At 50.9% G+C, this 56231-nt stretch carries 50 protein-coding genes and 27 tRNA genes (2 of these 77 running past the window's edge); 14 read left to right on the forward strand and 63 right to left on the reverse strand.

All coding sequences use genetic code 11. The features are described 5' to 3' along the window. Together ACSF8W_RS13785 and gloB are read right to left on the reverse strand one after the other, a co-directional pair. Window positions 1-1194, reverse strand: partial view of a LysM peptidoglycan-binding domain-containing protein gene (locus ACSF8W_RS13785; protein WP_500847887.1) — the 5' portion only. The gene continues 384 nt to the left of window position 1, outside the view; the window shows 1194 of its 1578 coding nt (coding positions 1-1194); its start codon is at window positions 1192-1194; its stop codon lies off the left edge, out of view. Window positions 1195-1264: 70 nt separating this feature from the next. Beyond that, the gene (gene gloB, locus ACSF8W_RS13790; protein ID WP_500847888.1) at window positions 1265-2023 is read right to left on the reverse strand and encodes a hydroxyacylglutathione hydrolase; all 759 of its coding nucleotides are present in this window, start codon (window positions 2021-2023) and stop codon (window positions 1265-1267) included. A gap of 52 nt (window positions 2024-2075) precedes the next feature. Between gloB and ACSF8W_RS13795 the strand changes: the two genes are divergently transcribed. Then, on the forward strand, window positions 2076-2819 hold the full coding sequence (locus ACSF8W_RS13795) for a class I SAM-dependent methyltransferase (RefSeq protein ID WP_500847889.1): 744 nt from the start codon (window positions 2076-2078) through the stop codon (window positions 2817-2819). A 21-nt stretch (window positions 2820-2840) separates the two neighbouring features. Here ACSF8W_RS13795 and rnhA read toward each other — a convergent pair whose 3' ends face one another. Beyond that, window positions 2841-3305, reverse strand: a complete 465-nt coding sequence (gene rnhA / locus ACSF8W_RS13800) for a ribonuclease HI (RefSeq protein WP_500847890.1) — start codon at window positions 3303-3305, stop codon at window positions 2841-2843. A gap of 52 nt (window positions 3306-3357) precedes the next feature. Here rnhA and dnaQ point away from each other — a divergent pair, with 52 nt between their 5' ends. After that, the gene (dnaQ, locus tag ACSF8W_RS13805) at window positions 3358-4086 is read left to right on the forward strand and encodes a DNA polymerase III subunit epsilon (RefSeq protein WP_428478884.1); all 729 of its coding nucleotides are present in this window, start codon (window positions 3358-3360) and stop codon (window positions 4084-4086) included. Between the two features lie 7 nt (window positions 4087-4093). Continuing rightward, window positions 4094-5335, forward strand: a complete 1242-nt coding sequence (locus tag ACSF8W_RS13810) for a TIGR03503 family protein (protein ID WP_500847891.1) — start codon at window positions 4094-4096, stop codon at window positions 5333-5335. A 129-nt stretch (window positions 5336-5464) separates the two neighbouring features. Here ACSF8W_RS13810 and fadE read toward each other — a convergent pair whose 3' ends face one another. Then, window positions 5465-7915 carry an acyl-CoA dehydrogenase FadE gene (gene fadE, locus ACSF8W_RS13815; RefSeq protein ID WP_500847892.1) on the reverse strand — a complete coding sequence of 817 codons (2451 nt, stop codon included), beginning with the start codon at window positions 7913-7915 and terminating at the stop codon, window positions 5465-5467. A gap of 471 nt (window positions 7916-8386) precedes the next feature. Between fadE and dauA the strand changes: the two genes are divergently transcribed. From dauA to ACSF8W_RS13830, 3 genes are all read left to right on the forward strand, one after another. Beyond that, window positions 8387-10063, forward strand: a complete 1677-nt coding sequence (gene dauA / locus ACSF8W_RS13820) for a C4-dicarboxylic acid transporter DauA (protein ID WP_500847893.1) — start codon at window positions 8387-8389, stop codon at window positions 10061-10063. A gap of 103 nt (window positions 10064-10166) precedes the next feature. After that, on the forward strand, window positions 10167-10745 hold the full coding sequence (gene lpcA / locus ACSF8W_RS13825; RefSeq protein ID WP_428478888.1) for a D-sedoheptulose 7-phosphate isomerase: 579 nt from the start codon (window positions 10167-10169) through the stop codon (window positions 10743-10745). A gap of 45 nt (window positions 10746-10790) precedes the next feature. Continuing rightward, window positions 10791-11582: a class II glutamine amidotransferase gene (locus ACSF8W_RS13830; RefSeq protein ID WP_500847894.1), complete on the forward strand. Its 792-nt coding sequence runs from the start codon at window positions 10791-10793 to the stop codon at window positions 11580-11582. Between the two features lie 178 nt (window positions 11583-11760). Here ACSF8W_RS13830 and purN read toward each other — a convergent pair whose 3' ends face one another. Beyond that, window positions 11761-12408 (reverse strand): phosphoribosylglycinamide formyltransferase, encoded by a 648-nt coding sequence (purN, locus tag ACSF8W_RS13835; protein WP_500847895.1) that lies wholly within the window; start codon window positions 12406-12408, stop codon window positions 11761-11763. A 3-nt stretch (window positions 12409-12411) separates the two neighbouring features. Beyond that, window positions 12412-13452: a phosphoribosylformylglycinamidine cyclo-ligase gene (gene purM, locus ACSF8W_RS13840; RefSeq protein WP_500847896.1), complete on the reverse strand. Its 1041-nt coding sequence runs from the start codon at window positions 13450-13452 to the stop codon at window positions 12412-12414. Between the two features lie 196 nt (window positions 13453-13648). Here purM and upp point away from each other — a divergent pair, with 196 nt between their 5' ends. After that, on the forward strand, window positions 13649-14275 hold the full coding sequence (gene upp, locus ACSF8W_RS13845; RefSeq protein ID WP_500847897.1) for a uracil phosphoribosyltransferase: 627 nt from the start codon (window positions 13649-13651) through the stop codon (window positions 14273-14275). 220 nt (window positions 14276-14495) lie between these two features. On the opposite strand, the gene ACSF8W_RS13850 is transcribed toward upp, so the two are convergent. Beyond that, window positions 14496-15749 carry a uracil-xanthine permease family protein gene (locus ACSF8W_RS13850; RefSeq protein WP_500847898.1) on the reverse strand — a complete coding sequence of 418 codons (1254 nt, stop codon included), beginning with the start codon at window positions 15747-15749 and terminating at the stop codon, window positions 14496-14498. 293 nt (window positions 15750-16042) lie between these two features. Between ACSF8W_RS13850 and ACSF8W_RS13855 the strand changes: the two genes are divergently transcribed. Further along, on the forward strand, window positions 16043-17395 hold the full coding sequence (locus ACSF8W_RS13855) for a DUF2066 domain-containing protein (RefSeq protein WP_500847899.1): 1353 nt from the start codon (window positions 16043-16045) through the stop codon (window positions 17393-17395). A gap of 128 nt (window positions 17396-17523) precedes the next feature. On the opposite strand, the gene ACSF8W_RS13860 is transcribed toward ACSF8W_RS13855, so the two are convergent. The 4 genes from ACSF8W_RS13860 to bepA form a co-directional block, all read right to left on the reverse strand. Beyond that, window positions 17524-17979 (reverse strand): DUF2069 domain-containing protein, encoded by a 456-nt coding sequence (locus ACSF8W_RS13860; protein ID WP_500847900.1) that lies wholly within the window; start codon window positions 17977-17979, stop codon window positions 17524-17526. A 55-nt stretch (window positions 17980-18034) separates the two neighbouring features. Then, on the reverse strand, window positions 18035-18613 hold the full coding sequence (gene wrbA, locus ACSF8W_RS13865) for an NAD(P)H:quinone oxidoreductase (protein ID WP_500847901.1): 579 nt from the start codon (window positions 18611-18613) through the stop codon (window positions 18035-18037). A gap of 14 nt (window positions 18614-18627) precedes the next feature. After that, window positions 18628-18978: an arsenate reductase (glutaredoxin) gene (arsC, locus tag ACSF8W_RS13870; protein WP_500847902.1), complete on the reverse strand. Its 351-nt coding sequence runs from the start codon at window positions 18976-18978 to the stop codon at window positions 18628-18630. A 157-nt stretch (window positions 18979-19135) separates the two neighbouring features. Beyond that, window positions 19136-20614 carry a beta-barrel assembly-enhancing protease gene (bepA, locus tag ACSF8W_RS13875; RefSeq protein ID WP_500847903.1) on the reverse strand — a complete coding sequence of 493 codons (1479 nt, stop codon included), beginning with the start codon at window positions 20612-20614 and terminating at the stop codon, window positions 19136-19138. Between the two features lie 231 nt (window positions 20615-20845). On the opposite strand from bepA, the gene ACSF8W_RS13880 reads away from it, so the two are divergent. After that, a complete protein-coding gene (locus ACSF8W_RS13880; RefSeq protein WP_500847904.1) occupies window positions 20846-21073 on the forward strand; it encodes a sulfurtransferase TusA family protein in 228 nt (75 codons plus the stop codon). Further along, a complete protein-coding gene (locus ACSF8W_RS13885; RefSeq protein ID WP_500847905.1) occupies window positions 21067-22143 on the forward strand; it encodes an AI-2E family transporter in 1077 nt (358 codons plus the stop codon). Before ACSF8W_RS13880 ends, ACSF8W_RS13885 begins: the two co-directional genes overlap by 7 nt. Window positions 22144-22245: 102 nt before the next feature. Here ACSF8W_RS13885 and ACSF8W_RS13890 read toward each other — a convergent pair whose 3' ends face one another. From ACSF8W_RS13890 to ACSF8W_RS13900, 3 genes are all read right to left on the reverse strand, one after another. After that, window positions 22246-23568, reverse strand: a complete 1323-nt coding sequence (locus tag ACSF8W_RS13890; RefSeq protein ID WP_500847173.1) for an IS4 family transposase — start codon at window positions 23566-23568, stop codon at window positions 22246-22248. 137 nt (window positions 23569-23705) lie between these two features. Further along, complete coding sequence (gene bcp / locus ACSF8W_RS13895; protein WP_500847906.1) at window positions 23706-24176, reverse strand: thioredoxin-dependent thiol peroxidase; 471 nt, start codon at window positions 24174-24176, stop codon at window positions 23706-23708. A gap of 10 nt (window positions 24177-24186) precedes the next feature. Next, window positions 24187-24726: a glycine cleavage system transcriptional repressor gene (locus ACSF8W_RS13900; protein WP_500847907.1), complete on the reverse strand. Its 540-nt coding sequence runs from the start codon at window positions 24724-24726 to the stop codon at window positions 24187-24189. Window positions 24727-24968: 242 nt separating this feature from the next. Here ACSF8W_RS13900 and dapA point away from each other — a divergent pair, with 242 nt between their 5' ends. Both dapA and bamC read left to right on the forward strand, forming a co-directional pair. Beyond that, the gene (gene dapA, locus ACSF8W_RS13905; RefSeq protein WP_500847908.1) at window positions 24969-25850 is read left to right on the forward strand and encodes a 4-hydroxy-tetrahydrodipicolinate synthase; all 882 of its coding nucleotides are present in this window, start codon (window positions 24969-24971) and stop codon (window positions 25848-25850) included. Between the two features lie 30 nt (window positions 25851-25880). Then, a complete protein-coding gene (gene bamC / locus ACSF8W_RS13910; protein WP_500847909.1) occupies window positions 25881-26909 on the forward strand; it encodes an outer membrane protein assembly factor BamC in 1029 nt (342 codons plus the stop codon). A 139-nt stretch (window positions 26910-27048) separates the two neighbouring features. Here the strand turns inward: bamC and lipA are convergent, their stop codons facing one another. The 12 genes from lipA to leuS all read right to left on the reverse strand — a co-directional run bounded on the left by lipA (window position 27049) and on the right by leuS (window position 39886). Beyond that, window positions 27049-28017, reverse strand: coding sequence for a lipoyl synthase (gene lipA / locus ACSF8W_RS13915; protein WP_500847910.1), 969 nt, complete (start codon window positions 28015-28017; stop codon window positions 27049-27051). Beyond that, window positions 28014-28661 (reverse strand): lipoyl(octanoyl) transferase LipB, encoded by a 648-nt coding sequence (gene lipB, locus ACSF8W_RS13920; RefSeq protein WP_500847911.1) that lies wholly within the window; start codon window positions 28659-28661, stop codon window positions 28014-28016. Before lipB ends, lipA begins: the two co-directional genes overlap by 4 nt. 127 nt (window positions 28662-28788) lie before the next feature. Further along, entirely contained in the window at window positions 28789-29064 is a 276-nt protein-coding gene (gene ybeD / locus ACSF8W_RS13925; RefSeq protein WP_428478906.1) for a DUF493 family protein YbeD, read from the reverse strand. A gap of 168 nt (window positions 29065-29232) precedes the next feature. Next, complete coding sequence (locus ACSF8W_RS13930; RefSeq protein ID WP_500847912.1) at window positions 29233-30408, reverse strand: serine hydrolase; 1176 nt, start codon at window positions 30406-30408, stop codon at window positions 29233-29235. Window positions 30409-30600: 192 nt separating this feature from the next. Further along, window positions 30601-31410, reverse strand: a complete 810-nt coding sequence (locus ACSF8W_RS13935) for a septal ring lytic transglycosylase RlpA family protein (RefSeq protein WP_500847913.1) — start codon at window positions 31408-31410, stop codon at window positions 30601-30603. Next, window positions 31411-32532, reverse strand: coding sequence for a rod shape-determining protein RodA (rodA, locus tag ACSF8W_RS13940; protein ID WP_500847914.1), 1122 nt, complete (start codon window positions 32530-32532; stop codon window positions 31411-31413). Further along, window positions 32529-34487, reverse strand: coding sequence for a penicillin-binding protein 2 (mrdA, locus tag ACSF8W_RS13945; RefSeq protein ID WP_500847915.1), 1959 nt, complete (start codon window positions 34485-34487; stop codon window positions 32529-32531). The genes rodA and mrdA overlap by 4 nt, the downstream gene beginning before the upstream one ends. 6 nt (window positions 34488-34493) lie before the next feature. Continuing rightward, complete coding sequence (rlmH, locus tag ACSF8W_RS13950) at window positions 34494-34964, reverse strand: 23S rRNA (pseudouridine(1915)-N(3))-methyltransferase RlmH (RefSeq protein WP_428478911.1); 471 nt, start codon at window positions 34962-34964, stop codon at window positions 34494-34496. A gap of 6 nt (window positions 34965-34970) precedes the next feature. Beyond that, window positions 34971-35288, reverse strand: coding sequence for a ribosome silencing factor (rsfS, locus tag ACSF8W_RS13955; protein WP_500848019.1), 318 nt, complete (start codon window positions 35286-35288; stop codon window positions 34971-34973). A gap of 171 nt (window positions 35289-35459) precedes the next feature. Continuing rightward, window positions 35460-36488: a DNA polymerase III subunit delta gene (holA, locus tag ACSF8W_RS13960; protein WP_500847916.1), complete on the reverse strand. Its 1029-nt coding sequence runs from the start codon at window positions 36486-36488 to the stop codon at window positions 35460-35462. Continuing rightward, on the reverse strand, window positions 36485-37159 hold the full coding sequence (locus ACSF8W_RS13965) for an LPS-assembly lipoprotein LptE (RefSeq protein WP_500847917.1): 675 nt from the start codon (window positions 37157-37159) through the stop codon (window positions 36485-36487). The genes holA and ACSF8W_RS13965 overlap by 4 nt, the downstream gene beginning before the upstream one ends. A 150-nt stretch (window positions 37160-37309) precedes the next feature. After that, the gene (gene leuS, locus ACSF8W_RS13970) at window positions 37310-39886 is read right to left on the reverse strand and encodes a leucine--tRNA ligase (RefSeq protein WP_500847918.1); all 2577 of its coding nucleotides are present in this window, start codon (window positions 39884-39886) and stop codon (window positions 37310-37312) included. Between the two features lie 184 nt (window positions 39887-40070). Here leuS and ACSF8W_RS13975 point away from each other — a divergent pair, with 184 nt between their 5' ends. Beyond that, window positions 40071-40553: a zinc ribbon-containing protein gene (locus ACSF8W_RS13975; RefSeq protein WP_500847919.1), complete on the forward strand. Its 483-nt coding sequence runs from the start codon at window positions 40071-40073 to the stop codon at window positions 40551-40553. Between the two features lie 175 nt (window positions 40554-40728). Here the strand turns inward: ACSF8W_RS13975 and ACSF8W_RS13980 are convergent, their stop codons facing one another. From ACSF8W_RS13980 to mtgA, 7 genes are all read right to left on the reverse strand, one after another. Continuing rightward, entirely contained in the window at window positions 40729-41424 is a 696-nt protein-coding gene (locus ACSF8W_RS13980; RefSeq protein WP_500847920.1) for a lipid-binding SYLF domain-containing protein, read from the reverse strand. Window positions 41425-41570: 146 nt separating this feature from the next. Continuing rightward, the gene (gene lnt, locus ACSF8W_RS13985; protein ID WP_500847921.1) at window positions 41571-43130 is read right to left on the reverse strand and encodes an apolipoprotein N-acyltransferase; all 1560 of its coding nucleotides are present in this window, start codon (window positions 43128-43130) and stop codon (window positions 41571-41573) included. Window positions 43131-43133: 3 nt separating this feature from the next. Beyond that, window positions 43134-44006, reverse strand: coding sequence for a CNNM family magnesium/cobalt transport protein CorC (gene corC / locus ACSF8W_RS13990; protein WP_500847922.1), 873 nt, complete (start codon window positions 44004-44006; stop codon window positions 43134-43136). A 105-nt stretch (window positions 44007-44111) separates the two neighbouring features. After that, window positions 44112-44576: an rRNA maturation RNase YbeY gene (ybeY, locus tag ACSF8W_RS13995; RefSeq protein WP_500847923.1), complete on the reverse strand. Its 465-nt coding sequence runs from the start codon at window positions 44574-44576 to the stop codon at window positions 44112-44114. Next, window positions 44576-45646: a PhoH family protein gene (locus ACSF8W_RS14000; RefSeq protein WP_500847924.1), complete on the reverse strand. Its 1071-nt coding sequence runs from the start codon at window positions 45644-45646 to the stop codon at window positions 44576-44578. The genes ybeY and ACSF8W_RS14000 overlap by 1 nt, the downstream gene beginning before the upstream one ends. A gap of 83 nt (window positions 45647-45729) precedes the next feature. Continuing rightward, on the reverse strand, window positions 45730-47154 hold the full coding sequence (gene miaB, locus ACSF8W_RS14005) for a tRNA (N6-isopentenyl adenosine(37)-C2)-methylthiotransferase MiaB (RefSeq protein ID WP_500847925.1): 1425 nt from the start codon (window positions 47152-47154) through the stop codon (window positions 45730-45732). Between the two features lie 171 nt (window positions 47155-47325). After that, entirely contained in the window at window positions 47326-48018 is a 693-nt protein-coding gene (mtgA, locus tag ACSF8W_RS14010; RefSeq protein WP_500848020.1) for a monofunctional biosynthetic peptidoglycan transglycosylase, read from the reverse strand. Between the two features lie 179 nt (window positions 48019-48197). Between mtgA and ACSF8W_RS14015 the strand changes: the two genes are divergently transcribed. Then, the gene (locus tag ACSF8W_RS14015; RefSeq protein WP_500847926.1) at window positions 48198-49382 is read left to right on the forward strand and encodes a 2-octaprenyl-3-methyl-6-methoxy-1,4-benzoquinol hydroxylase; all 1185 of its coding nucleotides are present in this window, start codon (window positions 48198-48200) and stop codon (window positions 49380-49382) included. A 298-nt stretch (window positions 49383-49680) separates the two neighbouring features. Here the strand turns inward: ACSF8W_RS14015 and ACSF8W_RS14020 are convergent. The 30 genes from ACSF8W_RS14020 to ACSF8W_RS14165 all read right to left on the reverse strand — a co-directional run. After that, a tRNA-Leu gene (locus tag ACSF8W_RS14020) sits at window positions 49681-49765 on the reverse strand. A gap of 44 nt (window positions 49766-49809) precedes the next feature. Next, window positions 49810-49884 (reverse strand) — tRNA-Gln (locus ACSF8W_RS14025). A 43-nt stretch (window positions 49885-49927) separates the two neighbouring features. Then, a tRNA-Leu gene (locus ACSF8W_RS14030) sits at window positions 49928-50012 on the reverse strand. A gap of 56 nt (window positions 50013-50068) precedes the next feature. After that, window positions 50069-50143 (reverse strand) — tRNA-Gln (locus ACSF8W_RS14035). 41 nt (window positions 50144-50184) lie between these two features. Further along, window positions 50185-50269 (reverse strand) — tRNA-Leu (locus tag ACSF8W_RS14040). A gap of 67 nt (window positions 50270-50336) precedes the next feature. Further along, window positions 50337-50421, reverse strand: a tRNA-Leu gene (locus tag ACSF8W_RS14045). A gap of 56 nt (window positions 50422-50477) precedes the next feature. Next, a tRNA-Gln gene (locus tag ACSF8W_RS14050) sits at window positions 50478-50552 on the reverse strand. Window positions 50553-50593: 41 nt separating this feature from the next. Continuing rightward, window positions 50594-50678: transfer RNA gene (locus tag ACSF8W_RS14055), tRNA-Leu, on the reverse strand. Window positions 50679-50745: 67 nt separating this feature from the next. After that, window positions 50746-50830 (reverse strand) — tRNA-Leu (locus ACSF8W_RS14060). Between the two features lie 30 nt (window positions 50831-50860). Further along, a tRNA-Met gene (locus tag ACSF8W_RS14065) sits at window positions 50861-50937 on the reverse strand. Window positions 50938-50981: 44 nt separating this feature from the next. Further along, window positions 50982-51056, reverse strand: a tRNA-Gln gene (locus ACSF8W_RS14070). A gap of 41 nt (window positions 51057-51097) precedes the next feature. Then, a tRNA-Leu gene (locus tag ACSF8W_RS14075) sits at window positions 51098-51182 on the reverse strand. A 67-nt stretch (window positions 51183-51249) separates the two neighbouring features. Further along, a tRNA-Leu gene (locus tag ACSF8W_RS14080) sits at window positions 51250-51334 on the reverse strand. Between the two features lie 44 nt (window positions 51335-51378). Continuing rightward, window positions 51379-51453: transfer RNA gene (locus ACSF8W_RS14085), tRNA-Gln, on the reverse strand. A gap of 41 nt (window positions 51454-51494) precedes the next feature. Continuing rightward, window positions 51495-51579 (reverse strand) — tRNA-Leu (locus ACSF8W_RS14090). Between the two features lie 67 nt (window positions 51580-51646). Beyond that, a tRNA-Leu gene (locus ACSF8W_RS14095) sits at window positions 51647-51731 on the reverse strand. 30 nt (window positions 51732-51761) lie between these two features. Further along, a tRNA-Met gene (locus ACSF8W_RS14100) sits at window positions 51762-51838 on the reverse strand. 44 nt (window positions 51839-51882) lie between these two features. Then, a tRNA-Gln gene (locus tag ACSF8W_RS14105) sits at window positions 51883-51957 on the reverse strand. A 42-nt stretch (window positions 51958-51999) separates the two neighbouring features. Continuing rightward, a tRNA-Leu gene (locus ACSF8W_RS14110) sits at window positions 52000-52084 on the reverse strand. A gap of 30 nt (window positions 52085-52114) precedes the next feature. Next, a tRNA-Met gene (locus ACSF8W_RS14115) sits at window positions 52115-52191 on the reverse strand. Between the two features lie 45 nt (window positions 52192-52236). After that, window positions 52237-52311: transfer RNA gene (locus tag ACSF8W_RS14120), tRNA-Gln, on the reverse strand. Between the two features lie 40 nt (window positions 52312-52351). Then, window positions 52352-52436 (reverse strand) — tRNA-Leu (locus ACSF8W_RS14125). A gap of 84 nt (window positions 52437-52520) precedes the next feature. Next, window positions 52521-52605: transfer RNA gene (locus tag ACSF8W_RS14130), tRNA-Leu, on the reverse strand. A 34-nt stretch (window positions 52606-52639) separates the two neighbouring features. After that, window positions 52640-52716, reverse strand: a tRNA-Met gene (locus tag ACSF8W_RS14135). 45 nt (window positions 52717-52761) lie between these two features. Next, window positions 52762-52836 (reverse strand) — tRNA-Gln (locus ACSF8W_RS14140). A gap of 40 nt (window positions 52837-52876) precedes the next feature. Further along, window positions 52877-52961: transfer RNA gene (locus ACSF8W_RS14145), tRNA-Leu, on the reverse strand. Window positions 52962-52990: 29 nt separating this feature from the next. Beyond that, a tRNA-Met gene (locus ACSF8W_RS14150) sits at window positions 52991-53067 on the reverse strand. 318 nt (window positions 53068-53385) lie between these two features. Continuing rightward, window positions 53386-54477 carry a redox-regulated ATPase YchF gene (gene ychF, locus ACSF8W_RS14155; RefSeq protein ID WP_500847927.1) on the reverse strand — a complete coding sequence of 364 codons (1092 nt, stop codon included), beginning with the start codon at window positions 54475-54477 and terminating at the stop codon, window positions 53386-53388. An 83-nt stretch (window positions 54478-54560) separates the two neighbouring features. Next, complete coding sequence (gene pth / locus ACSF8W_RS14160; protein WP_500847928.1) at window positions 54561-55151, reverse strand: aminoacyl-tRNA hydrolase; 591 nt, start codon at window positions 55149-55151, stop codon at window positions 54561-54563. Between the two features lie 170 nt (window positions 55152-55321). Continuing rightward, on the reverse strand, window positions 55322-56231 hold the 3' portion of the coding sequence (locus tag ACSF8W_RS14165; protein WP_500847929.1) for a ribose-phosphate pyrophosphokinase. The gene runs 38 nt beyond the window's last position; only the last 910 of its 948 coding nucleotides appear in the window; its start codon lies off the right edge, out of view — the gene reads right to left on this strand; it ends in the stop codon at window positions 55322-55324.

Genomic DNA, 56231 nt, shown 5'->3' on the forward strand with positions numbered 1-56231 from the left:
CGCAATGGTATCGCCCTCTTTCATCGCGACAGGGATCAAAATATGGCGACCCACACGAATATTTGCGTTGCTCATGTTATTGGCGCGCTGAATTTGTTTCGTGGTGGTTTTGTATTTATGTGCCAGCACGCTGAGGCTATCACCGGATTGGACTTTATAACGGATCACTTTCATTCCACGGCGGCCGTTGTCGGCGAATGCAGTATTGAAAGGTTCAACGCGGTTGATCGGTAAAAGCAGGTGGCTTGGACCATCAGGTGCGGTTGCCCAATGGTTGTAACCTGGGTTCAGGCTTTGCATTTTCTCCAGTGAAATGCCGGCAAATTGTGCCGCCATTGCCAGGTCCATCTGCGTGCCGGGTTTGACAAGCTCTACTGCTGGTTTGTTGGCAATTTCAGGGATAGCAATGCCGTATTTTTGCTGGTTTTTGATCACATCAGCCACAGCCAGCAGCTTCGGTACATAACCGCTGGTCTCTTTGGGCAAATCTAAATGCCAAAAGTCAGTCGGTTTGCCCGCGGCTTTATTTTTACGAATTGCGCGGAAGACACGGCCTTCACCGGTATTGTAAGCGGCAAGCGCATGTAACCAGTTACCGTCGAATTTACGGTTGAGGTATTCCAGCAGATCTAAGGCTGCGCGGGTGGATTCCACCACATCACGACGGCCGTCATACCACCAGTCCTGTTGCAAGCCAAAGGAGCGTCCTGTTGGTGGCGTAATTTGCCACAAACCCGCTGCGCGACCATGTGAATAAGCAAACTGATCAAATGAGCTTTCAACAATCGGTAGCAGGGCGAGCTCTAAGGGCATATTGCGCTTTTCAATTTCTTCGGTGATCAGAAACAGGAAAGGTTGCGCACGGTTAGCGACCGTTTGCAGGTGGCCGGGGTGGCGGAGGTACCAGTTACGGTAATAATTGACAGATTTATTGTCGGGCACGTCAGCCGTTAGCTGCATGCTGATCCGTCGCCAAAGGTTTTCTTGTTCTTGTGGCGTCGGCAATATAACGGGAGTCACAACCGGTGGTTGTGGCTGCGGGGCAACCACAACAGGCGTAACAGCAGGGGTAACCGGTGCCGCAGGGACTTCCTTCGGCGGCGTGTTTGTCGGGGTGTCTACTGTTTTTGTTGTATTGTTAATTTGGCAACCAGCCAGTAATAGCGCACTCGCTAAAAAAAATCGAGATTTCATGTGTCTAGCCCATAGCCAAAATAGTGGGAGATAATACTTGTCCAACTACCTTGGTTACAAGTGACCTAGGTCAAAATTCGTCTTTCCAGCGGCGTAGGGCTGCGAAGGTCTCTACATCACTGTCATCTACCGCTCTGTTTGTAACGGACTTTTTGATGCTTGGCTGATCACAGCGCAAGAAAGGATTCACCAACTTTTCTTGTTTCAACGTGCTAGGAATGGTGCTAATCCCCTGTGCACGCAGGCGACTGACTTCTTCACGGTAACGTTGCAGGTGGGGATTATCCTGTTCCGCGACCAACGCAAAGGCCAGATTGCTGCTGGTATATTCGTGGGCACAATAGACTTGGGTTTCATCCGGCAGGGCCGCGAGCTTTTGTAGCGAGTGATACATTTGCGCCGCGGTGCCTTCAAACAGGCGACCACAACCGGCAGAGAAAAGGGTGTCACCACAAAAGAGTTTCTCATCACCCACGTAGGCAACATGCCCAGCGGTGTGGCCCGGTACGCCAATGACCATAAAGCGCTCATCAAAAATTTCGACTTGATCGCCATCTTCTACCGACTGTGAAACACCGGGAATCGGCTCGGCGGCGGGAGCGACAATATTGATGTTCGGGTAGCGACGTTTCAGTTCACTGATCCCGCCAATGTGATCATGGTGATGATGGGTGATCAGAATCGCCTCAAGCTGAAGCTGCTGTGTTTCAAGCACCTCGATGACAGGGGCGGCCTCGCCAGGATCGACGACCACACAGCGGTTATCCGGAGTGTGAATCAGCCAGATGTAATTGTCATCAAATGCGGGTATGCTTTGGACAGTCAGCATAGTTTGTTCTCCAGCTTTATTTTGTTGAGCATTGATTTTATTTGGAATTGCTATGAAGCCAGCCCGCATATTAAAACAAATTGATCCCCCTTACACCTGGTCACAAGTGACAAATGGCGAATGGGCAGCAGAATTACTGCAGGCGCAGCTTGACGAGTGGTGGCCGAAGCTTTTTGGGTACCACATGTTAAAGCTGGGTGGTTTAAGTTGTGAGTTAGCCAGCGGCCATTGTAACATTCAACACCAAATTTGCATTGATAAGTTCAACCCCCTGCATAATGTGGTCGCTGACCCTTTTGCGCTGCCCTTTATTGAAAAATCGTTTGATGCTTGTGTGATTGCCCATCAACTGGACTACTGTTCGGATCCTCACCGACTATTGCGTGAGTTAGATCGAGTCACGGTGGATGATGGCTATCTGTTGATCAGTGGATCGAACCCCATCAGTTTATTGGGCTTACGCGGTTGCTTGCCTTGGAACCGTAAGCGTTATCCGTGGCTTGGGCGTATGTTTATGCCGATGCGGATAAAAGATTGGTTGGGGGTACTCAATTATGAAGTGGTGTTTCACGAAAATTTCGCCATTGTGCCAGCAACGCGTCATCAAGCGTGTTCGGCGTGGGCGGAAGGGATGCTGTCGGACAGCTGTGCGGCCGTTGGTAGCATGTATTTGATTGTGGCGCGTAAACGTACGATACCGTTAAGACCCATAAAGCCGAAGTGGAAATTGCGTCGTCAATTGACGCCATTGGGGGTGAACTGCCGCACGAACGCCAGTGATAAGCGAGGGTGTTAGGCGGCAGCCGGTAACGAGTGGTTAACTGGCGTTATAACCCGTATCGTCTTGCGTCGGGGCTTCGGCACCCGCACGTGCTAACTGATCACAACGCTCATTTTCAGGATGACCAGCATGGCCTTTCACCCAATGCCAATTTACCTGATGGCGTTGGGTTTCGGTGTCTAATCGTTGCCAGAGGTCGGCATTTTTAACCGGCTTTTTATCGGCGGTTTGCCAGCCGCGCTTTTTCCAGTTATGGATCCACTGGGTGATCCCTTGGCGGACATACTGGCTGTCGGTGGTGAGATCCACGTGGCATGACTCTTTCAGGCTAGCCAGGCCCACAATGGCGGCCAATAGCTCCATGCGGTTATTGGTGGTCATGAAAAAGCCCTCATTCAATTCTTTTTCATGCTGTTTATACCGTAACACGGTACCATAGCCACCTGGCCCCGGATTTCCGAGGCACGATCCGTCTGTGAAAATCTCTACCTGCTTGGTCATATAGGGTAGTATTCGCCTTAGTTGAAACCTTTAGTCTGACACAATCGCTACTATGAAAGCCACTAATGAACGCATAATCGTATTCGATACAGAAACAACCGGTATGAACATGACCGGCCCCCATTATGAGGGCCATGGTATTGTTGAAATCGGTGCGGTTGAAATCATCAATCGTAAACTGACGGGCAACAGTTTCCATGTGTACATCAAGCCGGATCGCACCATCGATCCTGAAGCGATTGAAGTACACGGTATTACCGATGAGTTCTTACGGGATAAGCCAACTTACCGTGAGATCCATCAAGAATTCATGGACTTTATTCAAGGGGCCGAACTGGTTGCGCATAACGCACCCTTCGATATCGGCTTCATGGACTACGAGTTCACTAAGATCAATGCCGGTATTGGGAAGACGGAAGACTTCTGCAAGGTGACCGATACCTTGGAAATGGCCAAGCGCCTGTTTCCGGGTAAACGAAATAACTTGGACATCTTGTGTTCCCGTTATGGCATAGATAACTCTCACCGTACCCTACACGGCGCTTTGCTCGATGCCGAGATTTTGGCTGACGTCTATCTGATGATGACCGGTGGCCAGACATCATTAGCACTGAACGCAGGCAACAATGAAGGGGAGAGCGGCGCTGAAAATGCGATCCGTCGTTTGGCGACAGGAAGAAAAGCACTAAAGGTTATCCGTGCTTCTGCCGATGAAATACAAGCGCATGATGCGCGATTGGATTTGGTTGGTAAGAAGGATGACGTCCTCTGGCGTCTGTAGGAGAACGATGAAGCGATTATGGTATTTGGTCATGTTGCTGCCGTTGTGGTCATGGGCAAGCAGTACGACCGAAGCCTCGTGGCTCGATAACCGTTTTCGTGTTGATCCCACGGTGAAGCAAGTCTCCTTTGTGGTGAAGCGCGATAGTCAAAGCAATGCGGTGGTTATCGTGCGGCCTGACGGTCATAAATATTACGCGTGGCGCCACCCTGATCATGTCGCGTGGTATGAAGAGCCGGGGCTCGATATTATTTCGATCGAAAACCCGATGCCCGGGCCGTGGCAGGCGATCGGGAGTATCACGCCCACCAATAAAATCGTGGTGTTGTCGGATTTGACGTTGTCTGTCGATGATCTGCCTGATCGCGTTTACCAATCGGAAACCATCAAATTTACCGCGCGTTTGTCACACGATGGCCAGCCGCTTACCTTGCGTGATTTCCTCGACAGAGTGAAATTGTCGGTGGTGTTTTATGAATACGTTGAAAACGTAGAAACGTTGCCGAAAGAAGCGCTACCGGTGCCGATTTCACAAGGTGAGTTCGTCGATGATGGACGTCAGTTTGATGAATTACCGGGAGATGGCGTATTCACGGTGGCGATGCAGGTGGATCTGCCGCCGGGTAAATACCGAGTTAGGATCAGCTCGGGAAATGGTATTTTCCTGCGCACTCAAGAGCAAGTGCTGTTGGTGTATCCGCCCCCTGTGCATGCGAACTTTATTCAGGGTCGCGGCAACAATGAACGTCATCAAGTCGTGGTGACAGCAGAAGAAGGCGCGATTAAGCCGGGCTCACTCGCGGCGCATATCACACAAGTGAGTGCTGACGGATCCGTCACGATCAGTCAACAGGCGGCGTTACCGGATGAAGGCAGTTTAACGGTCTGGTTACCCAATGGTGAATTGCCGGGGCGCTATACGTGGTCAGGGTGGTTGTATGCCACCGACAATTTTAGTGATCGTGAATTGATTTTTCGTTTACCGGAAAGCCATTTTGCGGTGATGGCAGAGTTACAGCTGGATCGTAACTTGGCGTACTTCCGCGAGCAGCAAGCAGAGAAAGCCCGATTAGCGGAGATCGCCCGACTTGAAGTCGAACAGGCAGCTGCGCGCTCCAAGGCGGTGAAGATCATTATGGCGGTGAACCTTGCGGTGATTGTGCTGGTGATCGGTGGCGTGGTGTTGTGGCGTAAGCGACGCGTAAAACGCATGCTGGACAGTTCGGGATTAGAAGTGCCAGAGCAGTAATGCTTGTCGGCATGACGGGATATCGTCTGTCATGCAGACCGTCAATGTACCAGAAGAAGGGGAAAGCCGAGGCTTTCCCCTTTTTTATTGTGTATCGATGGTGTGCTGATGGTGTACGTCGGGTGATTGTCACGCGGCAATGTCTTTATTGGCACGAGGTTGCGCCTGAGCGGCAAGAGCGTCAGGGTCAAAATCATCCACATTAATGGTGCGCAGTCGACCCACTTCAGCCCGGCGCAACAGTGCGGCTTCTTCCTCATTGATCACATTCAGGGTTAATCCGCAGTCGGCGACCTTATCGAGCTGCATAAACGGCATTTTTTTACCTGCCGCCTGACAGACGCGATCATAAAGGGGCTCAGCGGCCAAAATGTCTTTGAGCGCCGCTTCGATCATGCCAACCGGGCTGCTTTCATCAGGTGTCAGGTATTGGTGACGGCCCAGACGACATCGCGTGTCACAAGGGGTTTGCACTAAACGGGCGACTTGATGATCCAAGGTATCGGCGGGACGATAGCGACGCAACCCAAAAGGGAGAAGGAGCGGACGGAGCACGATGGCGACCCCGCGGTAGGGAAAATTACGCAAGAAGGCATCCAGCGCCTCTTGAGATTGATACAGCGCATCTTGTACGCCCCAGTGAACGAGAGGGAGATCATTGGGCTGACGGCCTTCATCACTGAAACGTTTTAACGTTGCCGAGGCCAAATACAGTTGGCTCAGTACATCCCCCAAGCGGGCAGACAGGCGTTCTTTACGTTTGAGTGAGCCACCCAGCAGCGCCATGGAGATATCTGCCAGTAAGGCGAGGTTGGCGCTGTCACGGTTGAGTTGTTGATAGTAGCGGGTGGTGGCATCACGGTATGGTGCTGATGAACCGCGTCCATCGGTAATACCGAGCCACACTGAGCGTACGAGGTTACTGAACACAAACCCGAGGTGACCAAACAAGGCGTGATCAAAAGCGGCAAGTGCCTGCTCGGGGTCGTCATCGTAGGCGGCTTCCATTTCGGTTAGCACATACGGGTGACAGCGGATCGCCCCTTGGCCAAAGATGATCATGGAGCGAGTAAGAATATTGGCGCCTTCGACCGTCACGGCAATGGGGGCGCCTTGGTAGCCACGTGCTAAAAAGTTATTAGGCCCCAAACAAATTCCTTTACCACCGACAATGTCCATGGCGTCGATCACGCTGCGTTGGCCACGGTGGGTGCAGTGGTATTTGACGATGGCGGAAATCACCGAGGGTTTTTCACCGCTGTCGATCCCCGCGGCAGTCAGGGTGCTGGCCGCATCCATCACATAGGCATTGCCTGCTAGTCGCGCTAGCGGCTCTTCAATCCCTTCCATTTTACCAATCGGCAGTTTGAATTGACGGCGGATCCGTGCATAGGCACCGGTGGCTAACGCGGCGGTTTTGAGTCCGCCCGTGGTATTCGCGGGCAGGGTGATCCCGCGTCCGACCGATAAACATTCAACCAGCATTTGCCAGCCTTGACCGGCTTTTTCTTGCCCGCCAATGATGAAGTCAATCGGGACAAACACCTTCTCACCGTGTGTGGGGCCATTTTGAAACGGGACATTGAGCGGGAAGTGACGGCGACCGATGTGCACACCTGCTAAGTCAGTCGGGATCAGGGCGCAGGTGATCCCTAATTCTTCATTATTACCCAGCAGGTGGTCAGGATCGTACAGTTTGAAGGCCAACCCTAATACGGTGGCCACGGGCGCTAAGGTGATGTAGCGTTTATTCCATGTCAGCTCCATGCCCAATACGTTTTCTCCCTGCCAGTGGCCCATTTTGACAATGCCAAAATCAGGGATGGCGCCCGCATCGGATCCGGCTTCTGGGCTGGTGAGGGCGAAGCAAGGGATCTCTTTGCCTTCTGCAAGGCGAGGCAGGTAATGTGCTTTCTGCGCCTCTGTCCCGTAGTGTTGCAGCAACTCTGCAGGACCCAGGGAATTCGGTACGCCGACGGTGGACGACAGTACGCCGGACACGCCACTGAGCTTTTGCAGCACCAGTGATTGGGCGTAGGCGGAAAAAGCCAAGCCCCCGTATTGTTTGTCGATGATCATGGCGAAGAATTTGTGGTCTTTGAGGTATTGCCACACTTCAGGGGGCAGATCCGCGCGCTCATGGGTCACGTGAAAGTCGTTCACTTGACGACAGATTTCTTCTACCGGGCCTTCAAGGAAGGCTTTTTCTTCGGCGCTGAGTTGAGGGGCGGGCGTGTCGTGCAGTTTGTTCCAGTCCGGCGCCCCCCGGAAAAGGTCAGCTTCCCACCACACGGTGCCAGCATGGATGGCTTCTTTTTCTGTCCGTGACATTTCGGGCATTTGGGTTTTAAAGGCGGCCAGTGCGGGGCGACTGAGTAGTGTCCGGCGGACGGAGGGGAGATTGAGCGGCAAGGCGATCACGAGAAACATCAGCCAGCTGTATTGACCGATGACATCAAGCAAGGTGCCGAGGGTCAATGTGACAGCGACGGCCACCGTAAAGGTGCGTAGGTTTACGCGGTGGTAGGCCAGTACGCCAATGACACTGAATAATCCAAGCAGGTATACAAGTGTTACCATGTTTCATCTCCTTCTTTTGCACGAAGATAAGATACTTTTAAGGTAAGAGGTCTAACCACTTGTAATGAGTGTAATGGATTGTTTAATAAAGTGTGAAATAAATTTCCATTCTGAAAGGGGGCGGTTACGGAAAGATGTCCGGCCGAAGCGCAGGAAATAAGCGGTTTGATCGAGATCAGCGAGAGCCGAAAAACGACTTGCGAAAAATTCTCACCCTATTAACATAGTGTGACATTGTTCACGAATTGCTGCCTTTTCAGGCGGTGATATACGCTTTTTCCGTGAATAAATACTGGTGTTATGGCCGCGCAATGCGAGCGATAACCCATGTTGCCTTTCCCGATCTCCGACTGACACATGCCCGCCGGATCCCCATCTCGGGATGACAGCTCTTCATTTTTTTACTTCAATAATCCGAACGGTTCTATGTTTGGGGTTTGGCGTTTCCGTTCGATAAGCAAGGGGTTATCCGTGTTGATATTTAATGCATTAAAACAAGCATGGCGGGAAGGGATCACGTTATCTACTTTACGTGCTGATGTGATCGCCGGTATTACGGTGGGCGTGGTGGCTATTCCATTAGGGATGGCGCTGGCGATTGCGGTAGGCGTACCGCCGCAGCACGGTTTGTATACCGTGATTGTGGCGGGTCTATTGGCAGCCCTTTTAGGGGGCTCACGATTTAATATTACAGGCCCAACAGCCGCATTCGTGGTGATTTTGCTGCCGATCACGCAACAGTATGGCTTGAGCGGTTTGATGCTGGCGACCTTGATGTCGGGTGTGATCTTGTTGCTGATGGGCGTATTACGCTTGGGGCAGCTGGTGGCTTATGTGCCGTATCCGGTGACCACCGGTTTTACGGCAGGTATTGGCTTGACCATTGCGTTTCTACAACTTAAAGACTTATTGGGTTTGACCGTTGCGACAAACCCTATCCATTTTCCTGAAAAAGTTGTGGCTTACGCGACGGCAATGCCGAGCATTAACTTGTCTGATACCTTGGTCGGGGTCATTACGATTGCCGTCTTTATTGGTTGGGCGAAACTGAAAAGCAAAGTGCCCGCACACGTGGTGGCGTTACTGGTCGGTACCTTGGTGGCACTGGCGCTTAACCATTTAGGTGGCGCGCATGTGGGTTTGCTGGGTGAAAAATTCCATTATCAGATCGGTGATTTGATTGGTCAGGGGATCCCACAGGTATTGCCTCAATTTATGTTGCCTTGGCAGCATGACGGCTTCTCATGGTCATTGGTGATTGAACTGCTACCGGCGGCGTTCACCATTGCGATGCTGGGCTGCATTGAATCACTGCTGTGCGCGGTGGTCGCCGATGGGATGACGGGAACGAAGCATAACCCGAATGCTGAACTTGTCGGCCAAGGCTTGGCTAACATGGTGGTGCCTTTCTTTGGCGGTATTCCTGCGACAGCGGCAATTGCACGTACAGCAACGAATATCCGTGCTGGTGCGTTTTCACCGATTTCGGCGATTGTGCATGCGCTATTTGTTTTGGCGGCGATGATTGCCTTGGCACCGATGTTGTCTTACGTTCCGATGAGCGCATTGGCTGGCTTGCTGATTATGGTGGCGTGGAACATGTCGGAAGCCCCGCATTTCGTTCACACCATCAAAGTGGCCCCCCGCCGTGATGTGGCGGTATTGTTGACCTGTTTCACGTTAACCGTGGTGTTTGACATGGTGGTGGCGGTGGTTGTCGGCCTATTGTTGGCTGGCTTGCTGTTTATCCAGCGTATTGCGTCACTGACCTCAGTGAATCGTGTTGAAGGCAATCACCCACACTTGAATTTGGGTGACGATGTGGTGGTGTATGACATCAACGGTCCATTGTTCTTTGCTGCGAGTGAGAAAGCCCTGTCTGTAATCGATCGTATTGCGCTAGACGCCCGTGCAGTGGTGATGGACTTTACCGATGTGACCACAGTAGACATTACGGCGATCCATGCGTTTGAGAATGCGTTGGATCGCGTCCGTGATTATCCGGTCTATTTACTGGGTGTGGCACCGCATGTGGCAGCAAAATTGACCACAGCAGGTGTATTGTCGATTGATAATGTGGCGTTGGTCGAGTCAGTCGCGTCATTACGTGAGCGTTTGGCGTCAACGTCGCACAATGTTCCGTCTTAAGAGTCGACACCTTTAAGCATTTCTTTGTACACTGCCTTATAAGGCATAAATCAGCGGAGGCCTTGGCCTCCGTTTTTTATTAAAAATAATTAGAGCGTAGCTTATGTACCAAGATTTGATCCGTGCAGAATTGACTGAAGCAGCAGATGTACTGAACCACTTTTTAAGTGATGATAAAAATATTGCGGATATTGAAGCGGCGGCCAAGTTGTTAGCTGACGCGTTCAAACAAGGTGGCAAAGTGCTGTCTTGTGGTAATGGTGGATCGCATTGTGATGCGATGCACTTTGCCGAAGAGCTGACGGGGCGTTATCGTGAAAACCGCCCAGGCTACCCTGGCATTGCGATTTCTGACCCAAGCCACTTGTCATGTGTCAGTAACGACTTCGGTTATGAGTACGTGTTCTCACGTTACCTCGAAGCGGTTGGCGCAAAAGGCGATGTGTTGTTCGGCCTGTCGACGTCGGGCAATTCTGGCAATATCCTCAAAGCCATTGAAGCGGCGAAAGCCAAAGGCATGAGCGTGATTGCGCTGACCGGTAAAGACGGTGGCCAAATGGCAGGCTTGGCCGATGTGGAAATTCGTGTGCCACACTTTGGTTACGCTGACCGCATTCAGGAAGTGCATATCAAGATTATCCATATCTTGATCATGTTGGTTGAAAAAGAAATGGCGGCATAACCCTGCATGTCAGTGGTTCGTCATCAAGAAAGGGCATAAAGGACTATGTGTGAATTACTTGGCATGAGTGCCAATGTGCCAACCGATATCTGTTTTAGCTTTACGGGCTTAATGCAGCGTGGGGGCAATACCGGCCCGCACCGTGATGGTTGGGGGATCACCTTTTATGAAGGCAAAGGTTTCCGAACGTTTAAAGATCCTAACCCAAGCTGTCAGTCACGGATTGCCGAGTTGGTACAACGTTACCCGATAAAAAGTTGTGCGGTCGTTAGCCATATTCGTCAAGCCAACCGGGGCGGTGTGAGCTTGGAAAATACCCATCCCTTTACGCGCGAGCTGTGGGGACAATACTGGACCTTTGCCCACAATGGTCAGTTAACCGGGTATGAAGAACTTGATACCGGCCGTTTTACACCGGTTGGGGATACTGACAGCGAAAAAGCGTTCTGCTGGTTGCTGAACCGACTTGATACGGCCTTTCCAACGGCACCGACAGATTGGACGGCGGTGTATCAGTTTATGGCAGACAGCTGTGACAGTTTGCGTGCGCTAGGGGTTTATAACATGTTGCTGAGTAATGGTGAGTATGTGCTTACCTATTGTACCAACAACTTGCATTGGATCACGCGCCGTGCGCCGTTTGGCAAAGCGTCTTTGATTGATGAAGACGTGATGATTGATTTCCAGCAGGAAACCACCCCCAATGACGTGGTGACGGTGATCGCAACGCAGCCTCTGACCAACGATGAGCAGTGGCATAAGATGCAACCCGGTGAGTTTACGGCCTTCCTGTTGGGCGAGCCGATGTATCACCGCGTACTGTCAACGAGTGAGTGATACGCCGACGGTTATCTGGTATCTGATATTTGGTATCTGGTCTTAGGTATCCGATATCAGGTGTAAGAAAGAAATGAAAAACGCGACCATGAGGTCGCGTTTTTTTAAGCCTACATTTCTACGTTTAAACCTTGTTACGCCTAAATCTTTTCACGTCTACATCAAGATAACGGGCGATTTACTCGTCATCACTGGCATAGCCCGATACCGGCAAACATTCGCCATCAACATAGGCATGGTTGCCTTGCATCACCGCCCGTTGCTGTAAGCACCAATGTGCGACCAGTGGGTAAATACGGTGTTCTTGCTCTTGCACCCGAGCCATGACGTCATCCGCGCTGTCGTCGGCAAAAATGGGCACTTTCGCCTGCAAAATGACAGGGCCGCCATCTAATTCTTCCGTCACGAAATGCACGCTGGTGCCATGCTCGCTATCACCGGCATCGATCGCCCGTTGGTGGGTGTTGAGTCCGGTGTATTTCGGCAGCAGAGAAGGGTGAATGTTGATCATCTTCCCGCTGTAGTGACGCACAAACTCGCCACTCAGAATCCGCATATAACCCGCAAGGATCACCAGATCCGGTTGGTAACGGTCAATGTGCTCGGCTAATGCCCGATCAAAGGCCTCACGGTCAGTGTAGTCGCTGGCCGTAAGGAACTCGGTGGCAATACCGGCGGCATGAGCGCGGGTCAGGCCATAGGCATCGGCTTTATTGGACAGCACAGCAGCCACCTTTGCCTCAGCGATGATGCCTGATTCACAGGCATCCATGATCGCTTGAAGGTTAGAGCCACTGCCGGAGATCAGTACAACGATATTCTTCATCGTTTACAGGATCTCCACCTGCTCTTCACCTTGAGCTGCATCAGCAATGTGACCCAGCAGCCATGCGTTTTCGCCTTCCGCATTGAGGATGGCAATCGCTTGTTCCGCTTGCGCCTGTGGTAGGGCAATGACTAAGCCAACGCCACAGTTAAAGGTGCGGTACATTTCGTAGGTGTCGACGTTACCGGCTTGCTGTAGCCAGTTAAATACCGCAGGCCACTGCCAGCTGTTGCCATCGACCACGGCTTTTGCCCCTTCAGGCAATACGCGAGGAATGTTTTCCCAGAAGCCGCCGCCAGTAATGTGGGAAATGGCGTGAATGTCACAGCTTTCCATCATTTTTAGCGTCGATTTCACATAAATCTTGGTCGGTTCAAGCAGGTGATCAGCCAGTGTTTTGCCTTCTAGCTCTTGATTCAGATCCGCTTGAGACACTTCAATGATCTTGCGAACCAGAGAGAAGCCGTTGGAGTGCGGGCCGCTAGAGGCCACAGCAATCAGGGCATCGCCCGCTTGGACTTTGCTGCCATCAATGATGTCGGCTTTTTCGACTACACCCACGCAGAAGCCTGCGACATCATAGTCTTCACCGTGGTACATGCCTGGCATTTCAGCCGTCTCACCGCCAATCAATGCACAACCGGCTTGGATACAGCCTTCACCGATGCCAGCAACGACAGCAGCAGCAGTATCGACATCCAACTTGCCCGTGGCGTAGTAATCTAAGAAGAACAGCGGCTCACCGCCTTGTACAATCAGGTCATTCACGCACATGGCCACCAAATCGATACCGATGGTGTCATGTTTGTTCAGATCCATTGCCAAACGCAGTTTGGTACCCACACCGTCTGTGCCTGATACCAGCACAGGTTCCTTGTATTTGGTCGGTAGTGAGCAAAGTGCACCAAAACCACCAATTCCACCCATGACTTCAGGGCGATGTGTGCGTTTTACCACCCCTTTAATACGATCAACTAATGCATTACCTGCATCGATATCAACACCAGCATCTTTGTAACTAAGAGAAGAGTTATTGCCGCTCACAGGAGGTCCCTCAACGTATTAAAGTAAAAAAGCGAGGGTATGATAACAGCAGTCAGGGCGGAAAGGAAAACGTTTGCGTCAATAAATCTCGCTGGTGGTTTCGTGAGCAAACGAACCGCGGGATCCTATCCGAAGCGCTCTAGCATGGTGTATAATAATACGATTTTTTTTAATTTAGCCTGCTTAGGAGTCAAAGATGAAAGTCGTTGAGGTTAAACACCCACTGGTAAAACATAAGATCGGTCTTATGCGCGAAGGCGACATCAGCACTAAGCGTTTCCGCGAACTGGCAACAGAAGTTGGTAGCTTGCTGACATACGAAGCGACTTCAGACTTTGAAACGGAAAAAGTGACCATTGACGGCTGGAATGGTCCCGTTGAAATTGACCAAATCAAAGGTAAAAAAGTCACTGTTGTGCCAATCCTGCGTGCAGGTCTAGGCATGATGGATGGCGTACTTGAGCATATGCCAAGTGCCCGTATCAGTGTGGTAGGTATCTACCGTGACGAAGAAACCCTTGAGCCTGTTCCTTACTTCAATAAGCTGGCTTCAAACATTGACGAGCGTATTGCGCTAGTGGTTGACCCAATGTTGGCAACCGGTGGTTCGATGATTGCGACGCTGGATTTGTTGAAAGAGCACGGTTGTACGCAGTTTAAAGTGTTGGTGCTTGTTGCTGCACCAGAAGGCATTGAAGCACTTGAAAAAGCGCACCCAGATGTTGAGCTATACACCGCAGCTATCGATGAGAAGCTGAACGATAAAGGTTACATCGTTCCGGGTCTTGGTGATGCAGGTGATAAGATCTTCGGTACGAAGTAATCGTGTCCTGATCCAAGCGGGTTAAAGACAGTAAAAAGCCGGATGAAAATCCGGCTTTTTTTGTACCTGTATTTGTCGTTTATGACTGGTTTTTCACGGACTCAATCACCTCATTATCCACTCGCTTATCGCACGGATAAAAAAACAGGGCGGTTAAACCGCCCTGTTGGAGTGTGGTGCCTGATTGAGACGTCAGGTTAAGAGAGTCTCGTTAATGCGTTTACTTGTCGTTACAGCTGTCGATTTGCGCATTATCGACCACGTGGTTTTCACCCAGGTCGTCTGGCAAGATCAGGTTCAGCAGAATCGCCACGATACCGCACAGGCTGATCCCTTGTAGGCTGAAGCCGCCAATGCCAAACGCCATGCCGCCAATACCGAAGACCAGTGTGACTGCCACAATCACCAAGTTACGAGCTTTGTGCAGATCCACTTGGTTTTTGATCAGCGTGTTCAGGCCAACAGTCGCAATGGAGCCGAATAGTAGGATCATGATCCCGCCCATCACTGGAACCGGAATCGTTTGGAGTACTGCGCCCAGTTTACCCACAAATGCAAGCACAAGCGCCGTCACGGCTGCCCACGTCATGATCACAGGGTTGAAGGCTTTGGTCAGCATCACCGCACCAGTCACTTCTGAGTACGTGGTATTCGGTGGTGCACCAAACATTGACGCAGCCATTGTCGCGATACCGTCGCCTGCCATGGTACGGTGCAGACCTGGCTTCTTCAGGTAGTCTTTACCGGTCACGTTAGAAATGGCCAGCATGTCACCCACGTGCTCGACCGCAGGGGCAATCGCAACAGGGATCATGAACAAAATGGCGTTGATGTTAAATTCAGGGAAGGTGAAGTTCGGAATAGCGAACCATGCCGCTTCTTGGATAGGGGTAAAGTTGACGACGCCATATGCCAAGCTGAGGGCATAGCCGCTGACAATACCCGCCATGATAGGGATCAGCTTGAAGAAGCCTTTACCAAACACGCTAAAACCAATGGTTACCAGCAGGGAGACCGATGAAATCCACAGCGCTGCATCGGCATTCACCAATTGCACGGCACCGTCACCCGATTTACCCAGCGCCATATTGACGGCAGACGGGGCCAAGCCCAGACCGATCACCATGATCACAGGACCAACGACCACAGGAGGCAGTAATTTATGGATGATGCCAACGCCACGGACTTTGATCAGTGCGCCCATGCACACGTAGACCACACCCGCGACCATCAGGCCGCCCATGGTGGCAGGGATGCCCCAGGTTTGGACGCCGAACATAATAGGTGCAATGAAAGCAAAAGAGGAAGCAAGGAAGATAGGAACAGAACGTTTAGTGACAATTTGGAAAAGCAGCGTACCGATACCGGCACCGAAGAAAGCAACGTTGGGATCAAGCCCCGTGAGCAGTGGCACTAAAACTAACGCCCCAAATGCCACAAACAGCATTTGAGCACCCTGTAAGACCTGCAACATGTGATATATCCACCCTGGCTAGAAAAAAATCGCGGAATATTAGCATGGAAGTAATCGATTGCCTAACGTTGTCGAGGAATAATTTGCAAACCCCATGCAAGGAAGTGTTTGGTGCGGTGATTCGCAAAATTGTTACAACGGGTTGACCCATAAATAACCGTTAAGACAGTACCTTAGTGTGTTGTGCCACAGAAAAATACGAGGGAACCTTTGATTTTGTGCTGGAAGCAGTTGCCGAGCACGATATGTTCAATTTATGATCGAACATTACTTAAGTGATAAATGAGTTTTTTATGTTGCGTGTTACGTTACTTTTCATGGCGTTATTGGCACTGCCGCTTCAGGCTGCCACCATGACCAACTTGTATCAGGCGCAGGTAGTGCTGCCGGATACTGACCGGCAGTCAGAGCAGGTAGCTCGTCAACAGGCGCTGGAACAAGTACTGATCAAAGTGTCAGGGCAAAGCGCGATTGGCCAAAACGAGGTCGTCGCGAAAGCACTGACTCACAGCGGGCAATATGTCAGCCAATTTGGCTACGGTAATTTGGATGGACAGCGCACGTTGGCGCTGACGTTTGATCCGCGCCAAGTTCGCACCTTGCTGGCGCAGGCCAAGTCGAGCTTCTGGAGTGAACAGCGCCCGACCACCTTGGTGTGGATGGTGGAAGATGATGGTCGTGACCGCAATATTTTGTGGGATCAATCCGGCAGTCAGTTACTCACGGATGTGAAACAAGCCGCGGAACGTCGTGGTCTACCGGTTTCTGTGCCTATCGGTGATTTTGAAGATGTCACAGCGATCAGCTCACCGGATCTGTGGGGCGGTTTTGTGCAACCTATCTCTAGCGCGAGTTTGCGCTACCAGCCAGAAGCTATTTTGGTGGCCCGTGTGCGTAAACAAGGCACGGATGAGATCAGTGTGAACTGGCAGTTGTTTGCCAATCGTCCTGAAGCCTTGGCGGCTTCACAAGTGGCGCCGGTTGAAGGCCGTTTGTCGGGAACGGCGGTATCAACCATTAATCAGATGATGGACAGTGTGGCTGATCAGTTAGCCGCGAAATATGCCGTGCCATTGGGTGGCGATTTAAATAACACCATGTCGGTGGTGGTTGGGAACATTGCTTCCTCTAAAGACTTCTTTACGTTAGAGCGTTTGGTGACAAACTTGACCTCGGTAGCGGCAGTGAATGCGTACCGTATTCAGGGTGATAACGTGGAATTTAACGTGCAGTTGCTGAGCTCTGAAGACGCATTTAAGCAAGAGCTGAGTCAAGACAGCCGCTTGTCGGCGGTCGCAGCCCCTGCACCGATGCCTGCGGTGGAAAACAGTGAAGCCCCTGTGGCTGATCCTCATGCCATCACGCCGCTATCGAGCACGCCAGTTTCAGATGCCGCCCCAGCTACAGCCCCAGTCACGACAGTGACGGAAGCGGCTCACGTGAATGATGCAGCAGGCGTGGTGAATGCGATTTCGGCCACCGAGGTGGATGTGTCAGCGACAGACGTGCTTACCGTGCCACCGGTCGAGACACAGCCTGTGAAACAAACGGCAGTCTTTGAGTGGGTACCGCTCGCGGTGCCAACCCCGGCACGCGCGGTCACGCCAGAGGCGGTCACTACGCCGGCAACAACACCCGTGCTATAACGGTGCAATACCGTTGACGCTACACTCGACGCAATAAAAAACGGTGGGCTTGCCCACCGTTTTTTTATATCTGTCAATTGTCGCCACCCATTTGGCACGATCAACGAAGTGCTATCAACCCGATGCCATCAATCGCGTTGAGCGGGTGATGACTCGGTGGCTTCGTGGCGGGCTTTCTCTTCTTTTTCTACCTGTGACAAGCGTTTCAGTTTGATCCCAAGTTCTCGGCCTCGATGGCGGGCAAACAGAATGTTGCAGATAAAGGCAAGGGTGGTGATCAGCAGTTCGACAACAGCTAGCCAGCGTTCCCCTTCATCGACCCATAGCAGCGTGAAGCCATGCAGAAAATAAAACATCAGAATGAAATTGGCCCACGCATGGGTGTACGGACGCCCTGCAAGGAGTCCCGGTAGCGGGAGTAACATCGGGATCACCCAGAGGCCGGCCATGATCCAAGGATTCAGATGCGGGTGGGGGGATAAGGTCGTTTGCCACAGGATCACCCAGCCGATCAGCCCCAGATTTGCACTGAGGGCGGCATAACGTAGTAAACGGGTTGTTGTGTGCATAGCAGGAGCAGGCATATTTCCTCCGTGAAAATGTCGCTGTTGCGTCTGACGCCGTGGTGGCTTTGTGTGGTTAGTGCAGTTTAAGGGCCGCTTCAGCCAGCCGTTTGCCACAGGCTTGAGCCAATTCACACTCTTCCTGACTCAGGGCAACGCCCTTACCAGAGTTAAAGTGAGAGGGGCCATAAGGGGTGCCGCCAGAGCGGGTGGTGTGCAGGGCCGGTTCGGAATACGGTAAGCCGACAATGAGCATACCGTGATGGAGCAGCGGCAGCATCATGGATTGCAGAGTGGTTTCTTGGCCACCATGCAGCGATGATGATGCGGTAAAAACGCAAGCAGGTTTGCCGATCAGTGTGCCTTGTAGCCACTGGGCGCTGGTGCTGTCGATGAAATGCTTCAGTGGAGCCGCCATATTACCAAAACGCACAGGGCTGCCCATTGCCAGCCCGATACATTGTTCCAGATCGGCACGGGATACGACCGGATCGCGTCCGTCATCCGCCATGAGGTTGCCTTGGCTATCAATGTCCATCACGGTGCGCAGAATGGCTTCGCAGCCGTTGACCTGCTCGATCCCCCGGGCGATGTGTCGCGCCAGTTGGCGAGTGCTGCCGTGGCGGCTGTAATAGAGCACCAAAAGGGAATGCATGGCGGATGTCCTTGTTAGAGTACGGTCAGTACGTTTTCCGGCGGACGGCCCATCGCCGCGTTATCACCGTTCACCACGATTGGGCGCTCGATCAGTTTGGGATTCGCGTGCATCGCGTCAAACAATTGGGCGTCAGTCACCGCGTCGTCACCCAGTGCCAGCTCTTTATACAGGGCTTCTTTGGTGCGCATCATGTCACGCACCGTCGCAAAACCCAGTTGACGATGCAGGGTTTGCAGTTGTTCAACCGACGGTGTGTCAGTGAGGTAGGTCACGATGGTTGGCGTCAAGCCTTTGTCTTCAAGGAGTGCCAGCGTTTCACGGCTTTTTGAGCAGCGAGGGTTATGGTAAATCACGACAGACATACAAACTTCCTTTATTCAGCCGGTGATCGCAAATGTCGTCACCGGTGTTTTGATGATGTTGCTCCATTGTAGAGCAACTGTCATCAAGAAGAAACGGCTTGCCGTCGTGTTTACCTGCGTAGTGGCCATTCAGAAGCGCAGAATAAACGCTTTTTCCTCAAAGGTTTGAGGAACGTTGGCGGGCTAAGCGTAACTGATCAATACGGGCATCATAGCGGGCTTGATCCAGCGAGTTGATTTCGACCATTTGGCTGGCTTGAATGTACATCTGAATCGCTTTCTCCCAGGCCCCGCGTAACGCCAGCAATTCAGCCCGTGCGGCCAATTCGGCATCACGGCGTCCATCTGCCGCCTGTGCTTGTGCCAGCAGGTGCCAGCCATTCGAGTCGTCAGGATGATCATAGGTATAGCGGGTCAGGATAGGAATACTTTCTTTATTACGATTCGCCTCTTGCAAGGCATTCGCCAAATTCAGGTTCAGCACTTTTTGGTTCGGGTGGCTTTTTAGTGCGTTTTCCAGACGCGAGATCGCTTTGCTGTAGTGCTTTTGGTGCAAATCCAGATCGGTTGCGGAATCGATATAGAAGCGATTGGTCGGATCTTTCGCGAGCAGCGGATCGAGCAGCGCATGGGCTTGTTGGTATTGCTCGGAATCGATGTACACCAAGGCTTGTCCGTAATGCAGTGCATCACGGCGAGCCGGATCGTTTCTTTTCAGTTCACGTGCAAACCAATCCAGTGCGGCTTTGCTTTCTAGCCCTGCATAACGCGCGATAATGCGGGAACGTGCCAATTGATACCGTGCTGACGTCGGCACGGTATGCTTCGGGTACTGGGCGGCACGACTGCGACTGTCCGTGATCCGGGATTCCGGTAAGGGGTGCGTCAGTAACATGGCCGGTGGTTTGCTGGCGTAACGGTATTGATCCGCTAAGCGGCCAAAAAAGCGGGGCATGGCTTGCACATCAAAGCCGGATTTTGACAGCGTGGCAATGCCGATGCGATCCGCTTCTTTTTCGTTGCTGCGGGTGTAGTTGATTTGCCCTTGCGCTGAGGCTGCTGTCGTGGCGTGAATGGCGGCAATACCCGCTTCCGGTGCGGCAATGGCCAGCATCATTGAGCCAATCAAAGCGGCCAATGTGGCCGGTGATTTTTTGGCTTGATCTTCCATACTGCGCGCTAAATGGCGTTGGGTCACGTGGGCGATTTCGTGCGCTACGACCGAAGCCAATTCACTTTCGTTACGGGCATGCAGAAACAGCCCAGAGTGAATAGCTACATGGCCACCAAAGAAAGCAAAGGCGTTAATATTGCGGTTTTGGATCAGAATAAAGCTAAAAGGCGTGCGGACATCACTGGCGTTAGCGACCAGTCGGTGACCGAGATCTTGAATGTATTCTGCCAGCAGAGGATCGCTGATGATCGGCATGCTGGCACGCAGCATCCGCATGTAGGCATCCCCGTATTCCATCTCTTTTTCAATACTTAATGTTGCGGCGGCAGCGGTGCCGATTTCGGGCAGCTGATTGAGACTGTTGGTCGCAGACGCACTGTTTGCGCTGAGCAGGGCACCAACGAGCACACAAGCCGGGGCTAATCGGCGTGGCATTTCAAGAAATTGGGCAAAGGGAATCATGCTAATAATGGGTACCGCCTTCTGTTGCGTATTCTTTATACCGCTCTACCGCGAGGCTAGATGGGTCGCTACCTAAGTGACTGCGAATCCGACCATTGTGGGGTCACTAGGGATGAATTAACAAGAGCTTCTGACAACGAAACCTGCGACAGGTTTCTTTTTTGTCGTTAGGATGTCCTTTACAATAACCTGATGAATGTCAATTGTCAGTATATCGGAAGGGAACAGGCAATGCTTGATTTGACCGCAGAACGTTGCCCGATGGCACTGCTTTTGGCAAAAAGGGCCACCCATGCGCTGAAAAAAGGCGAACAAATGGAAATTCATATGACTGACGCAGGCGCGAGGCAAGATATTCCCCGTTACCTCTCTACCCAAGGATTGGCGATAGAGGTATTGGTGGATAGCCATCACGTACTGGCAATCACTGTGACCAAAGGCGATAACTGTTTATGTTAGAGATGCTTAACCGCTGGTATCAGCGTCGATTTTCTGATCCCCACGCGGTGAGTTTGGTGGCTATCCTGCTGGGTGGCTTCCTGACCATTTATTTCTTCGGGCACTTAATTGCCCCGTTGCTCGTCGCCATTGTTCTGGCGTATTTACTGGAATGGCCGGTGGTGCAACTGACCCGTCTCGGGTTACCGCGCACCTTATCGGTGATGGGCGTGCTGCTGATTTTTGCCGGCCTGATGGTGATGGCGATCTTTGGTTTGGTGCCGACTATCTGGCATCAGGTCGGGAACTTGTTGGCGGATGTGCCCAACATGTTTAACGGGCTGCAAGCGTACGTCTCGAGTCTGCCTGAGCGTTATCCTGATTTCGTACAACCGCACCAAGTGGTCACCTTTATGGATGCGTTGCGCGTGAAAGTGCTGGGCATGGGAGAGAGCGCGGTCAAAGGGTCTGTTGCTTCTTTGGTGAGCTTAGCCACTTTGGCGGTGTATTTGATTTTGGTGCCCTTGCTGGTGTTTTTCTTGCTAAAAGACAAAGATGAAATGCTGGCCACCTTGAGCGGTTTATTGCCGCGTAATCGCCGTTTAGCGAGCAAGGTCGGGGTGGAGATGAACGAGCAGATCTCCAATTACATTCGCGGTAAAGTGACCGAAATTTTCATTGTGGGTATCGCCAGCTATATTACGTTTGAGGTGATGGACCTGCGTTATGCGGTGCTGTTAGGCGTGTTGGTTGGCTTCTCGGTATTGATCCCGTACATCGGGGCCGCTGCGGTCACCATTCCGGTCGCCATGGTCGGCTTGTTCCAGTGGGGGATCAGCCCTGATTTCTGGTGGTTGCTGGTGGCGTACGGCATTATTCAAGCCTTGGACGGTAACGTACTGGTGCCGGTGTTGTTCTCCGAGGCGGTGAACCTACACCCTGTGGCGATCATTGTGGCGGTACTGGTGTTTGGCGGCTTGTGGGGCTTCTGGGGCGTGTTCTTTGCTATCCCATTGGCGACCTTGGTGAAGGCGGTCTGGAATGCGCTACGTGCGACAGAGCCGCAAGAATCACAAGACATGACGCTCTAACGTCCAGCGAGCGGTGAACCCTGTTCATGCTCAGCGATGGCAAAGAAAAATATCACGAAAAACAAAGAAAAAGGCCGCATGTGAATGCGTAATGCATGTAAGTTAAGATAACTTACGTTTCTTCAGAGGCCGAGTCGCATAGCGACTCGGCCTTTTCTTTACTGCTCTCGGATAACTCCGCTCTTTTCTATCGGGCAAAACAAAGCTTTCCGCCATATCCAGTATGTAATTCATCACTTCTGGTATACGACCCGGTGCTACTGCGGGCAGGAGTTGAAGTTGGCTGAGTAAGAAGATTGATGCTTGTTTAAAACCTATTTGGTACGGCATTACTGATTTCAGTGAGTAGGCCATTTGGCACATCATGAACCGTAATAGGTTGTAAGCTAATAACATTCCCCATAGCTCTTGGGTCACTAACTCTGGAGTCTTGCTTCTCAGTGTTAGGTTGTTTTGCAGCATATATTGCTTCATTTCCCGATAACCCAACTCTATTTCCCAACGGTGACTGTATAGCTCAGCGATATCAGCCCCCGGATACCGCATCGGATCAGTCATTGAGGTCAACAGTTTTACCTCTTTTCCTTTAATTTTTTTTGTTATTAAACGAGCTTGCAGTGTCTCAGGTGCATCCGCCCATTTCTTTCTCGCTTGAGGGGAAAGTCTCAACTCCACAAGTTCCTGGCCTTTACCTAGCTTGCCTATCGTTGTGTATTGTGCACCTTTGCGTAACGGGATTAACCAATGCTTTTCTTCACCACTACTTTGCCAACGGTGAAGTAATCCTAAGGCATAAAAACCTCGGTCAAATACGGTAAGGCTGTGGGATGGAGATTGGTCAACAAGTTGAGCAGTCAGGTCAACTTCACTCACTGATACGGAGTCAAAAGCAGCACTATTGAGAAGGTGACTCGTGAGTTCCATATGGCAAACCATACGAACTTGGGGGTAATCCGAAATGGTCGTCTTGTTACCTGTTCGACCAAAATGCGCGTCATTACCAGCCGTGTCCGGTGTTCGCCACACTACGCCATCTACAGCATGTAATGTTAAGCCGTGCCAGTCTGGATGCGGTGTTTTCTCATGCCAAAGTTGTTGTGTCTTGTTAAATACGGCTTCAACCGGTTCATGACCCAGCCGTTTTCGAGCCTGAATGACAGCACTCGGTGCGACAAATGGCTTCTTACCCGGCAAGAGAATATCGAGTTGAGAAACAACTTTTTCCATAGAAAGATGCCGATACAACGACATCCCAACGACACTCCACACCATTAGCTCCATTGGTAGGCGTCGTTTTCGAATTGTGGCAACGCCGGTATCGTTTAAGCACTGTTCAATGATGTCTGGAGACAGGAGATCTGATAACCCTGATAGTTCTGTTGCTGAAAATGAGTGGACTTCATGAAGTGCTTGTCTGAGGAACATAAAAAAATCCGAGTGCAGTGAATACACTCGGATTTTGACATGCTGTAAGGATCGTTCAACTGATTATTTTTTCGTTAACTGATCAGCATTACGCATGTGAATGCGGCCTTTTTTATGTGTGAGACACAGACAACGGATCACTGGGCCGTTTGTAAGTAGTTCATGACCACTTCATGGTGATCTTTGGTTTTGAACTTATTGAATACATGCTCAATGGTGCCGTTTTCATCGATCAGAAAGCTGAGGCGGTGCAGACCGTCATACACTTTCCCCATAAACTTCTTTTCGCCCCAGACACCAAACTGCTCGGCAACGGCGTGGTCTTCGTCTGACAGCAGGGTAAAGTTCAGGTTGTCGCGTTCAATGAATTTCGGCAGGCGTTTTACCGGGTCAATACTGATCCCCAGTACCACTACATTGTGGGCGTCGAGATCCGCTTTGCTGTCGCGCAGGCCACAGGCTTGTACGGTACAGCCGGGTGTCATCGCTTTCGGGTAGAAATACGCAAGCACTTTCTTCCCTTTAAAATCGCTCAGGCTGACGGGTTCACCGTCTTGGTTGAGCAGGGTAAACGCTGGGGCTGGTGTGCCAGCCGTTAATGTGTTCATGGGTTTTTCCTTATTGATTATGGCCGACGAAAGTCACGTTGCCACTGACGTTCAGTTGTTGGCAAAGCGCTTCGAATTCTTCTTGGAGTGTCATGAGGTTGCACCCTTCGGGCAAGTTTGTGCTGATCTGTAGCATAAACTTATTCGGTACCTCAGATTGCTTACTCTCATGGGTATGGGCGCTCAACGAGCCAATATCAATCCCACGGGTGGCCAAAAAGCGCGTGAATTGTTCAATGAGACCGGGGCTGTCGTCGGCTTCAATGTGAAATTCAGCAGTATAAGGAAAATAGCGAAACTCATGCTTGCTCGTGCGTTTCATCATGGTGAGCAAGTCATGCTCTTGGGCTTTGAGCGGTAGCGTGGATTCCACCCGGGTGATGGCATTCGCGGTCCCAGAGAGCAACATGATCAGCGTGAACTCTCGCCCGAAGATGGCAAGACGGCTATCAACAATGTTGCAATCACAATGGGTGACCAGTCGTGTAATTTCATCGGATATCCCAGGGCGATCCGTACCGACAGCTGTAACGACGAGATAATGTTCCATATTTTATTACATCACTTAATGAAGACCTTCCGCATGGTAGCACAGACAGTGACCGAGCCAAGCAATCTAAGATGTAAAATTAAGCTTTTGGCAGACAGTGCGTCATCACGGATTTACACAGAGTTGTCTTGAGTTTACTGTAACTGAAAAGTAGTATGGTTTGACTTGGTAGCCTTATTTATTCGGTTTATCCATATAGTTCTTAACGCAGCCAAGATCGGTTTATACAGGGGGAGATGGACATGTTTTCAGGAAGCATGGTAGCACTAATTACACCGCTCGATGATGCAGGTGAAGTGGATTACGCCAGTTTAGCATCATTAGTGGAATACCACATTGCAGCAGGCACTGATGCCATTGTCGCAATGGGCACCACCGGTGAGTCAGCCACATTGACGGTTGATGAACACGTAAAAGTCGTACTCAAAACATTAGAGTATGCGCAAGGACGCGTCCCCGTACTCGCAGGTACGGGCGCCAATGCTACTCATGAAGCCATCACTTTTAGCAAACTGTTTTCAGGCTCGGGTATTGCGGGCTGTTTAACAGTCACCCCTTACTACAATAAGCCAACGCAAGAAGGCCTATACCAGCATTTCAAAGCCATCGCAGAAGCGACGGATTTACCTCAGGTGCTTTACAATGTGCCAGGCCGTACGGGCGTCGACATGTTGCCAGAGACGGTGGCGCGCTTGGCTAAAATCGACAACATTGTCGGGATCAAAGATGCCACGGGCGATATTGCTCGCGTGAAGAAAACACGGGAACTTTGTGGCGATGATTTTATCCAACTTAGCGGTGATGACGAAACCGGTTTAGATTTTGTCGCCGAAGGTGGTCATGGTGTGATTTCGGTCACGGCGAATGTGGCCGCGAACGAAATGGCGACCATGTTTAAGTTGGCCCTATCAGGGGATTTCACGGCAGCGAATGCGATCAATCAACGTTTGATGCCTTTGCATCAGCAATTGTTTGTTGAATCGAACCCGATCCCCGTAAAATGGGCAGCGCATCAACTCGGTTTAATTAAGCATGGTCATTTGCGCTTACCGCTGACCGAGCTGAGCGAATCAGCCCAACCAGTAGTGATGGCGGCTCTGAAGGATGCCAACGTCCTGCTGTAATTTGCTAGAGCGTAGGAGCGCAGAAGCGGAATGAATTACAAGTATAAGCTGGTGGCGGCGGCGGTAGCTGTCGTAACACTGGCTGGCTGTTCTGACGGTGCGGAACGCCGTCGTCAGGCTAATCAAGATTTCAATTACCTTGAAACCACCCCGTTGGAAACGTGGACGATACCGGCGGGTGCCCAGCCGTCACAGAACACGGAGTACGCGATCCCAGCCAAACAGTATTCAGGGGCGGTGGGACCGGCGGTGGATATTCGTCCGCCGCAGCAGGTGTTGTCTTTAATTCCGGGTACGCGTTCGGTGAAAGATGACGAGGGTGTCACATTGTTGTTGGCCTCGCCGGAAGAATTGAACCGTGTCTGGCGCTTGGTGCAAGACTTGATCGCAGCACAAAATATCAATGTACGTGGCACGTCAGCCAATGTAATTGAGACCGATTGGGTAACTTGGGACAATGCCGATGAAGACGCCGAAATTGGCAGCCGCTATCGCATTGAGAAATCCAGCGATGCCGGTCGTAACATGTTCAGTATCAGCTTGATTGACTGGCGTGAAGGCGGCAAAGAGCAACCTGTCACGTTAGACAACAAAGAGCGTTACAGCATTTTGATGACTAACTTGGTCACGGCGAAATACGATGCCCAAGAGCGTGAGCAAGCGCGTTTACGTGCGCAGGCATTGGTGAAGCAGATCCCTATTTCGATGGGACAAGACCGCAGTGGTCTGCCTGTGATCATCGCGCGTGCCCCTTACGATGTGTTCTGGGAGCGTGTACCTGAATTGTTAGGCCAGACAGGCTTTACCGTCGAAGGTCGCAACCGTTCACAAGGTATCCTTGAGGTGAAATACAAGCCGATGGATGATACGTTCTGGGATGAACTGGGTACGCAACCGCTTCAGTTGGATAGCCGTAACTACAATATTCAGCTAGGTGATTTAGGTAACCGTACGTCAATCAATGTGACTGACGCAAAAGGTAAACCTGTCTCTGAAGAAGCCCTGAACAGCTTGGCGCCGGTATTGGCCGCTGTGATTGAGCAAGCTAACCAAGGCTAAAACGGCTCTGCGTTTGCGTTCTGCTTAGCAGCACCAAAGTCATGGCAATAAAAAACCGCTAAAGGCTGAGCCTGTAGCGGTTTTTTTATGCGTGTTTCTTTTTATGCATGTAGCTTGGCTGTGGTCGATAACGTGAGGGTTATTTCACTTCTTCGCCACGGGCTTGCATGTCAGCATGGTAAGACGAACGAACAAACGGACCACACGCGGCATGGGTAAAGCCAATCTCAAGGGCGATCTCTTTCAGCTCATCAAATTCAGCAGGCGGTACATAGCGTTCTACCGGCAGGTGGTGACGGCTTGGTGCCAAGTATTGGCCAATGGTCAGCATGGTCACACCGTGCGCACGTAAATCCTTCAGTACTTCAATGATCTCTTCCTTGGTTTCACCCAAGCCCATCATTAAGCCTGATTTGGTTGGTACGTCAGGGTGCATCTCTTTGAATTTCTTCAACAGATCCAATGACCACTGGTAGTTCGCCCCTGGGCGCGCTTTACGGTACAAGCGCGGTGCGGTTTCCAAGTTGTGGTTGAACACATCTGGCGGGTTATCGCGCAATACATCCAGCGCTGTATCCATGCGACCACGGAAATCCGGTACCAAGGTTTCAATCTTGATCTCAGGATTTAAGGTGCGAATTTCACGGGTACAGTCGGCAAAGTGTTGTGCACCGCCATCACGCAGATCATCACGGTCGACAGAGGTGACCACGACATAGCGCAGTTTCATGTCAGCGATGGTTTTGGCCAGTTGAGTTGGCTCTTCCGCATTGGGTGGCAGTGGGCGGCCGTGGGCCACATCACAGAATGGGCAGCGACGTGTACAGATCGCACCGAGGATCATAAAGGTCGCGGTACCGTGGTTGAAACATTCCGCCAAGTTCGGGCAAGACGCTTCTTCACACACGGAATGCAGCTTGTTTTTACGCATCGCTGATTTAATGTCTTGAATACGCTTGCTGTCAGAAGGCAGTTTGATCTTCATCCATTCTGGCTTACGCAGCACTTCTTTTGGCGCTTCTTCGGCAACATTGCGTACCGGGATAAGGGCCATTTTGTCGGCATCACGGTATTTGACACCTTGTTCAATTTTTATTGGTTTACTCATGAATTGCTTTCCGTTATCCACTCAATGCTCTGATAATCGAGCAGTTTGACCAGCTCTTCTACAAGTACAGGCTGAACTTCCGTTAGTTCTGATGGCCCATCTAATAACGCAGTTTGGGTCATTGCCATCCCTGCATAACCACACGGGTTTATGCGTAAAAATGGAGCCAGATCCATGTTGATATTGAGTGCCAGACCGTGAAAAGAGCAACCGCGTCTGATCCGCAGGCCAAGGGAGCATATCTTTTGATTATCGACATACACGCCAGGCGCGTCAGGGCGGGCCGTTGATTGTATCCCAAAATGGGAGAGGGTATTGATCACTGTATTTTCGATATGCGAGACAAGATCGCGCACACCCAATTTATTTTTACGTAGATCAATCAGGATGTAGGCCACCAATTGGCCGGGGCCATGGTAAGTGACTTGGCCGCCGCGATCGCTTTGCACCACAGGAATATCCCCTGTGTTGAGCAGGTGCTCTGCTTTGCCGGCTTGGCCTTGGGTAAACACGGGGTTGTGTTCAACCAGCCAAATTTCATCGGTTGTTTCGGCGGTACGCGCATCGGTGAATTGATGCATGGCTTGCCAGACAGGTTCGTAGTCTTTACGACCAAGATTCCGAATAATGATTGTATTTTGCAAAGTCACACCCACATTGTCATTTAACAGAGACTGGACCTGTGACACCCCGCATGGGTGTTGGATACCGTTGGGTATTATAAAACTTGGCGGCTGAATTTTCAGCCGCCAATTTTATGGGGATTTAGAATTAAAGCACCATGCGAACGATGTCGATTTCGCCTAGCTCTTTATACAGGGTTTCTACCTGCTCAATAGACGTCGCTTGGATTGACACAGAGACAGCACTGTACGTGCCTTTGCCGCTTGGTTTTACATCTGGGATGTAGTCACCCGGCGCATGACGCTGGATCACACCAACGACCAAGTCTGGGAGCTCAGGTTTGTTGTAACCCATAACTTTGTAAGTGAACTTACAAGGAAACTCCAAAAGGTCTTTAAGTTTTGGTTGTTCTTGTTGCTGCATACTGAACTCCGAGGTATTGCATTTTTTTTGCGATATTAATCGAGCATATTAATGGCTCAGCCCGCTTTTCTCAAGCAATGTTGCGAAGGGGCGGCACCCCGAAAAGGGAGGCAAAAAAAAAGAGGTAACACAATGTTACCTCTTTTCGTTGTATATCTGATGGTTGGATTAACTCATCCAGCCTTTGAACAGCAGCATGATGTAATCAATCATACGGCTAAATAGGCTGCCTTGGTTCACATCATTCAGCGCAATGAGCGGGTATTGTGCGATTTCTTCATCGCCCACGCGGTAGTACAGTTTACCGACAACATCGCCTTTCTTGATAGGGGCTTTTAGCTCTTTCTCAAGCACGAAGCTGGCTGCCAAATCTTTGGTCTGGCCGCGTGGCAGTGTGACGTAAGTATCTTCTGCGACACCCAGTGACACTTCGCTCACATCACCCATCCACACTTTTTCAGTGACGAATGTGGCGTTAGCTTTGTGTGGTGAAACGGTTTCAAAGAAACGGAAGCCGTAGTTCAGCAGTTTCTTACTTTCTGCTTTACGGGCATTCGGGTTCTTGGTGCCCATCACAACAGAGATCAGGCGCATTTTGCCTTCTGTTGCTGTACTTACCAAGCTGTAACCTGCGTTGTTGGTGTGACCGGTTTTCAGGCCGTCCACGTTTAGGCTCTTGTCCCACAGCAGGCTGTTACGGTTGTACTGCGTAATGCCGTTGTAGGTAAAAGACTTCTCTTTGTAGATCGCGAACTCTTCCGGCACATCACGGATCAGACCTTGCGCCAGTAGCGCCATGTCGTAAGGGGTGGTGTAAAGGTCCGGGTTATCCAAGCCGTGTACGTTAGCAAAGTGGGTAGAATCCATACCCAGTGACTTCGCCCATGCATTCATCAGATCAACGAACGAATCCGTTGAGCCTGCGACGTGTTCCGCCATGGCCACACACGCATCGTTGCCCGATTGAATGATGATGCCGCGGTTCAGATCAGAGACCTTCACTTCGCTGCCCACTTCAATGAACATTTTCGATGAGCCTGGGAAGTTTTTCGCCCACGCGTTTTTACTCACCACGACCGTATCATCCATAGAGATATTGCCGCGTTTGATTTCCTGTCCGATGACATAACTGGTCATCATCTTGGTCAAACTTGCTGGTGGAATTTGATCGTACTCTTTGTAACCCGCTAGGATTTTACCTGAATGGTAATCCATAAGTACGTAACCCTTGGCCGCGATTTGCGGGGCTTCGGGAACAACGGCTGGGGCCGCGATAGCAGAGACTGAAGCCAGCAAGGTTGCCGAGACAGCTACAGAACGAATAAGTGCAGCAGATTTCTTCATGATGGTTGTAACTTAATTTGTCGATTGCAAAAAAACTTCACACATCATATCAGATTGTCATTAAGTGGCCAGCACTGGCCGAGGATATCCACCATTGCGGGCTGACTCTTGACATTTTTTGACATGAATACGTGAAAAAAAGTGCGGTCGGTCACGCTGGGTGACCGACCACGGTGTTTGTCAGAGTCGAATTTAGGATTTTGGTTCCAACTCGCGGGTCGATGTAATGATAAAGGCTTGCGGGTAGCGTTTGGCTTTGGCCTTGTCACGCTGCGCCATGGCTTCATCACGGTCGATGTAAGGCCCCAAGCGAAGGCGGAAGATCTCCGCGTTATCGGCTTTTTTAATATCAATAGGGGTATTGAATTCGGCTTCCAGTGTTTTGGCAGTTTGCTGGGCTTTTTCCGCATTGGTCACTGCCGCTAACTGCACAAAGTACTCGTTAGGGTTGGCACTTTGCCATTCATCCGGGTTTGCCGGTTTCTCGATACGGATCACCTCGATCTTAACCGGGGCGGTACCGTACTTGATCACATCCAATTTGGTGGCTGCCGCCATGCTCAAGTCGATAATACGGCCATCGTGGAAGGGACCACGGTCATTCACGCGCACAATCGCGACTTTGCCATTGCGGGTGTTGGTGACTTTGACATAGCTCGGCAGGGGCAGCGTTTTGTGTGCGGCCGTCATGGAGTACATGTCGTAGATTTCACCGTTCGAGGTTTTATGGCCATGGAACTTTTGTCCATACCAAGAGGCATCACCGGTTTCCGTAAAGGCTTGGTTGCCGCGCACAATTTGATAGTGCTTACCGCGCAAGGTGTAGTCTTTGTTCCCCGCTAAGCTGTAGGGTTCATAGCGGGGTTGAGCGTCCTCGATGTGATCTAGGGTCGGTGACGAGGTCGGCGCCACATCATCAGCGATCGAATAGCGATCATCGTTCGGGGGCGTGGAACTACAGCCTGCAAGGATCAGGGCAAGAATTAAAGGGGTAATGCGCATTTAGGTCGCCTTGGACAACATTTTTCTGTGAGTATGGATAGACATCAGGATACCGAAACCGGCCATCAGGGTGACCATGGAGGTGCCCCCGTAACTGACGAGGGGTAATGGTACCCCGACCACCGGCAATAGGCCACTGACCATGCCAATATTAACAAAAATATAGACGAAGAAGCTCAGCATGATGCTGCCTGCCATCATGCGGCCAAAGGCGGTTTGTGCGCGACTGGCGAGCATCAGGCCGCGGGCGATAATAAACAGGTAGATCGCCAGCAAGCAGGTGACGCCGACCAATCCCCACTCTTCCGCAATCACGGCAAAAATGAAATCGGTATGGCGCTCGGGCAAAAATTCGAGTTGAGATTGGGTGCCCTGCATCCAGCCCTTACCGGCTAACCCGCCAGAACCAATCGCGATTTTCGATTGAATAATGTGATAGCCCGCGCCGAGCGGATCGGATTCTGGATTGAACAGGGTGAGTACGCGAGTGCGTTGGTAGTCCCGCATCAGGAAGATCCACAGTACCGGAATAAAGGCGCTGACTAATACGATGGAGGCACTAATGATGCGCCAGCTGATCCCAGACAGGAAGAGAACAAAGATACCGGAGGCGGCGATGAGGATGGAGGTGCCGAGATCCGGCTGTTTGGCTATCAGGATGGTGGGGACGAACACCATGATCAGGGCGATCACGATATGCTTTAAACTGGGGGGGAGCGGGCGGTTGCCGATATAACGGGCAACCATTAAGGGGACGGCGAGCTTGATGAGCTCGGAGGGCTGAAACCGGACAACGCCGAGATTCAGCCACCGCTGCGCTCCTTTGGAGGCTTCGCCGAAAAACAGCACCCCCAGTAAGAGCAGCAACCCTACCCCAAACAGGTAGGGCGCCCACGCCTCATAATGGCGTGGGGCAATTTGGGCAAGGATAAACATTACCCCGAGTGAAAGTAGCATGCGCACGGCCTGACGTTCCATCATGGCCAGATTTTGTCCGCTGGCACTGTACATCACCATCAGGGCAAAGCCCATCAGTGTGACGATCCCCAACAGTAAGGGGATATCTAAGTGCAAGCGATCGCCCAATGTCCGTTTGTGTCCGGTTGCTGCCATCACACTCATTGCGTGACCTCCGCCATTTGTCTGTCCACGATCGCGACCAAGGGATCCAACTGCTCGCCCGGCTTGAGGAGCATATGGTCAAAGATCTTACGTGCGACCGGTCCCCCGTTCGAGGAGCCCCCGCCGGCATTCTCAAGCACCATGGAAACCACCACTTCCGGTTTCTCAAACGGGGCAAAGGCCGTGAAGAGGGCATGGTCGCGCAAATGCTCTTCCAATTCATCGGCGTTGTATTCCTGATCTTCAGCTAAACCAAAGACCTGTGCAGAGCCCGATTTACCGCCTGCCTTGTATTTTGCGCCATAGAAGGCGCGGCGTGCGGTGCCTCGTGTGCCGTACAGTACGCGGTACATGCCATCTTTCGCGATATCCCAATCTTCCTGACTCACATTGTCGATCGGCGGGAAATCATCATATTTCGCGGGCACTTCCACGTTTTCGTCAATCACGTCTTTGAGCAAATGTGGTGCCTGAACACGGCCGTTGTTCACCAATACCGTTGTGGCTTTGGCAATTTGCAGCGGCGTGGCGGTCCAGTAACCCTGGCCGATCCCGACAGGAATGGTGTCACCTTGATACCATGGTTGGCGGAAGCGGGCTTGTTTCCATTCACGGGTGGGCATGTTGGCTTTGCTTTCTTCGTGAATATCGATGCCTGTGTATTCCCCGTAACCAAAGCGTCCCATCCAAGTGGAGAGGCGATCAATGCCCATGTCGTAGGCTACTTGATAGAAGAAGGTATCGACGGATTCTTCAATCGCTTTGTAAATGTTCACTTTACCGTGACCCCAACGTAACCAGTCACGGAATGGGCGACTGTTGGAGTTCGGGATACGCCAGTAACCCGGATCATTACGGGTCGTGCGTGGCGTGATCACCCCTTCAGTCAGTGCGGCGACCGCAATCATGGGCTTCACGGTAGATGCCGGTGGGTAGATCCCCAGCGTGACACGGTTCACCAGCGGGCGGTTTTTGTTATTTAACAGGGCGCGATACTGCTTGCCTGAAATGCCGTGAACAAACAAGTTCGGGTCATAACTTGGGCTTGATACCATCGCCAACACAGAGGAATCTCGCGGATCCAATACCACCACGGAGCCACGTTTGAACTTGATGAGCTCTTCGCCCGTGTCGGGATCGAGTTTGCGTTCGGTCAGCAACTCTTTCACGTACAGTTGCAGCTCGATATCAATATTGAGTTTAATGTCTTTGCCCGGGATCGGGGGCACGTATTTCAGGGTGCGAATGATCCGGCCACGGCTGTTGACTTCCACTTCCTGATAGCCGGAGGTGCCGTGCAGCAGATCTTCGTAATATTTTTCAACGCCCAGCTTGCCGATATCACGGGTCGCTTTGTAGTTGCTGATCTTGTCTTCGCGTTCCAGACGATCGATATCACGATCATTGATTTTTGCCACATAGCCGAGCACGTGGGTCAGTGCATCACGGTACGGGTAGTAGCGTTTGAGATAGGCTTTGACTTCTACCCCTGGAAACTGGAACTGATTGACGGAGAACAGGGCCACTTGTGCTTCTGTCATCTGGTTGAGCAGCGGAACGGATTTAAAACGACGGGTACGACGACGTTCGCGATCAAAGCGCGCAATTTGGTCATCGGTAATGCCCATTAAGGTTTTTAGGCGGGCAAAGGTATCGTCAAGGTCGGGGACTTTTTCGGTGGTGATTTCCAGCGAGTAGACCGGCCTGTTTTCGGCCAGCAGCACCCCATTACGGTCGTAGATCAGACCGCGGTTCGGGGCTACAGGGACGACTTTGATCCGATTATCGTTAGAGCGTGTCTGGTAGTCATCATGTTCACGAATTTGAATATGGTACAAATTCGTGAGCAGGACACTGACCAGCACGACAATACCGATAAATGAGACAAGAGCCCGGCGAAAAAATAGCGCCGACTCAGCCCGGTGGTCGCGGATCTGCGTTCGCTTTTGTCTCATTGTGGTTTATTCCCTGTGATACGGATGATTGGCCGTGATACTCCACGCCCGATACAAACTTTCAGCCATAACAACGCGCACCAATGGGTGCGGTAGGGTAAGTGGCGATAATGACCAGCTTTGCTCTGCCGCTGCCTTACAAGCGGGTGATAGCCCTTCCGGTCCGCCGATCAGAATAGACACATCGCGAGCATCCAGCTTCCATGCTTCTAACTGTTCAGCCAACTGCTCGGTATCCCAGCGTTTGCCCGGGATATCAAGGGTGACTATACGGTTGCCTTTCGGCACAGCCGCCAGCATCGCTTCGCCTTCTTTTTGAAGAATACGGGCGATGTCTGCATTTTTGCCGCGTTTGCCAGCAGAAATTTCCACCAACTCAAGGGGCATATCTTTGGGGAAGCGACGGCTATATTCTTTGTAGCCTTCCTCAACCCATTTGGGCATCTTAGTGCCAACAGCGATCAGTTGAAGCTTCATTGTCAGTTAGCCCCAAAGCTTCTCCAGTTGGTACAGATCACGCGCATCTTTTTGCATGATGTGTAGCATAACACTGCCCATATCGACGATCACCCACTCGGCATCGTCTTCACCGCTGATCCCAAACGGCGGGTAGCTAATTAGCTTAGATTCTTTGTTAACGTGATCGGCAATCGAAGCAACGTGACGGTTAGACGTACCGGTACATACAACCATGAAGTCTGTGATGCTAGACTTGCCGCGTACATCCAAAGAAACAATGTCTTGTGCTTTGATGTCATCTACTTTATCAACAATAAAATCGTGTAGTTCTTGAAGCTGCAAAGGGATCCCCTTATCTAGGTATTTGGTCTGTTTGCTTGTCGCCCAGATAACCCGGGTGACTTTGTAGCGGCGCAGTATATCACGCTCGTCCTTGTTTATGACAAGTAGGGAATCACTTTCCCTTTCTCTTTCCTGCGCACACTGTAAGCGCATGCTTACTCTTTTATCGCGTTAGTGCTTTTGGATCAGATGCGTGCGTACCCCACACATTTCGGCGCACAAGGTGGCGAGCGCATCCCACGGTGAGTAGTCAAAATCCGTTTTTACGCGGACTTCGATTTGTGCAAGTTGCTGTAACAGCGAAATAATGACACTCAGCGGCATACGGTGCAGGGCGCCGATGTACATTTCGCGTCGGTTTTGCCAGATCCGGTAATTTTCAAAAATCACATTGAGCGGCGTGCCTTTTTGGCCCATCTCCTGCATTTTATACAACTGCGTGATTTCACGTTGCAGGGTACGCAGAATGATGACGGCTTCAATGCCTTCGCCTTGTAACTGGCGTAACACCCGCTGGCTGCGCTTGGCCTGTCCGGCCAGTAGTGCATCGACCAACTGGAATGGGGTGTAATGGTTATGACGGCTCAGTGCGCTTTCTAAACGGACAACATTCAGTTCGCCGTCGGGGTAGAGCAGCACCAATTTCTGCAGGCTTTGTGCTAACGCCAGCAGGTTACCTTCGTGCCATTGAGCCAGCATTTGTACCGATTCATGATCCGGTTTTAGCCCCAGTTGCTGACAGCGACCCTGAATAAAACGGGGCAACTGACGCGCATCCGGTGTATTGCAAGGCAGGTAGAGCCCTTGGGTTTCTAACGCTTTAAACCATTTGGCACTTTCTTGTTTCTTATTGAAACGTGGCCCTTGAATGAGCAGCAGAATGTCCTCGTGCAAGCTGTCAATCACGCTTTGCAGGGATTTGACTTGTTGCGCGTTGAGGGCGGTGTCCGGCAGATCCAACTCAATGATTTGGCGTGCAGAAAACAAACTCATGGCGTGGCAACAATCGAGGATCAGGTTCCAATCAAGCTGAGCATCCACTGTAAAGCTATGGCGCTCATCAAACCCGTGCTGTTGTGCGGCCTGCTTGATCTGATCGCAGGCTTCCAGTTTGAGCAAGGGTTCATTGCCCAACAGGAGATAGGCAGGGCGCAGCCCCTTGGTCAGTTGCTGCGCCAGTTGTTCTGGGTAGATCCTCATTGCGCTGCTTCAACCTGCGCCGGTGACGTTTCATCGTACGATAATGCGTTAGCAGCCTGTTCATCGCTGACGTTTTCTGTACTGATGGTCGTGTTCGTGTTCGTGTTTTGGTTGTCTTTATTGTGGATCAACGCATCCAATTGATCTTTTTCCATGCGGTTAAACACCGCGGTCAGACGCGCTAATTGGCGCATGATTTGGCTGGAGGCCTGCTGACGCATCTCTTCTTCAATCATGTCGCGTTCAACCGATTTTGCCAACGCCGTGAGTGGGTTATCCAAGAAGGTTCGGCTAACACGGGTGGTAAAGGTTTGGATACCTTTGTTCGGCACCACAATGCTGTAGTTCACCACGTAGGTCAGTTCGTATTCCGCTGCACGGGCATTTTGGTACAACGAGAGTGTCCGCTCACTGATGGATTCGCTGATCAGATTGAGGTTAGGGACGGTGCTCGACGGTGGGACTTGTTCAATACCGTGTAGTTGAAACTGCGAAGCGACTTGACGCTGGAGTGGACCGTAGCGGTCAAAACTGGTCAGAGAAAGCTTGGCAATGTCGTCTGGCAACATATAGTTACCGCGAAGATGAAAACCACAAGACGCCGTGGCAAGGGCCATGACGACAACAAAGAAGGTTCGGATGGTGCTTTTAAAGGAAAAGAAAGCTTTCACCGAGTCTGCTCCATGAAAAGTGAGTGAAAACTGACCGGCTGACGTTGGGGTACGGATGGTTGGAATGTGAGCCGGAAGATCTGTGGCGCCTGTGCGAATGCGCAGGAGCCACAGGATTAGGCATCAGAAAGTTGCTTTAGTTCGCGGCAATTAGTTTGCAACGATGTTCAGCAATTTACCTGGTACGTAGATCACTTTACGAATAGTCACATCGTTGGTGAACTTGGTGACGCCGTCATCAGCCATTGCAAGTGCTTCAACTTGTTCTTTGGTTGCATCTGCAGCCACAGTCAGTTTGGCACGTAGCTTGCCGTTAACCTGAACGATGATCAGTTTTTCGTCTTCGATCATCGCTTTTTCGTCAGCCATTGGCCATTCAGCGCTGTCGATGTTGCTTTCGCCCAGTGCTTCCCACATTTCAAAACAGATGTGTGGGGTCATTGGGTATAGCATACGTACGATGGCTTTTAGGGCTTCGTCAAGCAATGCACGGTCTTGTGCGCTGTCTTGTGATGCTTTCGCCAGCTTGTTCATCAGTTCCATCACAGCGGCAATCGCTGTGTTGAATGTCTGACGACGGCCGATGTCATCGCTCACTTTAGCAATGGTCTTGTGTACGTCACGACGTAGTGCTTTTTGAGCACCAGACAGAGCTGCCACGTCAAGCGCGTCAACGTCGCCTTTTTCAGTGTGTTCTTTCACTAGCTTCCAAACACGTTTCAGGAAGCGGTTTGCCCCTTCAACGCCAGACTCTTGCCATTCAAGGGTCATGTCTGCAGGTGATGCGAACATCATGAATAGACGCACGGTGTCAGCACCGTACTTGTCGACCATTTCTTGTGGGTCGATACCGTTGTTTTTCGACTTAGACATTTTGATCATGCCTGAGTGCTCAACGTTGCGACCTTCGTTATCAGTCGCTGATACGATGCGGCCTTTGCCATCACGCTCTACGGTTACGTCAGTTGGGGCAACCCACTCTTTACCGCCTTTTTCGGTGGTGTAGAAGAACGCATCAGCCAGTACCATGCCTTGGCAAAGTAGCTGCTTGAACGGTTCGTCAGACGTCACGTAGCCTGCGTCACGCAGTAGCTTGTGGAAGAAGCGAGAGTAAAGCAGGTGCATACACGCGTGCTCAATACCACCGATGTACTGATCAACCGGTAGCCAGTAGTTCGCTTTTTCTGGGTCTAGAATGTCGTCAGCCTGTGGTGAACAGTAACGCGCGTAGTACCACGATGACTCCATGAAGGTATCGAAGGTATCGGTTTCACGTAGTGCTGGTTCGCCGTTAAAGGTGGTCTTCGCCCACTCTTTGTCTGCTTTGATTGGGCTGGTTACGCCATCCATTACCACATCTTCAGGAAGAATCACTGGTAGCTGGTCAGCCGGTACCGGATGCACTTCGCCGTCTTCAGTGGTTACCATTGGGATTGGTGCACCCCAGTAACGCTGACGAGACACACCCCAGTCACGTAGACGGAAGTTAACGGTTTTCTTGCCTTTGTTTTCGGCTTCTAGCTTCGCGGCAATCGCATCAAACGCTGCTTGGAAATCAAGACCGTCAAACTCACCCGAGTTGAACAGTACGCCTTTCTCTGTGTAAGCCACTTCTGATACGTCAAGCTCGCTGTCGTCAGCAGGCTTGATCACTGGCATGATTTCCAGTGCGTACTTGGTTGCAAACTCGTAGTCACGCTGATCGTGCGCAGGCACGGCCATCACGGCACCTGTGCCGTAATCCATCAATACGAAGTTAGCGACGAAGATTGGCACTTCACGGCCTGTTAGCGGGTGAACGGCTGTTAGGCCAGTCGCCATGCCTTTCTTTTCCATTGTGGCCAGTTCTGCTTCAGCCACTTTGGTGTTACGGCATTCATCAATGAATGCAGCCAGCTCAGGGTTGTTCTGTGCCGCTAGCGCTGCCAGTGGGTGACCGGCTGCAATGCTCACGAACGTCACGCCCATTAGGGTGTCAGGACGGGTCGTGTACACTTCAAGCGGCTTGTCTTGACCGATAACGTTGAACTCTAGCTCAACGCCTTCAGAGCGGCCAATCCAGTTACGCTGCATGGTTTTTACCATGTCAGGCCAGCCGTCTAGGGTGTCTAGATCGTCAAGTAGCTCTTGTGCGTACTCAGTGATTTTGATGAACCACTGTGGGATCTCTTTTTGTTCTACCGGCGTGTCACAACGCCAGCAGCAACCGTCTTCAACCTGCTCGTTAGCAAGAACAGTCTGGTCGTTCGGACACCAGTTAACAGACGAGGTCTTCTTGTAAACCAAGCCTTTGTTGTACAGCTTAGTGAAGAACTCTTGTTCCCAACGGTAGTACTCAGGGGTACAGGTTGCGAACTCACGGTTCCAGTCGTAGCCGAAGCCCAGCAGTTTTAGCTGGTTCTTCATGTATTCAATGTTTTCGTATGTCCAAGGCGCAGGTGCGGTGTTGTTTTTAACCGCAGCATTTTCTGCAGGCAGACCGAACGCATCCCAGCCGATTGGCTGCATGACGTTTTTGCCTTGTAGACGCTGGTAACGTGATACCACATCACCAATGGTGTAGTTACGTACGTGACCCATGTGCAGACGGCCACTTGGGTACGGGAACATGGAGAGACAGTAGAATTTTTCTTTATTTGGGTCTTCACTTACAACAAAGGTCTTTTTGTTGTCCCAATGTTCCTGAACTTTCTGTTCAATGTCCTGTGGACGATATTGTTCTTGCATCGATGGCATCCGGGATTTTGTGAGTTGAGTACAAACACATTCAATATAATCGACATAGAATAACTAAAGGTAAAGGTGTCAACAATAGCTGAGGCCATTTCGGCCGTGAATTGTTGCCCGATCATCGACCCTCGCGGGCTTGCGGCGCAATGAAGCAGGCGGGCAGGGGGAAGGAGGGGGAGTTATGGCGGATCAAAAAAAGGATTATGAGAGCTTGCTGGAAGAAGTGACAGCAACCCTCAAACGTAGCCCTGATGAATTAAAGCATTGGGCGTCGATCACCGAGCAGTACCGTCAGGCAGCCAGTGACATGACAAAAGATGAACTGGCGTTGATTTCTGCTTACCTGAAGCGTGATCTTCATGAATTTGCACAGAATGTGGAAAGCAGCCCCGAACCGTTTGGGGAAAGCCCATTCTATCGTGTGGTAAAAGAGACGATTTGGGAAGGGTTGGCGGAAGCCACCGATAAAACCCAAATTGAATGGCGTGAAGTGATGGATGATTTTAAACATCAGGGTGTCTACGAGGCGGGAGAAATTGTCGGCTTGGGTCACTTGGTGTGTGAACAGTGTGGGCATGATGAGCAAATCACCCACGTGAAAGCCATTTCGCCCTGCTTACGCTGCGGGCATACCCGCTTTACCCGTAAACCGTTGTCACCTTAGCCGCGCGGCTTAAGGTCATGCGTGATGAAGTATGATTGATGAAGACAAAAAACGGGCTGCGGCCCGTTTTTTGTTGTTTTATCTTTCCTAGTTCCTAGTTCCTAGTTCCTAGTTCCTAGTCACTCGTATCTCGTTTCTCGTATTACGTTTCTAGGTTTTAGGTCCCGCTCTTTTCCTACTCATACTGCACTGGCGGCTCAATCGTATCAACCATCACTGAGACAGGCTCTGCTGGTGAAGATGAATGGGATGACGGTGTGTGGGACGTGGATGGCGATGATGTGTGCCCCGTCGCTTGTGCCAGTGGTTCGAAGCTAAAGGTTTGCCCGGCAATGGAGGCTTCTACCATCACGCCCCCTTTGGCAAAGGTAAAAACAGAAATGCCATTGGTGTAGTTGGCATCCACATAGTTGTTTTTCCCAGTGCTGGCACTAAAGCCCGCTGTACCCGCTTTGGCTTGGGCGCCTTCATTGATGGCGACAGCAGAGGCTTGTGCGTCCAACTCTAAACTGCCATTAATGAAACGTTCGTAGGCGCGTTGGTCTTGGAAGAAGATCAATTCGCTGTAGGCTTGTCCGCCAAACTGCAAACCGAAAGAAAGCTGGAATAGTTTGGCTGAGCCAGTGAGCTGATGATGTTGATAAACACTGCCTGTGCCATAAGCGCCGCCGATCCAAAAGCCGCCTTTACCGACGGAGGGGAAAATCGCATAGCCATAAGCCGATTGGAAGAAAGGGTGCGTTTGCGGCGCGGCCTGAAATTGTTCCAGTGCGGCGCGGGTTTCAAGGCTTTCTTTCGCGAGAGAGCCGGAGGCCACACACAGCAGGGCGACCGCACTGAGCATGGTGAAGAGTTTATAGATGCTTTTCATCGATGCATTTCCCTTGAGTGCATGATCATAGATACCCTTCATACTAACAAGATGAAAAAAAAGGCGAAGAGGGTAACTTCACCTTTTTGTTCAATTGTCAGCCTAAGTTCAGGCTCTTGGGAATGCATCACGCATCAGAAACCGCATTAATCGTGATAATTGATTTCCGGTTGCTGATCGCGAAAACGTCCTTGCTGACGGCGTGCCAATACCCATGACAGGGTGAGTGACCACAACACATACATGTACAGTGGCCAACTGCCCAGCGACGTGAATGGCGTCATCCCTTCTGTTGGCGTTACTTTGGTACGCAGTACCGCGGTTTCAAACTGAGGGACTGAGGCAATGATATGCCCGTTATGATCCACTACGCCGGTTAATCCACTGTTGGTGGCACGCAGAAGGGGCTTACCCAACTCCAGCGCACGCATTTGGGCGATTTCCATGTGTTGGAATGGCCCAATGGATTTACCGAACCAGGTGTCGTTAGACAGCGTCAGCAGAAACTCGGTGTCGTAGTCCACGTTCTTGCGTACTTGCTCGCTGAATGCCACTTCATAACACAGTGCCGGTGCCAGTGAGTAACCGTTCGCTTCCAGGTTTGGCTGAATGTAATCACCCCGGCTGAAAGAGGACATCGGCAGGTTGAAGAGCGGTGCAATCGGGCGCAGTAAATCGCCGAACGGCACAAATTCACCAAATGGCAGTAAGTGGTGTTTGCTGTAGCGCTCTGCGTGTTCGTACTGGTACGGGCCGACCGCATTCACCCCAAGGGTCAGAATGTTGTTATAGAACTGGCCTTGCTCGTTCTGATCCAAGATACCCGTGATCACCGTACTGTGGTTGTTACGGGCCGCCGCATCGAGATTCTGCAAGAAGGTCGGGACTTGAGTCTCCAGCGCGGGAATGGCCGCTTCTGGCCAGATGATCAAATCTGCGCCCCAGTTTTCACGGGTGAGATCGGTGTATTTCATCAGGGTCGGCCAGCGCTGGCTGGGTAGCCATTTGGTCTCTTGCGGCACGTTGCCCTGGATCATCGCCACATCTACAGTTTTATCGGGATTGGGCACAACCCATTGTTTTTGTCCTGCAAGCAGGCTGATCCCCGCGACCAGCGCGACCACCATCAGTGGACGCCAGTTACGGTAATAGGCGGCACCCACAAGCGCGGCACTGCTTAATACTAAGGCGAGGGTGATCCCTTCGACCCCTAAGACGGGTGCAATGGCGGCATAAGGGCTATCGATTTGGCTGTAACCCATCCAGAGCCAAGGAAAGCCCGTCATTAACCAGCCGCGGATCCAATCGAGGATCAGCCAGAAAACCGGACCACTGAGCATGAGCTGGTGGAAAGGACGACCGCGGTTAAAGCGGTTGAACAGGAAACCAAATAGCGCGGGATAGAACGCGAGATAGGCGATCAGCAAGGCCATGAGGAACCAGCCCGCTAACCATGGCATGCCACCAAAGTTGGCGATGCTGACATGGACCCAACTGATCCCGGTACCAAAGAGGCCCAATCCCCACAAAAAACCGATCAGCGCACCGCGCTTAGGCGTTTGTTGGAGTAATAAGGCAAACAGAAGGCACAGGGAGACGAGTGCGAGGGGCCAATAATTATAGGGAGCGAAAGAAAGGGTGGCTAAGGCACCGGCTGGGACAGCCGCAAAGAGCTGTCCCAACTTCATTAGTGTTTTTTTTGTCATTCGTTATGATGTAGTCGTCGGTTGATGTGCTTCGTGAGGCACGGTCACTTGCAACTGAATCACTCGGCGGTTATCGGCAGACGTGACTTTGAATGAGTAGCCATCCAATTCAACGATTTCACCACGGGCAGGCAGGTGACCAAAGCTGGTCATCACTAAACCACCTACGGTGTCGACTTCCTCGTCACTGAATTGGGTGTGGAATATCTCATTGAAGTCTTCAATGGTCGCCAAGGCTTTCACCGAATAAGTATGCTTACTTAACTGACGGATATCCTGCTCTTCCTCGTCATCGAATTCGTCTTCGATTTCGCCAACGATTTGCTCGAGGATGTCCTCAATGGTTATAACCCCTGATACCCCACCAAATTCATCCACGACGATTGCCATGTGGTAGCGCTCTTCGCGGAATTCTTTCAGCAAGCGGTCTACGCGCTTACTTTCTGGCACCACCACGGCAGGACGTAACACTTCGTCCATGTCGAACGGTTCGCTGCTTGGCTGCAGGTAACGCAAAAGATCTTTAGCAAGGAGGATCCCTTCTACATGATCTTTGTCGTCGCTGATCACCGGGTAGCGGGAGTGCTGGGCATCAACAATTAAATCAATCAGATCTTCTAACTTCTGAGAACGCTCGATGGTGACCATTTGCGAGCGAGGGATCATGATATCGCGAACCCGCATCTCGGCAATTTCCATGACCCCTTCGAGCATGTCGCGGGTGTCGTGGTCGATCAAATCGTTTTCTTCTGAATCTCGAAATACCTCTACCAGGTCTTCGCGGTTCTGTGGCTCGCCTTGGAAAAGTTGGCCAATGCGTTCAAAGAAGGACTTTCTACTCGGACCTTCAGAATTCTGTGAGTTATCTTCGTTCATTGCTTGTAAGAATTTCTTCTCTATCAGTTAAGTGGCGAGTGCCACAAAGTAAGGTGCGATGGCCGAGGCCAAATCCGCACCCATTTATACGCGGTCGAGGGGGGATTATAGCTTTTCGGCAGCATACGGATCGGCAAAGCCCATCTTTTGCATGATTTCTGTCTCTAAGCTTTCCATTTCCTCGGCTTCGTCATCTTCAATATGGTCATAACCTAGCAGATGCAAGCTGCCATGTACAACCATATGTGCCCAATGGGCAAGGAGTGGTTTATCCTGCTCAATGGCTTCTTTTTCGACGACCTGTCGGCAGATAATCATATCCCCCAGCAAATCTAACTCGACACCCGGTGGACTTTCAAACGGGAAAGACAACACATTAGTCGGTTTGTCTTTGCCGCGATAGGTGTGGTTCAGGGTGTGGCTCTCTGCTTCGTCCACTAAACGGATAGTGACTTCGGCATTGGGTTGAAAAAGAAGAATCGCTGCTTCTAGCCATTGTTGGAAGTCAGCCTCAGTAGGCATGCCTTCCGTATTCTCAGTGGCAATTTGCAGATCAAGATAAATAGACATTAATGACTTTGTTCCGGTTCAATGACGGCCGGTTTGGCCGTGTGTTCTTCGCGGCGGCGTTGTTCGGCCAGCTTGCGTTGCTTTTGGTCTTCGCTTTCCCATGCTTCATATGCTTGGACAATGCGAGCAACAACAGGGTGACGGACAACATCGTCGGCCTGGAAGAAGTTAAAGCTGATTTCGTCGACGTTTGACAGCACTTCAATCGCATGGCGTAAGCCAGAGCGGGCACCGCGTGGTAAGTCGATCTGGGTCACGTCACCGGTGATCACGGCGCGGGAGTTAAAGCCAATACGGGTCAGGAACATTTTCATCTGCTCGACCGTGGTGTTCTGGCTTTCATCGAGAATGATAAAGGCATCGTTCAGTGTACGGCCACGCATGTAAGCGAGCGGAGCGACTTCAATCACGTTACGCTCAATCAGTTTCTCAACGCGCTCAAAGCCCAGCATTTCAAACAGAGCGTCGTACAGCGGGCGCAAATACGGGTCGACTTTCTGGCTGAGATCGCCAGGCAAGAAGCCCAGTTTCTCACCGGCTTCTACTGCTGGGCGGGTCAGCAAGATACGGCGAATTTCTTGACGCTCAAGGGCGTCAACCGCAGCGGCAACAGCCAAATACGTTTTACCGGTACCGGCAGGGCCAACCCCAAAGGTGATGTCATGGCGTACCATGTTGGTAATGTATTGGGCTTGGTTCGGTGTACGCGGTTTGATCACCCCTTTTTTGGTTTTGATGATCACTTCTTTGCCGTAAGGAATGCTCGACTCGGTCGATTGTTCGAGAACACCAGACCCTTTGATCGCAAGGTGGACATGGTCCGGTTCAATATCGGGAATGGTATTGCGCACGGGCGCTGTATCGACATACAGCGATTTGATGATCTCGACCGTAGCGGTGGCCGTGTGAGGCTGGCCGACAACAGTGAAACTGCTGCTGCGGTGGTTAATTTCAACACCCAAACGGCGTTCTAGTTGCTTGATATTATCGTCGAAAGGGCCACAAAGGCTGGAAAGACGCTGGTTATCGACGGGTTCCAGATTAAATTCTAAGGTAATAACTTTGCTCAAGATTGGCCTCTCAGTAGGGCCACCCAGTGAGCTGGGCGGCCTTGGGTTCAGGGCAGGTCTACAACGTATAGACGCACCACTTACTATGGAGTATATACGCCGACACCCAATTCATCTTCTTTGCGTGTTTTTTCCATCACTTCACTTGGTGACATGGCCACACGTAGATTCATTTCGGCTTCGGTACGTACAAGCTCACCGCGCAGTGTGTTGGTTTTCACTTCGGTGATTTTTACATCAACAAACTGACCGATTAGCTCAGCGTCACCTTCAAAGTTAACGATGCGGTTATTGTCGGTACGGCCGCGCAATTCCATGATGTTACGCTTAGAAGGACCTTCAACCAGAATACGCTGCTCAGTACCTAGCATCAGGCGGGCGTGACGCATCGCTTGCGTATTGATCTGGTGCTGCAGTTCATACAGACGTTCTTTTTTCACATCTTCAGCCAGATCACAAGGGTAATCCGCTGCCGGTGTACCCGGGCGAGGTGAGAAAATGAAGCTGAAGCTGATATCAAAATCGATATCGCGGATCAGTTTCATGGTGTCTTGGAAATCTTGATCCGTTTCTCCCGGGAACGCGACGATGAAGTCAGAACTCATGGTGATATTCGGACGCACTTTACGCAACTTGCGCACTTTCGACTTGTATTCAAGGATCGTGTGCGGACGCTTCATCATGGTCAAAATACGATCTGAACCGCTCTGTACAGGCAGGTGCAGGTAATCAGCCAACTCTGGGGTGTCTCGGTACACCTCAATGATGTCGTCAGTAAATTCAATCGGGTGACTGGTGGTGTAACGAATGCGGTCGATACCGTCAATCGCGGCCACAAGGCGAAGTAATTCTGCGAAGGTTGCTACGTCGCCATCATGCGTTGGACCACGGAATGCGTTAACGTTCTGACCTAGCAGGTTAACTTCACGTACACCTTGGTCTGCCAGTTGGGCAATTTCAAACAATACGTCATCAATTGGACGGCTCACTTCCTCACCACGGGTGTAGGGAACCACGCAGTAAGTACAGTATTTTGAACAGCCTTCCATGATTGAAACGAACGCTGTTGCCCCTTCCGCGCGCGGTTCTGGCATGTTGTCGAACTTTTCAATTTCAGGAAAAGAAATGTCCATGACCGGCTTATCATTCGATTGCGATTGCTTGATCATTTGCGGTAGGCGGTGCAAGGTTTGTGGGCCAAAGATCACATCTACATACGGCGCACGCTTACGAATAGAATCGCCTTCTTGCGTTGCTACACAACCGCCCACGCCGATCACAAGATCTGGCTTCTTGTCTTTAAGTGTTTTCCAGCGGCCTAGCTGGTGGAAAACTTTTTCTTGCGCCTTTTCTCGGATTGAACAGGTGTTTAGCAGCAGCACGTCTGCTTCTTCTGGGATCTCTGTTAACTCGAAGCCGTTGGCTGCATTAAGAAGATCAGCCATTTTTGATGAATCGTATTCGTTCATCTGGCAGCCCCAGGTTTTGATAAGCAGTTTTTTAGCCATGTCTAACTCTTCACTCGTCGTGTTTATTCATTGCATTCTACATTGCTTCACTGTGCTCTCAGGCCAGTTATTGACCATTAGCATTAGCAAGCCGCGTATTGTACTGCTTTAAACCCTGCCTGACTAGTTCCTCACCACCCCGAATAAATTGTGGGTTTACCGGCTGTCGCCTTAGGGCGTGAGCGGCTTCAAGGTTTGCTGTCCGAGTTGTCGCATTTGCTGGCGGATCCACTGGCTACGCTTGCGCACATACGGGGTCATGGGCGTGGGCTGCATGCGGTACGGGTTCGGCAGCACGGCGGCCAGTTGTGACGCTTGTTGGGCGGTGAGCTGCTTGGCGGAACGATTGAAGTAGGTTTGACTGGCCGCCTCAACGCCGTAAAGGCCGGGGCCAAATTCAATGACATTCAAATACACCTCTAGGATCCGCGCTTTGCTCCAGAGCAGCTCCATCCATAAGGTAAAATAGAGTTCGACGCCTTTGCGCAAAAAGGTGCGGGAAGGGAACAAAAAGACGTTTTTGGCGGTTTGCTGGCTGATGGTACTGCCGCCACGCGAGGGGGCTTGCGTGCCTGTTTGCTTGAGGATCGTCAAGATGGCATTTACATCGACTCCGTGATGGGTCGGGAAGTGTTGATCTTCCGAGGCGATCACGGCCAGCTGCATGTTGGGGGCGATCTGGCTGAGCGGTACCCAGTCATGGGCTGCCCGCGACGGGTAATCTTTAGGCGGAAATAGGGTACGGTAGATCTGCCAGCCCCAGACCGGCGGATTGATCACGATACCGCCAGCCACCAATAACGGCGGGATCAGCAGCAGGAGCAGGGTGAGACAAAGCAACAGACGTTTCAGGCGAGTCAACATAGCGGGCAGTGGGATCTCCAAAAGGGACGTCCGCGTGATGAATGCGGATAGATCACGGATAGCACAGTAGAATTTGTTATGATAACAGACTGTCTGATCGCGTTGTCTATCGCCATAACAGGTTTCGTGTTGGTCTGAATGACACGTTTGAATTTTGAGCATAACAGAAGAGAGCCGGTATGGAACAGTTTGATGTTGTCGTTGCGGGAGGCGGCATGGTTGGCGCTGCAACGGCCATTGGTCTTGCGCAGCAGGGCTTGCGAGTGGCGGTATTAGAAGGTCATGAGCCGGCGCCGTATTCGGCTGAAGCGCCGATGGATCTTCGGGTGTCAGCGATTTCGCCTCATTCGGTGGCGCTATTAACCCGCTTGGGCGCGTGGCCAGCCATGCTAGCGATGCGTTTGTGCCCGTATAAGCGGTTGGAAACGTGGGAGCACCCCGAGTGTCGCACCCGTTTTGATGCCGAGCAGATGCAGCTAGCGCAACTGGGCTATATTGTTGAAAACCGCGTTATTCAATTGGCGTTGTGGCAACAATTTGAGCAGTACCCGAATCTGACCGTGTTTTGCCCGCATAAAATGGTCGCCACCTCGATGTCAACGTCGGCTTCCAGCACGGTTGCAGACAATCACCGCGTGATCACGCTCGATGATGGCCAGCAAATTGCGGCGCAGTTATTGATTGGGGCGGATGGGGCTAATTCTCAAGTCCGTCAGCAAGCCGGTATTGGGATCACCGCGTGGGATTACCGTCAGCATTGTATGTTGATCAATGTTGAAACGGCCTTGCCGCAGCAAGACATTACCTGGCAAATGTTTACGCCACACGGGCCGCGTTCGTTCTTGCCATTACCGGGGCATCAAGCGTCGCTGGTGTGGTACGACAGCCCGCAACGGATCAAACAATTGTCGGCCATGAGCCATGCACAATTAGTAGAGCACATTGTGCACCATTTCCCCGCTGAGTTGGGCGAGATCTCTGTGCTTAATCACGGCAGCTTCCCGTTGACTCGTCGTCATGCGCAGACGTACCGTGCCGATCGTGTGGTATTGCTGGGCGATGCAGCACACACCATCAACCCTTTGGCTGGACAAGGCGTGAACTTAGGATTCAAGGATGTGGATGTGCTACTGAGTGAAATAGAGAAAGCAGGCGAGCAATGGGATCAGCCTGCGGTGTTGCAGGGCTATGAGCGTCGCCGTCGACCGGATAATTTGTTGATGCAATCAGGCATGGATGTGTTCTATACCACGTTCAGTAATGATTTGTTGCCACTGAAGTTTTTGCGTAATGCGGGATTAAAACTGGCGGAGCAAGCCGGGCCGTTGAAAAAGCATGTACTGAAGTACGCTATGGGATTGTGAACATGGCATTGTGAGTTTCCCTGTACGTGTGAACGGCCGCTGAGCTTTTCATGCCATTAAAAGAAAAGCCGAATGCGAAAGTGTTCGGTTTTTTTGCTTGTGATTTGCTTGAGCATAAGTGCGAGTGTAAAGCATGGGACAACACGATGTGTAACAGAATGCTATGTGTAACCGTGTGGTGTTTGCTGGTGTGTCGTGTGTAGAGGGAAAAACAGAAGGATAGAAATAGAAAAAGAAGAGAGAGGAAAATAAAACAGCAGATAAAAGAAAACCCACCAAAAGGTGGGTTTCTAAATGATGGTGCGGAAGGAGAGACTTGAACTCTCACACCTTGCGGCGCCAGAACCTAAATCTGGTGCGTCTACCAATTTCGCCACTTCCGCATACTTTTCGTTAATCATTGAAGATCGAACGTAAAGTGTAATGATGGCAGGTCTACCTGGATTCGAACCAGGGAATGGCGGCATCAAAAGCCGCTGCCTTACCGCTTGGCGATAGACCTACAGGTTACTTTTCTTCAAAGCTGCTCTCTTATTCAGAGAGAATGGTGCGGAAGGAGAGACTTGAACTCTCACACCTTGCGGCGCCAGAACCTAAATCTGGTGCGTCTACCAATTTCGCCACTTCCGCATGACTTACCGTTAAAGCTTGCCGTAAAGACAGAGTATTCAACGTTAAGTTAAAAATGGCAGGTCTACCTGGATTCGAACCAGGGAATGGCGGCATCAAAAGCCGCTGCCTTACCGCTTGGCGATAGACCTGCAGATGCTCTTTACAGAGACTTTATTAATCAGAGCAAGAATGGTGCGGAAGGAGAGACTTGAACTCTCACACCTTGCGGCGCCAGAACCTAAATCTGGTGCGTCTACCAATTTCGCCACTTCCGCATTCGGATGCTGCTGATTATTGCGTCAATTTAAGCGAACTTAAACAGACATTCTCTAAGAGAGAATATGGTGCGGAAGGAGAGACTTGAACTCTCACACCTTGCGGCGCCAGAACCTAAATCTGGTGCGTCTACCAATTTCGCCACTTCCGCATGACTTACCGTTAAAGCTTGCCGTAAAGACAGAGTATTCAACGTTAAGTTAAAAATGGCAGGTCTACCTGGATTCGAACCAGGGAATGGCGGCATCAAAAGCCGCTGCCTTACCGCTTGGCGATAGACCTGCAGATGCTCTTTACAGAGACTTTATTAATCAGAGCAAGAATGGTGCGGAAGGAGAGACTTGAACTCTCACACCTTGCGGCGCCAGAACCTAAATCTGGTGCGTCTACCAATTTCGCCACTTCCGCATTCGGATGCTGCTGATTATGTTCAATTTAAGCGAACTTAAACTGAGGTTCTTTCACGAAGAAAGAATGGTGCGGAAGGAGAGACTTGAACTCTCACACCTTGCGGCGCCAGAACCTAAATCTGGTGCGTCTACCAATTTCGCCACTTCCGCATTTTGTATTCGCCTTAGTTAAAAGGAGAATGGTGGCTACGACGGGATTCGAACCTGTGACCCCATCATTATGAGTGATGTGCTCTAACCAACTGAGCTACGTAGCCATTTTAGATTGCCGATATAATGAAATATCCACATTCATAAAATATGGCAGGTCTACCTGGATTCGAACCAGGGAATGGCGGCATCAAAAGCCGCTGCCTTACCGCTTGGCGATAGACCTGCAGATGCTCTTTACAGAGACTTTATTAATCAGAGCAAGAATGGTGCGGAAGGAGAGACTTGAACTCTCACACCTTGCGGCGCCAGAACCTAAATCTGGTGCGTCTACCAATTTCGCCACTTCCGCATTCGGATGCTGCTGATTATTGCGTCAATTTAAGCGAACTTAAACAGACATTCTCTAAGAGAGAATATGGTGCGGAAGGAGAGACTTGAACTCTCACACCTTGCGGCGCCAGAACCTAAATCTGGTGCGTCTACCAATTTCGCCACTTCCGCATACTTTCCGTTAATCATTGAAGATCGAACGTAAAGTGTAATGATGGCAGGTCTACCTGGATTCGAACCAGGGAATGGCGGCATCAAAAGCCGCTGCCTTACCGCTTGGCGATAGACCTGCAGATTGCTCTTTACAGAGACTTAATTAATCAGAGCAGAATGGTGCGGAAGGAGAGACTTGAACTCTCACACCTTGCGGCGCCAGAACCTAAATCTGGTGCGTCTACCAATTTCGCCACTTCCGCATTCGGATGCTGCTGATTATGTTCAATTTAAGCGAACTTAAACTGAGGTTCTTTCACGAAGAAAGAATGGTGCGGAAGGAGAGACTTGAACTCTCACACCTTGCGGCGCCAGAACCTAAATCTGGTGCGTCTACCAATTTCGCCACTTCCGCATTTTGTATTCACCTTAGTTAAAAGGAGAATGGTGGCTACGACGGGATTCGAACCTGTGACCCCATCATTATGAGTGATGTGCTCTAACCAACTGAGCTACGTAGCCATTTTAGATTGCCGATATAATGAAATACCCACATTCATAAAATATGGCAGGTCTACCTGGATTCGAACCAGGGAATGGCGGCATCAAAAGCCGCTGCCTTACCGCTTGGCGATAGACCTGCAGATTGCTTTTCTTCAAAGCTGCTCTCGTTTAAGAGAGAATGGTGCGGAAGGAGAGACTTGAACTCTCACACCTTGCGGCGCCAGAACCTAAATCTGGTGCGTCTACCAATTTCGCCACTTCCGCATTTTGTATTCGCCTTAGTTAAAAGGAGAATGGTGGCTACGACGGGATTCGAACCTGTGACCCCATCATTATGAGTGATGTGCTCTAACCAACTGAGCTACGTAGCCGTATTTAAGTTGCCGACTATACATGATAATCAACAGCTTTAAAAGTGGCAGGTCTACCTGGATTCGAACCAGGGAATGGCGGCATCAAAAGCCGCTGCCTTACCGCTTGGCGATAGACCTGCAGATGCTCTTTTCAGAGACTTTATCAATCAGAGCAGAATGGTGCGGAAGGAGAGACTTGAACTCTCACACCTTGCGGCGCCAGAACCTAAATCTGGTGCGTCTACCAATTTCGCCACTTCCGCATTCGGATGCTGTTACCAGCAAGTAACTCTGATTGTACGTTCAGTTTAAGGCAAACTCAAACTGACATTCTCTAAGAGAGAATATGGTGCGGAAGGAGAGACTTGAACTCTCACACCTTGCGGCGCCAGAACCTAAATCTGGTGCGTCTACCAATTTCGCCACTTCCGCATATCTTTTTTATTCGCCTTAGTGAAAAGGAGAATGGTGGCTACGACGGGATTCGAACCTGTGACCCCATCATTATGAGTGATGTGCTCTAACCAACTGAGCTACGTAGCCATTTTGGGTTGCTGACTATACTCGCAATCAACGACCTTGTAAAGATGGCAGGTCTACCTGGATTCGAACCAGGGAATGGCGGCATCAAAAGCCGCTGCCTTACCGCTTGGCGATAGACCTGCAGATTGCTTTTCTTCAAAGCTGCTCTCAATCGAGAGAATGGTGCGGAAGGAGAGACTTGAACTCTCACACCTTGCGGCGCCAGAACCTAAATCTGGTGCGTCTACCAATTTCGCCACTTCCGCATTTGTATTCGCCTTAGTTAAAAGGAGAATGGTGGCTACGACGGGATTCGAACCTGTGACCCCATCATTATGAGTGATGTGCTCTAACCAACTGAGCTACGTAGCCAATTTTTCACGTTCTTCAAGCCGTTCGCCGTAGTGGCTGTCGTCTTGGGAACGGGGCGCATTATGCTCATACCAGCGAAAACCGTCAATAGTTTTTTTGAATATCTTGAGAAAACACGCTTGTTCGGTGCTTATTTGGACGAACTGGGCGAATGCCATGCTCGGTTTGGGTTTTGGTGGTGAAAACCTAAGCAGATAAGCGGATCGCGAGGGACGGGAAAGGTGTGATAGAGGAAGAGGGATAATAAAAAATAAGCCAGCACGAAGGCTGGCTTATGAAGATTACGGGCTCAAAAGGTGAAGTTTTGAGCGAAAATGCTTATACGTTAAAGCGGAAGTGAACCACATCGCCATCTTGAACGATGTAATCTTTACCTTCTAGACGCCATTTACCCGCATCTTTCGCACCGTTTTCGCCACGGAACTCGATGAAGTTGTTGTAACCAACCACTTCTGCGCGGATAAAGCCTTTTTCAAAGTCAGTGTGGATAACACCCGCTGCTTTTGGTGCGGTTGCGCCAACAGGGATAGTCCAAGCACGTACTTCTTTCACGCCAGCGGTGAAGTAAGTTTGTAGGTTCAATAGCTCGTAACCAGAACGGATAACACGGTTCAGGCCCGGCTCTTCGATACCCATGTCCGCAAGGAACTCTTCACGGTCTTCATCTTCAAGCTCCGCGATTTCAGATTCCATTGATGCACAGATAGAAACCACGATTGCGTTTTCTTCTGCTGCACGCGCGGCAACTTTGTCAAGGAATGGGTTATTTTCAAAACCATCGTCATTCACGTTAGCAATGTACATGGTTGGCTTCAGCGTTAGGAAGTTCAGGTAGCTGATCGCTGCTGCTTCTTCTTTGCTTAGTTCGATAGAACGCGCCATGCCGCCGTCAGTCAATACTGGCAGCATTTTTTCTAGGACTTTGATTTCGAATTTCGCATCGTTATCACCGCCTTTTGCACGCTTAGCAAGACGGAAAATAGCACGCTCACACGTGTCTAGGTCAGCCATTGCTAGTTCAAGGTTGATGATGTCGATGTCTTCAAGCGGATCAATACGACCTGCAACGTGAATAATGTTGTCATTTTCAAAACAACGTACAACGTGGCCAATCGCATCGGTTTCACGAATGTTTGCTAGGAATTTGTTACCTAGACCTTCACCTTTAGATGCACCCGCAACAAGACCTGCGATGTCAACAAACTCCATGGTTGTTGGCAGGATGCGCTCAGGCTTAACAATTTCAGCTAGCGCGTCTAGACGAAGATCCGGCACTGGCACTACGCCTGTGTTTGGTTCAATCGTACAGAATGGGAAGTTAGCTGCTTCGATACCAGCTTTTGTTAAGGCATTGAACAGTGTTGACTTGCCGACGTTTGGCAGGCCGACGATTCCGCATTTAAAACCCATGGTGTTAAACCCTTTTGGTAATTATTCGGTGATACATTGCGGCAGTATAACTGCCACAAAGAATAAGTTGTGATTGGCTACAGTTATTCAGCTTTGAATGTATGTAGTCGGTTTTGCGCTTTGCTTAAGCCATCTTTGAGCAAAATATCCATGCAGCGTACGGCTTCATCCACCGCCGCATCGATGCACTCTTGCTCTTTGGCTGGTGCTTTACCCAGTACAAAGCCGGCAACTTTGTTCTTATCGCCCGGGTGGCCGATGCCGATCCGTAAGCGATAGAAGTCCTTATTGTTGCCCATTTTGCTGATGATATCGCGCAGGCCGTTATGCCCACCGTGGCCGCCGCCTTTTTTAAATTTAGCAACGCCTGGGGGAAGGTCGAGCTCATCATGTGCCACTAAGATCTCTTCTGGCTTAATTTGGAAGAAATTAGCCAGCGCAGCCACGGACTTACCGGAAAGGTTCATGTACGTGGATGGGATCAATAAGCGAAGATCTTGGCCATTGGCAACGATCCGGCCGGTTTGGCCAAAGTATTTCGATTCTTCTCGTAAGCTAATATTGTGTGCACGGGCCAGTTCTTCAACCACCCATGCCCCCGCATTGTGGCGGGTTCTAGCATACTCGGCACCGGGATTGGCCAGGCCGACTAATAGGCGAATGTTGTTACTCACGCTAGTCTCTCAAGTCTTAGGGGCTTAAAACGCGCGCTATGTTATACCAAAAGTGGCGCAATTGATATCTTAACCCCGCTTCGCCGTTGGGGGCGTGGGGCGAACTTATCAGCAGAATGAAAAACGCCCCGCACAAGGCGGGGCGTTGATATGCATTAGTGTGTCAGCGATCAGTGCTGAAACATCGCAGAGATAGACTCTTCGTTGCTGATGCGACGAATAGCTTCTGCCAACATGCCAGACAGGGTAAGTACTGATACTTTACCCGTATCCACGATTTCTTGTGTCAATGGAATTGAGTCGGTTACGATCACTTCATCAATCACTGATTCACGGATATTTTGCACTGCGCTACCAGAGAATACAGGGTGTGTTGCGTAAGCGAATACACGCTTCGCGCCACGATCTTTTAGCGCTTCAGCGGCTTTACACAGTGTGCCACCGGTGTCGATCATGTCATCAACGATGATGCAGTCACGGCCTTCAACATCACCAATCAGGTGCATTACCTGAGACACGTTTGCACGTGGACGACGCTTGTCGATGATGGCAATGTCAGTGTCGTCAAGTAGCTTAGCGATAGCACGGGCACGTACAACGCCACCGATATCTGGAGAAACTACAACTGGATCTTCAAGGTTTTTCGCTAGCATGTCTTCAAGCAGTACAGGGCTACCGAATACGTTGTCGACAGGTACGTCGAAGAAGCCTTGGATTTGCTCTGCGTGTAAATCCACAGTCAGAACGCGGTCAACACCCACGTTTGACAGGAAGTCAGCCACGACTTTAGCCGTGATTGGCACACGTGCAGAACGTACACGGCGGTCTTGGCGAGCGTAACCGAAGTAAGGGATAACAGCAGTGATACGGCCAGCAGAAGCACGGCGAAGCGCATCAATCATAACAACCAGTTCCATTAGGTTGTCGTTTGTCGGTGCACAAGTAGATTGAATGATAAATACGTCGCTACCACGAACGTTCTCATTAATCTGAACGCAGACTTCACCGTCGGAAAAACGGTTAACTGTTGCGTCGCCTAGAGAAATGTAAAGACGATCAGCAATGCGTTGCGCTAGTTCT

This window comes from Photobacterium sp. 270122K (genome assembly GCF_059941365.1).

Bases quoted from the DNA above. Each gene is read 5' to 3' on its own strand.
- gloB (WP_500847888.1), bottom strand. From the start codon at position 2,023: ATGCTGACTGTCCAAAGCATACCCGCATTTGATGACAATTACATCTGG.
- ACSF8W_RS13795 (WP_500847889.1), top strand. From the start codon at position 2,076: ATGAAGCCAGCCCGCATATTAAAACAAATTGATCCCCCTTACACCTGG.
- rnhA (WP_500847890.1), bottom strand. From the start codon at position 3,305: ATGACCAAGCAGGTAGAGATTTTCACAGACGGATCGTGCCTCGGAAAT.
- dnaQ (WP_428478884.1), top strand. From the start codon at position 3,358: ATGAAAGCCACTAATGAACGCATAATCGTATTCGATACAGAAACAACC.
- ACSF8W_RS13810 (WP_500847891.1), top strand. From the start codon at position 4,094: ATGAAGCGATTATGGTATTTGGTCATGTTGCTGCCGTTGTGGTCATGG.
- fadE (WP_500847892.1), bottom strand. From the start codon at position 7,915: ATGGTAACACTTGTATACCTGCTTGGATTATTCAGTGTCATTGGCGTA.
- lpcA (WP_428478888.1), top strand. From the start codon at position 10,167: ATGTACCAAGATTTGATCCGTGCAGAATTGACTGAAGCAGCAGATGTA.
- ACSF8W_RS13830 (WP_500847894.1), top strand. From the start codon at position 10,791: ATGTGTGAATTACTTGGCATGAGTGCCAATGTGCCAACCGATATCTGT.
- purN (WP_500847895.1), bottom strand. From the start codon at position 12,408: ATGAAGAATATCGTTGTACTGATCTCCGGCAGTGGCTCTAACCTTCAA.
- upp (WP_500847897.1), top strand. From the start codon at position 13,649: ATGAAAGTCGTTGAGGTTAAACACCCACTGGTAAAACATAAGATCGGT.
- ACSF8W_RS13850 (WP_500847898.1), bottom strand. From the start codon at position 15,749: ATGTTGCAGGTCTTACAGGGTGCTCAAATGCTGTTTGTGGCATTTGGG.
- ACSF8W_RS13855 (WP_500847899.1), top strand. From the start codon at position 16,043: ATGTTGCGTGTTACGTTACTTTTCATGGCGTTATTGGCACTGCCGCTT.
- ACSF8W_RS13860 (WP_500847900.1), bottom strand. From the start codon at position 17,979: ATGCCTGCTCCTGCTATGCACACAACAACCCGTTTACTACGTTATGCC.
- wrbA (WP_500847901.1), bottom strand. From the start codon at position 18,613: ATGCATTCCCTTTTGGTGCTCTATTACAGCCGCCACGGCAGCACTCGC.
- arsC (WP_500847902.1), bottom strand. From the start codon at position 18,978: ATGTCTGTCGTGATTTACCATAACCCTCGCTGCTCAAAAAGCCGTGAA.
- bepA (WP_500847903.1), bottom strand. From the start codon at position 20,614: ATGATTCCCTTTGCCCAATTTCTTGAAATGCCACGCCGATTAGCCCCG.
- ACSF8W_RS13880 (WP_500847904.1), top strand. From the start codon at position 20,846: ATGCTTGATTTGACCGCAGAACGTTGCCCGATGGCACTGCTTTTGGCA.
- ACSF8W_RS13885 (WP_500847905.1), top strand. From the start codon at position 21,067: ATGTTAGAGATGCTTAACCGCTGGTATCAGCGTCGATTTTCTGATCCC.
- ACSF8W_RS13890 (WP_500847173.1), bottom strand. From the start codon at position 23,568: ATGTTCCTCAGACAAGCACTTCATGAAGTCCACTCATTTTCAGCAACA.
- bcp (WP_500847906.1), bottom strand. From the start codon at position 24,176: ATGAACACATTAACGGCTGGCACACCAGCCCCAGCGTTTACCCTGCTC.
- ACSF8W_RS13900 (WP_500847907.1), bottom strand. From the start codon at position 24,726: ATGGAACATTATCTCGTCGTTACAGCTGTCGGTACGGATCGCCCTGGG.
- dapA (WP_500847908.1), top strand. From the start codon at position 24,969: ATGTTTTCAGGAAGCATGGTAGCACTAATTACACCGCTCGATGATGCA.
- bamC (WP_500847909.1), top strand. From the start codon at position 25,881: ATGAATTACAAGTATAAGCTGGTGGCGGCGGCGGTAGCTGTCGTAACA.
- lipA (WP_500847910.1), bottom strand. From the start codon at position 28,017: ATGAGTAAACCAATAAAAATTGAACAAGGTGTCAAATACCGTGATGCC.
- ybeD (WP_428478906.1), bottom strand. From the start codon at position 29,064: ATGCAGCAACAAGAACAACCAAAACTTAAAGACCTTTTGGAGTTTCCT.
- ACSF8W_RS13930 (WP_500847912.1), bottom strand. From the start codon at position 30,408: ATGAAGAAATCTGCTGCACTTATTCGTTCTGTAGCTGTCTCGGCAACC.
- ACSF8W_RS13935 (WP_500847913.1), bottom strand. From the start codon at position 31,410: ATGCGCATTACCCCTTTAATTCTTGCCCTGATCCTTGCAGGCTGTAGT.
- rodA (WP_500847914.1), bottom strand. From the start codon at position 32,532: ATGAGTGTGATGGCAGCAACCGGACACAAACGGACATTGGGCGATCGC.
- mrdA (WP_500847915.1), bottom strand. From the start codon at position 34,487: ATGAGACAAAAGCGAACGCAGATCCGCGACCACCGGGCTGAGTCGGCG.
- rlmH (WP_428478911.1), bottom strand. From the start codon at position 34,964: ATGAAGCTTCAACTGATCGCTGTTGGCACTAAGATGCCCAAATGGGTT.
- holA (WP_500847916.1), bottom strand. From the start codon at position 36,488: ATGAGGATCTACCCAGAACAACTGGCGCAGCAACTGACCAAGGGGCTG.
- leuS (WP_500847918.1), bottom strand. From the start codon at position 39,886: ATGCAAGAACAATATCGTCCACAGGACATTGAACAGAAAGTTCAGGAA.
- ACSF8W_RS13975 (WP_500847919.1), top strand. From the start codon at position 40,071: ATGGCGGATCAAAAAAAGGATTATGAGAGCTTGCTGGAAGAAGTGACA.
- ACSF8W_RS13980 (WP_500847920.1), bottom strand. From the start codon at position 41,424: ATGAAAAGCATCTATAAACTCTTCACCATGCTCAGTGCGGTCGCCCTG.
- lnt (WP_500847921.1), bottom strand. From the start codon at position 43,130: ATGACAAAAAAAACACTAATGAAGTTGGGACAGCTCTTTGCGGCTGTC.
- corC (WP_500847922.1), bottom strand. From the start codon at position 44,006: ATGAACGAAGATAACTCACAGAATTCTGAAGGTCCGAGTAGAAAGTCC.
- ybeY (WP_500847923.1), bottom strand. From the start codon at position 44,576: ATGTCTATTTATCTTGATCTGCAAATTGCCACTGAGAATACGGAAGGC.
- miaB (WP_500847925.1), bottom strand. From the start codon at position 47,154: ATGGCTAAAAAACTGCTTATCAAAACCTGGGGCTGCCAGATGAACGAA.
- mtgA (WP_500848020.1), bottom strand. From the start codon at position 48,018: ATGTTGACTCGCCTGAAACGTCTGTTGCTTTGTCTCACCCTGCTCCTG.
- ACSF8W_RS14015 (WP_500847926.1), top strand. From the start codon at position 48,198: ATGGAACAGTTTGATGTTGTCGTTGCGGGAGGCGGCATGGTTGGCGCT.
- ychF (WP_500847927.1), bottom strand. From the start codon at position 54,477: ATGGGTTTTAAATGCGGAATCGTCGGCCTGCCAAACGTCGGCAAGTCA.